The sequence below is a fragment of the Azospirillum melinis genome (assembly GCF_013340935.1).
Taxonomy (GTDB): Bacteria; Pseudomonadota; Alphaproteobacteria; order Azospirillales; family Azospirillaceae; genus Azospirillum; species Azospirillum melinis.
In genome coordinates, this window is sequence record NZ_WHOS01000001.1 from 1 (window position 1) to 55,949 (window position 55,949).

The window sequence follows — 55,949 nt, forward strand, 5'->3', positions numbered from 1 at the left end:
CGGGTCCGGGACCCTGCATGGCGGGTAGTTTGACTGGGGCGGTCGCCTCCCAAAGTGTAACGGAGGCGCGCGATGGTGGGCTCAGAGCGGTCGGAAATCGCTCGTCGAGTGCAATGGCATAAGCCCGCCTGACTGCAAGACTGACAAGTCGAGCAGAGACGAAAGTCGGCCATAGTGATCCGGTGGCTCCACGTGGACGGGCCATCGCTCAACGGATAAAAGGTACGCCGGGGATAACAGGCTGATGACTCCCAAGAGTCCATATCGACGGAGTCGTTTGGCACCTCGATGTCGGCTCATCACATCCTGGGGCTGGAGCAGGTCCCAAGGGTTCGGCTGTTCGCCGATTAAAGTGGTACGTGAGCTGGGTTTAGAACGTCGTGAGACAGTTCGGTCCCTATCTGCCGTGGGTGTCGGAGTTTTGCGAGGATCTGTCCCTAGTACGAGAGGACCGGGATGGACATACCTCTGGTGCACCGGTTGTCACGCCAGTGGCATGGCCGGGTAGCTAAGTATGGACGGGATAACCGCTGAAAGCATCTAAGCGGGAAACCCACCTCTAAACCAGAGCTCCCTTGAGAGCCGTGACAGACCATCACGTCGATAGGAGGCATGTGGACGGGCGGCAACGCCTGAAGCTAAGCCTTACTAATCGCTCGATCGGCTTGATCTCGACCCCACAAACCGCGCCATGCGCAGCAGCAAGCCTGCTCACAAAGCAGCAGCTTGACCAGCGCATCGCCGTTCGATACATCCTCGACATCACTTGCACTGAACAAGCATTTAGCACTTTGGGTAACAGCGTCGGTCTTGTGCCTCGGTGACCTGGTGGTCATGGCGAGGTGTCAAACACCCGATCCCATCCCGAACTCGGCCGTGAAAAGCCTCCGCGCCAATGGTACTGCGTCTTAAGACGTGGGAGAGTAGGTCGCCGCCAGGTCGCTCAGGCACAAGAGACGCTCAATAGCCAAAGCGCAAATGCTTGCATCTTCACGACGTCCGTCACCCGACGATGATACATCCGCGGGGTGGAGCAGCCCGGTAGCTCGTCAGGCTCATAACCTGAAGGCCGCAGGTTCAAATCCTGCCCCCGCAACCACTGACACTTGACGCCCCGGTTCGAAAGAGCCGGGGCGTTCGTGCGTCTGGGCCTTGCGGATCTCAGCGGCGCCCTCGCAGACCGTCAGCACGCCGGCCAGCTCACCGTGCAGGTCGCCGCCCATCCCGCAGGCGGCCAGTTGTGCGCCTCGCCCTGGCAGTCCCGGCACCAGGCGTAAAGCGCGTCATAGGCGATCATGCCGTGGCGCAGCATCTCGTGATCGTCCGTGAAGATGGCGGAGACCCGAAGTCCCGCTCCAGCGCGGCGGCGAGGTCGCCGCCGGCGTCACCGGAGCCGCCGAGGCTGTCGAAATACACCTCATGCAGGATCATCGATTTGGCGGCGATCAGTTCCTCGCGCTTCAGGCCGTTGATGGCAAAGGTCGGTGCCGCGCTCCAGTCGAGCCGGGCGAGGTCGGCTTCGATGGCATTCAGGCGACGGATGGCGCCGCCGTAGTTGTTCTCGTAATGGCTGGCGAGCAGGCGCTCGGAGAGGCCGTTCAGCCGCGGCGGCTTGAGCGGCAGCGGTGCGACCTCGTACGGCATGGTACACCTTCTGTTCGATAACCGGACAGTTCGGACTCGAAATGGACCGTATGCCCGAGAGGGAAATGATACAAGTGTTGCGTTGTTGGTATGCCTGAGATACAAGTGGCCAATGAGCGACATGCGCACCACCTCGGAGTCTCGATACGTTTGGCTGCTGCTGGCCCACCAGCTTCCGCCGAAGCCCGCCTACTTCCGCGTCAAGGTATGGCGCCGCCTCCAGGGCTTGGGGGCGGTGGCGATCAAGAACTCGCTCTACGCGCTGCCCGCCGGCGAGCAGGCCCAGGAGGACTTCCAATGGCTGCTGCGCGAGATCAACGAGGGCGGCGGCGAAGCGGTGGTCTTCGAAGCGCGCTTCGTCGACGGCCTGACGGATCAGGAGGTCCGGGCGCTGTTCGACAAGGCCCGTGACGCCGACTACGAAGCGCTCGCCATCGATGCCCGGGGGGTGGCGGAGGTGGTTGCCGGGGAGCCGGAGCTGTGGTGTGCGCGCGGCAGCGAGCTCCGGGGGCAGGTCACCCGCCTGCGGCGGCGCTTGGCGGAGATCGTCGCCATCGACTTCTTCGGCGCCGACGGGCGGGAGCCGGTGGAGGGGCTGCTCACAGGGATCGAGGCCCGGCTCGCCGAGGCCGAGCGTGGCCCGGACCAGGGGGAGACAACCATGGGAACCAAGCACGTCACTGACGTGAAAGGCCGGACCTGGGTGACGCGCCGGGGCGTGCAGGTGGACCGCATCGCCTCGGCTTGGCTGATCCGCCGCTTCATCGATCCGGAGGCCCGCTTCAAGTTCGTTCCCGACAAGGGCTACGTCCCGGAGCCCGACGAACTGCGCTTCGACATGTTCGAGGCCGAGTTCACCCACGAGGGCGACCACTGCACCTTCGAGGTGCTGCTGGCGAAGCTCGTGCCGCCGGACCGGGCGCTCCAGGCGATCGCCGAGATCGTCCACGACATCGACTTGAAAGACGCCAAGTTCCAGCGCGAGGAGGCGGCCGGCATCCGCACGCTGCTCGCCGGTATCGCTGCGGCGACAGACGATGACACCCGCCGGCTGGAGCGCGGGACCGCCGTCTTCGAAGATCTCTACGAATATTTCCGCAAAAAGCGCGACTGAGGAGCAAGCCGATGACCGAGGCGGACGCCGCCGTGGATACACTCGTATCCACGACGAAGGACGGCACGCATGGGGTGAGCCTTGGTGAGGCGACCCGGGTGTGGGCGCGTATCGCCGCGCTCAGCTTCGGCGGCCCGGCCGGACAGATCGCGGTCATGCACCGCATCCTGGTCGAGGAGAAGCGCTGGATCGGCGAGACGCGGTTCCTGCACGCGCTGAACTACTGCATGCTGCTGCCGGGACCGGAAGCCCAGCAGCTGGCCATCTACATCGGCTGGCTGATGCACCGGACGGTCGGCGGCCTGATCGCCGGCATCCTGTTCGTGCTGCCGGGCCTGGTCGCCATCATGGCGCTGAGCCTGATCTACGCCGCCTTCGGCAACGTCGGGCTGGTGCAGGGGCTGTTCTTCGGCCTGAAGGCGGCGGTGCTCGCCATCGTGCTCGAGGCGGTGGTGCGCATCGGCAAGCGGGCGCTGAAGAACCGGGTGATGCTCGGGATCGCCACGGCGTCGTTTGTGGCGATCTTCGCCTTCGACGTGCCGTTCCCCGTCATCATCCTGGCGGCGGGCCTGATCGGCTTCATCGGCGGGCGCCTGGGACGCCAGGCGTTCATGGTCGGCGGTGGGCACGGAGCGTCCAAGGGGAAGACCCTGGCGGATGCCGACAGCCTGCTGGGCGACGGCACGCCGGCCCACGCGCGGCCGACGCTCGGCTGGTCGCTGCGGGTGAGCGGTGTCTGCCTGGCGCTGTGGCTCGGGCCTGTGGCGGCGCTGCTGCTGGTGCTCGGCCCGGACGACATCTTCAGCCAGATCGTGGTCTTCTTCTCGAAGATGGCGATGGTCACCTTCGGCGGCGCCTATGCCGTGCTCGCCTACGTGGCGCAGCAGGCGGTGGACCATTATGGCTGGCTCCAGCCCGGCGAGATGCTGGACGGGCTCGGCATGGCCGAAACCACTCCTGGGCCACTGATCATGGTCACCCAGTTCGTCGGCTTCATGGGCGCCTTCCGCGCGCCGGGCACGCTGCCGCCGCTGTTGGCCGGCACGCTGGGCGGGCTGCTGACCACCTGGGTCACCTTTGTGCCTTGCTTCCTGTGGATCTTCCTCGGCGCGCCCTTCGTGGAAGCGCTGCGCGGCAACAAGGCGCTCGGCGGTGCCCTGTCGGCGATCACCGCCGCGGTGGTCGGGGTCGTGCTGAATCTGGCGGTCTGGTTTGCCCTGCACGTGCTGTTCGGGCGGCTGGAACCGGTGCGCCTCCTCGGAGCCACCCTCGAGATCCCGGTGCTGAGCACGGTGAACTTCCCCTCGCTGGTCCTGACCGCCGGCGCCATGCTGGCGGTGTTCCGCTTCAAGGTCGGGATGATTCCGGTGCTCCTCGCCTGTTCGGCGGCCGGTCTCCTCCTGCACGCCGCCGGTCTGGCGGGCTAGCGGGATGACGGCCAGCGTCCCCACCGGACGGTTTGCGCTGCTGCCGGCCGGCACCGCGCCGGAGGCGACGCTGCTGCTGGGCGCACGGGCGCTGCGGGCCTTCGGCGACGGGCTGATCAGCCTGCTGCTGCCGGTCCACCTCGCCCGGCTCGGCTTCGGCCCGGTCGCGATCGGCGCCCTGGCAACGGCGACCCTCGCCGGCTCGGCGGCCTTGACCTTGACGGTCGGGCTCGCCGCCCATCGCTTGCCCAAGGGGCGCACGCCGTTGCTCGCCGCCGCCGTGCTGATGGTCGCGACCGGGCTCGCGTTCCCTCTGGCGCGGCAGTTCTGGCCGCTGATGCTGATCGCGTTCGTCGGGACGATCAACCCGTCGTCGGGCGACGTCAGCGTCTTCCTGCCGCTCGAGCAGGCACAGCTGAGCGAGACGGTCCCGAACCGCGGGCGCACCGCCCTGTTCGCCCGCTACAGCCTGATCGGCTCGCTGGCCGCCGCCGTCGGCTCCCTGTGCGCCGGTGCGCCCGAACTGCTCGCCGGCGCGACGGGCATCGACGCGGACATGGCGATCGACGGTGCGTTCCTGCTCTACGCGCTGCTGGGCCTGGCGTCGCTGCTGCTCTACCGGCGCCTGCCGGACAGCCGGGCGAATGCCCTGAGCGTCCCGGCCGAGCCGCTGCGGCGGTCGCGCGGCATCGTGCTGCGCTTGGCCGCGCTGTTCTCGCTCGACGCCTTCGCCGGCGGGCTGGTCGTCCAATCGCTGCTGGCACTCTGGCTGTTCGAGCGGTTCGGCCTGTCGCTGGCGACGACCGGGGTGATCTTCTTCTGGACTGGCCTGTTGGCGGCCGTCTCCTATCTGGTGGCGGAGCGGATCGCGGCGCGGATCGGGCTGATCAACACCATGGTGTTCACCCACCTGCCGGCGAATGTCTGCTTGGTGCTGGTGCCTTTCGCGCCCGATTTGACGACGGCAATCGCTCTGCTGCTGGTGCGCAGCCTGCTCTCGCAGATGGACGTGCCCACGCGCACCTCCTACGTCATGGCCGTGGTGACGCCGGGCGAGCGGGCGGCCGCCGCGAGCATGACGGCGGTGCCGCGCAGCCTCGCTTCGGCTCTGGGACCGCTCCTGGCAGGCCAACTGTTGGCGGTGTCCGGGTTCGGCTGGCCGCTCGTGCTCGCGGGCGCGCTGAAGATCGTCTACGATCTCACGCTGCTCGGCATGTTCCGACATGTTCACCCGCCGGAGGAGGTCGGCCTTCAAGGCGCGGCGGCGTGTACCGGCGGTCAAGCGGGTGCGACCGGCCGGGACAGCCCAATGTCATCCTCCGGTGTCGACCTCCGGCGTTGACGGGCCAATGGCGTAAGATGCGGGAAACTGCTCGAATGATCTCGACGTTTTGCGTTCAGATTGCGAGATTTCTCAACTCGAAGCGAACCCCTCCACATGCGATGCTCCAAATGCAAGGCGATGACAGTTATCCTGCCGCATTGTGAGCACTGATCAGAACCGGTCTGCAGGTGAGGCCAAATGCCAGTGATGGAACTGCGCCTACAGGCTCGTCATGCGCAAGCGCAGCGCGTTGCCGATGACCGACACCGAACTCAACGCCATGGCGGTGGCCGCGATGATCGGGCTCAGCGTCCAGCCGAAAATGGGATAGAAGATACCAGCCGCCACCGGCACCCCGAGCGCGTTGTAGACGAAGGCGAGGAAGAGGTTCTGGCGGATGTTGCCCATGGTGGCACGGCTCAGCACCCGGGCCCGGGCGATGCCGGCAAGGTCGCCCTTCACCAGCGTCACGCCGGCGCTCTGGATCGCCACCTCGGTCCCGGTGCCCATGGCGACCCCGACGTCCGCTTCGGCGAGTGCGGGGGCATCGTTGACGCCGTCGCCGGCCATGGCGACCACGCGGCCCTCCGCCTTCAGCTTCCGCACGATCTGATGCTTCTGGTCGGGCAGAACTTCTGCCTCGACCTCGTCGATGCCGAGGCGCCGCGCCACAGCCTCCGCGGTGGTCCGGTTGTCGCCGGTCAGCATGACGATCCGCACGCCATCGGCGCGCAGCGTCTCCAGTGCATGCGGCGTGCTCGCCTTGATCGGATCGGCAACGGCGATCACGCCGCCGGGGCGGTCGTCCACCGCGGCGAACAGCGCCGTCGCCCCCTCCCGCCGCAGCTTGTCGGCGCGTGCATCCAGGTCGCCCGCATCCAATTCGCCCAGGACCACGCCCCGGTCCCGCATCATCGCCGCATTGCCGAGCAGGACCTCGCGGCCACCAACCCTCCCGACCACGCCCTTGCCGGTTACCGAGCCGAAGTCGGTGACCTCCTGCAACGGCAGCCCCCGCTCCCTGGCGGATGCGACGATGGCAGTTGCCAGGGGATGTTCACTTGACCGCTCCAGGCTGGCTGCCAGGGACAGAAGCTCCGCCTCGTCGATACCAGCCGCCGGGACGACTGCGGTCACCCGCGGCTTTCCCTCGGTCAGGGTGCCGGTCTTGTCCACCACCAGCGTGTCGACCTTCTCGAACCGCTCCAGGCTCGCCGCGTCCTTGATCAGCACGCCGGCCGTCGCCCCCTTTCCCACCCCGACCATGATCGACATCGGCGTCGCCAGCCCCAGGGCACAGGGGCACGCGATGATGAGCACCGAGACCGCCGCGATCAGCGCATAGGCGAAGGCGGGGGCCGGCCCCCAGACCATCCAGCCGGCGAAGGCGAGGAGGGCGGCCAGGATGACCGCCGGGACGAAGTAGCCGGACACCACATCGGCCATGCGCTGGATGGGCGCGCGCGATCGCTGCGCCTCGGCCACCATGGTCACGATGCGCGACAGCATGGTGTCGGAGCCGACCTTCTCGGCCCGCATCACCAAGGCACCGGTCTGGTTCACGGTGCCGCCGATTACCTTGGCGCCGGGCTCCTTCTCCACCGGCATGCTCTCGCCGGTGACCATCGACTCGTCCACGGCGCTGCGACCATCGAGCACCTCTCCGTCGACCGGCACCCCGTCGCCGGGGCGGACGCGCAGCCGGTCGCCGACCCGGATCTGGTCGAGGGAGACCTCCTCATCCTCACCGCTCTCCTTGATGCGGCGGGCCGTCTTGGGCGCCAGGTTCAGCAGCGCCCGGATGGCACCGCCGGTCTGTTCGCGGGCGCGCAGTTCCAGCACCTGGCCGAGCAGCACCAGCACGGTGATGACGGCGGCGGCCTCGTAATAGACGGCCACCACCCCGTCCATGCCGCGGAAGCTCGCCGGGAAGAGACCGGGCAGGAAGGTCGCGGCCAAGCTGAAGAGGTAGGCAACGCCTATCCCGAGCGCGATCAGGCTGAACATGTTCAGGCTGCGCCGCCGGAATGATTGCCAGCCGCGCTCCAGCAACGGCCAGCCGGCCCACAGCACGACCGGCGTCGCCAGGAGAAACTGAATCCAAATCGAGGTACGCGGCGGTATCAGGTCATGAAGGCCAAGGGCCGGAATGTGGCTGCCCATCTCCAGGACCAGCAGCGGCACGCTGAGCACCAGGCCGATCCGGAAGCGCCGGGTCATATCGACGAGTTCCGGGTTCGGCCCCTCTTCGAGGCTGGCCCCCACCGGTTCCAGGGCCATGCCGCAGATCGGGCAGTTGCCCGGCCCCTCCTGACGGATTTCCGGGTGCATCGGGCAGGTGTAGATGACCCCCTTCCGGGGCGAGGCTTGCCCGGCCTGCTCCGGTGCCGCGGGTTTGGCTTCCGGCTTCAGGTATTGCTCGGGGGCGGCGACGAACTTGTCATGGCAGCGCGCCGAGCAGAAGTGGAAGCTGTGCCCATCATGCTCCGCGTGGTGCGCGGTCCGCTCCGGGTCGACCATCATGCCACAGACAGGGTCTTTGACCGTCGTGTGGTCATCGGATCCTGCGTGATGATGCTGACCATGATGGTCATGTCCGTGCTGATGGCCATGTCCATGGTGCAGGTCGTTCATGTTCGCGTCTCCCTTCGCAGGCCCGGCGTCGGTACTCCAGGTGTTGCGCGGCGCCACATGGGTTTGGAGTGTGGCGGTGACCGTGAATCCATGCTCCACCTTCCAACGACTGGAAGGTCAATCCCGGTGTGCAGGCTGAGGACTTCCTCTCATCAAGTCTTCGACCGCTCGCTCATGGCGATCAGCGAGGCCGCCGCCAGCATGGCGGGTTTCTTCCCGGCGCTCATCGCGCGTGTCCTCGCTCGGGGTGGCATGAGGCGGTGATCCTCATGCCACCCCTGGGGTCTCAGTGGCCCGCGTGGCCCACGTCAAAGCGGGCCTGAACCGGCTTCTGGCCGGGCATGGTCAGGGCGGTGACAACCTTCACGCTGTCGTGGGACTCGCCCAGGTTGGCCTTTCCTTTGAGCGCATTGGCGCCTGCCGGTTCCAGCGCGACCTTCTGGGTCTGCTTGTTGGCCAGGATGGTGGCTTCGGCCTTGGCGCCGGTCACGTCGACCGGCTTGTCCGCGCCATTGGTCACGTACAGGACGACGTCGTTGCCCTGGAGCACGAGCTCGGCATGATACGGGCCGGCGTCGGTGCGGGGACCGCCATGGGTGCCGGTCTTGGCACCGTCGGCGAAGGCCGCCGCCGGGGCGGCGACCAGGGCGGCGGCGACGAGGAGGGTCGAGAACTTCACGATAGGCTTTCCTTCTGGATTGGACACGGGTGAACAGGGGGATCAGTAGGCTTCGGCCGGACGCAGCGAGCCGGCTTGGGCGTCGACCAGATGCCTGAGCGGCTTCTCGCCGAGCCTGAGGAAGAGGACGGGGGTCAGGACCGTGTCGAGCAGGGTGGCGCTGACCAGGCCGCCGAAGATGGTGACGGCGACCGGGTGGAGGATCTCCTTGCCCGGAGCGTCGGCGCCGATCATCAGCGGCACCAGGGCGACGCCGGCCGACAGGGCCGTCATCAGCACCGGGGTCAGCCGCTCCTGGCTGCCGCGGATCACCATGGTCTTGCCGAAGCTTTCGCCCTCGTGCAGGACGAGGTTGATGTAATGGCTGACCTTCAGGATGCCGTTGCGTGTGCTGATGCCGGTCAGGGTGATGAAACCGATCATCGAGGCGACCGACAGCGGCTGTCCGGCGATCCACAGGGCGGCGACGCTGCCGATCAGGGCCAGCGGCACGTTGCCCATGATGATCAGGGTCAGCACCGCGGAGCGGTAGCGGCTGTAGAGCACCAGGAAGATCATCGCCAGCGACACCATCGACAGCGCCGCGATGGTCTTCGATGCTTCCTCCTGTGCCTGGAATGTGCCTTCCAGGCTGGTGAAGTAGCCGGGCGGCAGCGACGAGCGGCCGACCACGTCACGGATGCTCGCGACGATCTGCGCCATGTCCGTCTTGCCGTCGCTGTTGCCGAGGATGACGATGCGGCGCTTGCCGTTCTCCCGCAGGATCTGGTTCGGACCGTCGGTCTCATCGACACTGGCGAACAGGCTGAGCGGCACCCGGCCCGCTGGAGTCTCGACCAGCAGGTTCGCCAAGCCGCTGGTGGTGCGGTCCTCGTCGGACAGCCGCAGCACGACGTCGAAGCGCCGGGTGCCGTCGACGATCTCCGACACCACCCGCCCGTTGGACAGGCTCTCCAGCGCGTCCGTCGCCATCGCCGGGGTGACGCCGTAGAGGGAAGCCCGCTCATAGTCGATCACGACCTGCACCTGCGGGATGCGGACCTGCTTCTCGATCTGCAGGTCGACCAGCCCAGGGATCGACGTCAGCGTCTGCTGCAGCTGCCCGGCCAGGCTGCGCAGGGTGTCCAGATCCTCGCCATAGATTTTCAGGGCGATCTGGGCGCGGACGTCGGACAGCATGTGGTCGAGCCGGTGCGAGATCGGCTGGCCGATGTTGACCGACACCGGCAGCGCCGCCAGCCGTGCCCGCACATCAGCCAGCACCGCGGAGCGACTGCGCGCGGACGGCACCAGATCGACGTCGATCTCGCTGGAATGGACGCCTTCCGCGTGCTCGTCGAGCTCGGCACGGCCGGTGCGGCGGCCGACCGACGCCACCTCCGGCACCTGCATGATCAGCCTCTCGGCCGCGAGACCGACACGGTTCGACTCGGCGAGCGAGATGCCAGGGTTGAGCACCATGGAGATGGTCAGCGTACCCTCGTTGAAGGGCGGCAGGAAGGCGCGTGGCAGGCTCGGCACCGTGGCCGCGGCGATCACCACGGCGGCTCCCACCACGGTGAAGAGCGTACCGGGATTGCCGAACGCCCAACCCAGCAGCCGGGCGTTGCCGGCCTTCAGCTGCCGCACCAGCCAGCTGTCATGCTCGTCGAGCCGCTTCAACTTGGGCAGCAGGTAGTAGGACAGCACCGGCGTGACGGTGATGGCGGTGAGCAGGCTGGCGAGGATGGAGACGATGTAGGCCACGCCCAGCGGCGCGAACAGCCGTCCCTCGATGCCGGACAGGGCGAACAGCGGCACGAACACCAGGATGATGATTATCGTGGCGTAGACGATACCGGAGCGCACCTCCTGCGAGGCCGCTGCCACCACCTCCAGGACCGGCCGCGGGTTGATCGCCCGGCGGTTCTCGCCGAGGCGGCGGTAGATGTTCTCCACATCGACGACGGCATCGTCGACCAGTTCGCCGATGGCGATGGCGAGGCCGCCCAGCGTCATGGTGTTGATCGACATGCCGAACGCCTTGAACACCAGCACGGTGATCAGGATCGAGATCGGAATGGCGGTCAGCGAGATCAGCGTCGTGCGGACGTTGAGCAGGAACAGGAACAGGATGACGGCGACCACCACCACCGCCTCCTGCAGCACCGTCATGACGTTGTGGATCGAGCTGTCGATGAAGTTGGCCTGCTTGAACAGGATCTCGTTCGCCTTCACCCCCTTCGGCAGGAACTGAGCCAGATCGGCCAGGGCCTTCTCGACGTCGGCGGTCAGCGTCGTCGTGTCGCTGCCCGGCTGCTTCTGCACGGACAGGATGACGGCCGGCTTGCCGTCGACGCCGGCGTCACCGCGCTTCACACGGGCGGCGAAATCGACATCGGCCACCTGCCGCAGATGGATGGGCTGGCCAGCCTTGTAGGCCACCACCAAGTTGCGGAGATCCTCCAGCCGGGTCGTCCGGCCGATGTTGCGGATCAGGTACTCTTCGCTGTGCTGGTCGATGAAGCCGCCGCCGGTGTTCGCCGAGAACTGCCGGAGCGCCTTCACAAGCTCGTCGGTGGTGATCTCCAGGTCGTGCAGGCGCGCCGGATCAGGAGCGATGCGGTACTGACGGATCTCCCCGCCGATGGGAATGACCTGACTGACGCCGGGGATGGCGAGCAGGCGGGGCCGGACCACCCAATCGGCGAGTTCGCGGACATCCATCGGCCCGACGCCGGTTCCCGGTTCGGCGGACATGGCGAGCAGCATGATCTCGCCCATGATGGAGGAGATCGGCCCCATCTGCGGCCGGACGTTCGGCGGCAGCTGGCCCTGGACGATGGCCAGACGCTCGGCGACCTGCTGGCGGTTGCGGTAGATGTCGGTGCCCCAGTCGAACTCGACGAAGACGATGGACAGGCCGACACCGGAGACCGAGCGCACGCGGGTGATGCCCGGCATGCCGTTCATCGACGTCTCGAGCGGGAAGGTGACCAGCTGTTCGACCTCCTCGGGCGCCAGCCCCTCGGCCTCGGTCATCAGCGTGACCGTGGGCTTGTTGAGATCGGGGAAGACGTCGACCGGCAGTCCCTTGAGGACGAAGGAGCCGTAGACGACCAGCAGCACGGCGGCGGCCAGTACGAACAGGCGGTTGCGCAGGCTGGTGTTGACGAGGACGTTGAACATGGCCGCCTCAACGGACCTGATTCAGCAGGCCGGCGCCGTCGGTCACGATGCGGGCCTCGGGCTCGATGCCCGCCAGGACCAGCACCGTGCCGCCATCGACCGGCTGCGTGCGCACGGGCCGGGCGACGAAACGCTGCGGCGACTCGTGCTGCCAGACGATCGGCTGACCGCCGGCGCCGCGCACCACGCTGTGGCGGGGCAGCACAATGCCCGACGCGGTGCCCTGCATCTGGGCGACGAGCCGGACCGGCTGGCCGACGCCGAGCCCCGCCGGCAGATTGCCGATCCGGAAGAGCAGCGGGATCGCCTGCTGGCGCAGCGCCAGGCTGGAGCCGAGGAGCTCCAGGGACAGGCTGGTGCCGTCGGCGGTCGTCGCCGTGGCTGCCTTGATGGCATTCGCCACCCGGGGATCGAAGGCAACCGCTTCGACCATCAGCCGCGACGGGTCGACGATCTCGAACAGGACCTGATCGCGGGCCTCGATGACCTGACCGGCCTTGACGTTGTTGGCGGTGACGACCCCAGCGATGGGAGCGCGCAAGGCTTCCTTGGTGGTCAGGGTCGGCGACAGGGCGGCGCGGCGCTTGCGCAGGCCGTTCAGGTTGGCTTCCGCTTCCTCGATGTCCCGTTGGGGCACGCTGCCTTCCAGCTTCCGCAGGCGCCGCACCCGCGACTCGGTGATGACGAGCTCCTGCTCGACCGTGGCGATCTGCTGCTGGATGCCGCTGCGGTCCACCACATTCACGGCAGGCGTGATGGCGGCCAGGATTTGCCCGGCCTCGACCCGCTGGCCGATATAGGGCAGCCCCTTCTCGCCCGGCTCGATGCGGCCGCTCTGGGTCGCCTGGACATGACCGCCGCCGTTCGGGTCGGCGATGACCTGGCCGATCAGTTGCACCGTCTGCGCCGCCTGCTGCGTCTTGGCGACCGTGGTGCGCACCGACAGCAGACGCTGCGACGTCTTGGGCACGTACAGGCTGCCGTCGGGCAGCCTGCGCGGGCTCTCCGCTGCGCCGGTCACCGCCATCGGCGCCGCCGCTGCTCCTGGAGTCTTGTCCTTCGCCTCATCGCCATGGCTGTGATCCTCGCCGCCATGGGCGAAAGCGGCGCCGCTGGCCAGCAGCAGGCCGAAGCCGATCAGGGCCGCTCCGGCAACCGTGCGCGCCCGGCCTCGCTGGGTCAGCGCCACCGTGGTCAGCACACCGAGCAGGAAGACCATGACGGCTCCCAACATCAGGCTCGGGTCATGCCGCACTTGGCCGAGGATGGCGGACACGCCGCCCCCGCCACTGGACTCGGCAGGTTGGGCGGTTGCCGGGATGTCCAGCGTGCCGATCAGCAGGTCGGCGGCATCGGCCGCCGTCACCGACACGGTCAACTCGTGCGGACCCGGCTTCGACACCCAGGCGGCGTCGAGGCGGTAGATGCCCTCCTCCCCGGAAACGGGGGAGGCGGTCACGGCTTCCCCGTCGGCGGTGACCTCGACGGTCGCGCCGGTCACCGGCTCGTTGCTGGCGAAGCGGTCCAGGGTGATCAGCAGGCTTTTGCCCTGGACGACCGCCACCAGTTCGAAGTCCGACGAGGACGTCTCCATCGTCGGGGTCGTGGTGGCGACGACCGGCTTGGGAGCGTCGCCGTGCTCATGCCCTTCATGAGCCAGCGTCGGAAGGGCGACCGGCGCGGCAAGGCTCGCGGCGATCGAGGCCGCGGCAAGAAGGCGTCGGTGGATCATGGAAGAACTCCGAGAGACTGGTTCAAACGGGCGCGCGCGGCGCCGACCGGCCGGGGACCCGAACTCACGCACCAAACGATCCTCCCACCCTGGGGCGGTTCGGCCCATGTCCGGCGAGGTGCGGGACCCATCCGGGCGTAACTGCGGCATACCGCTCGTAGGCGACGCCGAAGACGCGGAGGGCTGCACGCTCCTCGGAGTGCGCCAGTCGGACATACATCCAGACGAGCAGCGGGAACATCACCAGCGTCAGGATGGTCGGCCACTGAAGCAGGAAGCCGAACAGGATGACGATGAAGGCGACATACTGCGGGTGCCGGATGTGGGCATAGGCTCCCGTGGTGGCGAGCCGCTGCTCGCGCTGGGCGGCGTGAAGCACCTTCCAGGCCGCCGAGAGCAGGACGAAGCCACCCAGGATCAGCAGATTGCTGATGATGTGCAGCACGCTGAAGTGTGGGTTGCCCGACAGGCCGAGGACGGTCGACCACAGGTGCCCGGCGTCGTGCGACATCAGGTCGAGGCCGGGGTAGCGGGTCTGAATCCAGCCGGAGAGCAGGTAGATGGTCAGCGGAACACCGTACATCTCGGTGAACAACGCCACGATGAAGGCGCTGAACGCCCCGAAGGAGCGCCAGTCGCGCGGCGACTGCGGCCTGGTGAAGCTGAAGGCGAAGATGATGAAGATCGCGGAGTTGAGGATGATCAGCATCCACAGTCCGTAGCCTGAGGTCTCGTGCGTCATGGCGAGCCTCCCTTGTTCTGACGGTCGGCCTCATCGTCCCCACCGCCGTGGCCGCCGTGGCCGCCGTGGCCGCCGTGGCCGTGTCCGCCATGCATGAAGACGTGCATCAGCGGGCAGAGCAGCAGGAGCACGAGCGGCAGCGCGTCGAGCGCGTGGGTGACGTGATAGAGCGACAGATACACCGCCACGACGGCGAAGGTGCCAAGGCAGGCCAGTCCTGTCCAGGTTCGGTACCAGGGCAGGCGCACCTGCGGTTCCGGCTTGTGAGTCTCGGGGGTGTGATGGGTGTGTTCGTGCGTCATGGCCGCCTCCTCACATCATGCCCATCGGGCCGGCGAACAGCTGGTCGGCAACCTTCTTCTGGTCGTCGCTCAACGCGGCGTAGAGCGGCTTGGCGGCGGCCTCGATGGCCTTCACGGCGTCGAGCCGGGTCGCCAGGACCTTCTGCTGAGCGGCCAGCCGCTCCGGCCAAGCGGATGGCAGGCCGCCCTTGGTCATCTGCTCGTGCATGGCCTGATGGGCCTTGGCGTTCGACCGCAGGGTGTCGGCGAAGGCATTCCACTGCGGCGCCTGGGCATCGGTGATCCTGAGCTCCGCCTGCAGGAAGGCGATGCGGCCCTCGACGTGCTCGAACGCCAGGCCCATGGCGCCCATAGCGCCCATGCCACCCTGCTGGCCCATCATGCCGCCCATCATCATGCCGGGCCGGTTCGCGCTGGGTGGACCTCCCTGGGCTTGGGTACCGGGCTGCACCATAATTCCGCTGCCGATGCCCTCGCCGATCATCGGGGCGTTTCCGGGCACGCTGGGCCGTGCACCCTGCGGCGGCTGGGTGGGCGTCGGGGCGACAGTGGGCTGGTCCTGGGGGGTGGTGGAACCGCTCGGGTGGTGGGCCTGGTGGTCCTGACCTTGGTCCGGAGTGGTGGTCTGGGCCTGGGCAGCCGACATCATGGCGACGAGCGCGAAGGCCGCGAGCAGTGTGCGGGTGAAAGACGACATGGCGTCCTTCGTCTGATCATCTGGTTCGAGCCATCCCGTTCGGACTCCATGCGGGAGCGCCGGGGACACAAAGGCCGAGCGCACGACATCCGGCGACGACCTTCGCTGAGCCGAAGCTCAAGCTGGGCGCGGACAGACTCGTGGCGTCAGAGGATCAGAGAGGGGGGACGAAGTGCGGGGGCGCTGCCGATGCCTTCGGGCGTGGCCAGGGCGAGCAGAGGGTCTGCCCGATCGAGGGCCGGAATGAAGGCCGCAATGGCATCGGCGGGGAGACCGCCATGCATGGTCGCACACTGGGTGACGCTGCAGCAGGCATCGTCGCCGGGCACACCAAGATCCTTGCAGGGGTCCTGCTTGTGCTCATGGTCTGCCACGCCGGCGACACCATCGTCGTGCGTGTCAAGCAAGGCGTGCTCATGAGGCGCCGGCGAATGCTGGTGAGGCAGCAGACTGGCGTGGCTCGGGACGGCATAGACGAGCAGCGTGGCCAGCATCAGCAGGCTCACCACCACCCTCCTCACCGTCGACCACGTCCCTCGCCACATGGCGATTGCCTTCCTCGTCCGAGGTCGGACAGCACCTTGCGTGCCGCCCGGCCCCTCTGCCAAAGGTAATACCATTCCCTGGTCCCTGCAACAGCACGATCGTCTCGACGACCGACCCTGTCAGGGTCCCGGAAGAGTGTGGCGGACTGTCACTCCGCTTTCAGCAACAATCCAGACCATCGACGCAAGCATCGACCCTCCAGCAGTGGGAAGGTCAATACGAAAAGCGCTTGATGGTAACGTCGATTGATCAAGCCCGTCGGTTGACAGACATCAATTCCCGTATCCACATTGGGGGTTATGGTGTGCTCCTCTGGGTGGACCAGGGGCGTTCAAAGCGACGGCTGGCATGAAGCGATTGGGCCACATCTTCGCCATTCTGGCGTTCGCCCTTGCGCTCCTGATGGGGGCGGCGGGCGGAGCCATGGCGAACGTAGGGGCGAATGTGGACATGCCGAACGGCTCGATGGGCCATCACGGCTCCCATCACGCCCCGCCGCCTTCGGCTCCATCCCGGAGCGATCACCACAAGGCCGGCCTCGCCGTCGCGGCGACCTGCTGCCCGGCGGCCGAGGTCCCGGCCCGGCACACCGTCAGCATTTCGGTGACCATGGTCGAAACGTCCTGGCACCCGAAAGCCGGCTTCGTCCCGAACGCCCGGGACATCACGCCGGACACGCCCCCTCCGAAGACCAGCCTCTGATCGGCCGAGCACTCTGACGCCTGTGTCGGACGCCCGGCCATGCGCCGCCTGACCGGCGGCGTGCGCGAGCGATTCCGACCACGCGATCAGAGGATTCTCATCATGTCCGAGAGGCATTTCACGACCCGTCGCGGCTTCATCGCCGCGTTGGGCTTCAGCGCCGTTTCCCTGTACGGCGCCTGGGCAGCCTATGGCGCTGCCCCGCTTCCCTTCGGCGGGCGCAAGGACGCGGCCCCAGAACCCGACGCACACGGCGGCCACGGTGCGGCCGCGGGTATGGCGCCTGAGGAGTTCCGCTTCGAACATGACTTCTTCGTCCAGAAGTACGCGCAGAAGGACGGCAGCGTGAATCCACACGCCGATGCGGATGCCCATGGCGGCGACGCACATGGCGGCCATGGTCATGCCGATGCCGGCCACGACCACGGTGCGGAGTTGACGTCCGTCGAGCCGGTCGACGTCTACCTGATGGCGCAGAAATTCGCCTACAGCCCGGACGTCCTCCGGCTCAAGGCAGGTGTGCCGTACCGGTTCCGCATGATGGCGGACGACATCACGCATGGCGCGTCGATCCAGCTGGGGTCCGCCAGCCGCATCATCCGCCTGCGGCCGAACGTCGTGACCGAACAGTCGATCACCTTCACCAAGCCGGGCGAGTACCTCGTGTACTGCACCGTCTATTGCGGGCAGGCGCATGACGCCATGCACGGCCGCATCATCGTCGGCTGAGCCGGGGAGCATCCACCATGGACAGTATTTCGACCTCCGTCGCTCGGGTGGGCTCGCGCTCGCGCCTCACGGCTCGGGTTGCCGCTCTGCCGGGTACCGACAAAGCCCTCCTCGCGCTGCTGTTCGGCGCCGCTCTGCTGGCGCTCGTGCTCGGCCTGGTTGGCGGCTTCGTGACCGCGCTCGCCCGCGCCGGGGCGCTTGCCTTCTTCCCGGATGACGCCTACCGCCTCCTGACCCTGCACGGCGTGTCCGTGTTCTTCTACTGGCTCTACCTGATCCAGGCAGTGCTGATGCTGGTGCTGGCCGCGGCAGAGAACGGCCGGGGTCTCGCCCTGCGCCCCCTCGCCTGGACTGGGGCCACCCTGATGCTGGCGGGCTTTGGCGCCAGCGAGTGGATCTCCGCCACCGGAACGCCGCTGCTCTACGACGGCAGCCCCGAGCTTGCCGCGGACGATCCGCGCTCTGTCGGGTTCTTCGCGCTCGGTTACCTGCTGCTTTCGGCAGGGCTGGTCGCTTCCGCCGTCAGCGGCATCGCCACCGTGCTCCAGCCTCGGCTGCGCGGCGAGGCCAGCGAGTTCACCTCCATCGGCTTCGCCCTGTTCGCCTGGGCCGGCTTCCTGGTGGTCAGCGCCATCGCAGCGACCAACGCCTTTCTTCCCGGCCTGCTCTGGTCGCTCGGTGCCGGCCCCTTCCCGGCCGACCATGGCACCGAATGGCACATCCTGTTCCACAACCTGCACTACCTGCCGCTGATGGCGACCGTGCTGGTGTGGTACGTGCTGAGCGAACAGCTGACCGGGGTGAAATCCATCCACGGTGCCCGCCTGTCGAAGATCGTCTTCGCCGCCTATCTGGTCTTCGTTCCGCCGACCAGCCTCTACCACATGTTCCTGGAACCGAACCTGTCGGAGAGCGTCCGGGTGATCGGCTCGCTGCTGTCGCTGTTCGTCTCCGTCCCGACCCTGGCGGCCTTCGCGATCATCGTCTCCTCGCTGGAGGCGAGCGCCCGGGCGCACGGCGCGACCGGCTTCTTCGGCTGGATGCGGGGACTGCCCTGGCGCAACCCGGCGATGGCGAACATGGGCTGGGCGGTGGTGAACATGATGCTCGGCATCACCTTCGCCTTCGTCCTGATCCAGGAGAAACTGGCGCCGATGTTGTCCGACACCTTCTTCGTCCCCGGATATTTTCACTTCTTCGCGGTCGGCGTGCTGACCCAGACCTTCCTGGCGGCGCTGATGGTGATCCTGCCGGCGCTTGGCGGAGGCACCCTGTGGCGTCCGGAGCTGCTGCGGTGCATGCCGGCCCTCGTGACCATCGGCCTGCTGGTCTTCGGTGCGGCAGGCATCGCCGCCGGGTTCATGGGTGTGCCGCGGCGTGTCTTCGACATCGGCTACGACGGCATAGCCCCGGCGGCATGGCCAGTGCTGATGGCGCTGGTCGGCATCGGCGCCACAATCTTCGCCATCGCCCTCTCGGTCAGCGTCTACGGCGTCGTCCGCACGATGCTGTCGCTACGCCCATCCCTGGAGCAAGCGCCGGTGGTCGACTGGCGGACCGGGTCGCGCGGCGTCGGCGCGGCCCCGGCGTGGACCGGTCCGCTGTCGGTGGCGGCGCTGGTCGCCGCCATGTATGTCTTCACCATCGTTGCATTCCAACTGATCCAGTCGTCGCCGATCATCGCCATCGGTGGCGGGCACGGCCACTGAGCGCAGGGGAATCGCCATGAAAATGAATGAAGAGCTTTGGCTCGTGGTCGTCATCGCCGCCGTATGGGCGGTGCTCGCCGCCGTCTACGCCCTGATCCCCAGTCTCGGGATGCCCGGCTACGTCCGGGTCTGGGGCGGCGGCGCGGTGCTGTTCCTGATACTCGCCGGGGTGCTGGTCGCCGTCAGCCGGAAGGCGCCCAGGGGCTGAACCGCTGCGCGACTGCGCCACAAGCTGGCGCCACGGGGGCAGGAGCATCGCTCCGCCCCCATGGCACCCTATGTCACTTCTTGATGCCGAGGATGGTTTCGGCCTGGGCGAGCGTCGCCTCCGACTCGGCATGCTTGCCCTGCTTATGGAACGTCTCGCCATCGGCGCGGAGCTTCTTCACCTGCGTCATCTGGTCAGTGCTCAGCTTCGGATTGGCCGCCAGGGCCTGGTCGATGGCGGCCATGTGTTTGGGACAGCTGTTCGCGAGCGCCGGACCGGTCAGGGCGACGGCGAAGACGGCTGCCAAAGCGACGTTCCTGAGCATGGTGTTCCTCCCGTTTTGCAGCCCGCGAGAGCACGGGCTGTCTGATCAACGCCTGAACGGCGCCCGGTATTCCAACACGGGCGGCCCCGGTTGGCGACTGGGCAACGGTACGGCGGCGCCCGGTCCGTCACCGATCCTTTCGGGCAGCGCCCTCAATCGTTCCTGAACCGGCGGAGAGCGTCACCACCCCGTTCTCCCGGACGAGCCGCCCCGTACGCTCCAAGACGGCCAAGGCCCGGTAGATGGCCTCGTGCGTCAGTCCGATCTCGGCGGCGATCTCCGTCCAAGGCCGGTCGAGCCGCACCATCGGCGGATCGCCCGACACTTGGAGCCGAAGCCACGCCACAACCCGCTCCGACGCCGACCGGATGTTCCGCAGTTCCAGCCGGCTACGCAGGTCGCGGACATGAGCGGCAAGCCCACGGGCCAGGGCAAGCGCGGCTTGGGGATTGTCCTCCAGGGCGACGAGCAGATCCGGCTTGGGGATCACCATGACCTCCGAGGGCGCCTCGGCGACGCCATCGCAATGGTAGGCCTCCGCCCACAGGGCGGCCTCGGCAAAGCTCTCGCCGGCGCGGGCAACGTGCAGCGTCACCGACGAACCGTCCTCGAGATGCCGCACGAGGCGCACCCGGCCCTGCTCGACATGGAAGACCGCCACGGTCGCATCCCCTTGCCGGAACAAGGCTTCACCAAGCTTCAGACATCGACGATGGAGCCGCTGCGGTTCGACGAGCCCGACCCATGCGCTTGCCCCCGGCATTCTCAAAACCGCCTCACCCGGAATTCTCTGCCATATGATTACAATCATATAGCGGTGCAGGGCGCCCGGCTACCGTCCGAGGAGTTCAGCAACCCGGAGGATTCCATGCCGATCCGCACCGCCGTCACCCTCGCCCTCGCCACCGCTGTCGGGCTTGGGAGCGCCGCGGCTCAGACCGCCATGCCGATGGACCACGCCACCCATCATGCCGCCCGGCATGCTGACGCACCCGTGTCTCCACCGAGCGCGGTCCCGACCATGCCCGGCCAGGATGCCTTCGGCACCATTCAGGAGATCGTCAGCATCCTGGAGGCCGACCCGGCCACGGATTGGACCCGGGTGGACATCGAGGCGCTACGCCGGCACCTCGTCGACATGAACGAAGTGACGCTCAACGCGACGGCTGTCGCGACGCTGGTGAACGGCGGCGCCAGCTACACCGTCACCGGTGATGGGCGGACCCTGGAGGCGATCCGCAGGATGGTACCGGCGCATGCTCACGAGATCGATGGTGTGAACGGCTGGACAGTCAAGGCCGAGCCGGCGGCGACCGGCGTCGTGCTGACCGTCACCGCCCTGGACCCCAGGCAGACGTCCCATATCCGGGGGCTTGGGTTCATCGGCATCATGGCCCAGGGCGGCCACCACCAGATGCACCACCTCGCCATGGCGAAAGGTGAAGTCCACCACTGATGGCAGAACCACAATCCGTTCAGACCAGGGTCCGGGCGATGGCGTTGATGGCCTTCATGCCGGAGCCGAAGCGGGCGATGGACTCCCGGTGGCTCTCGAGTTCGCCGTATGGCAGGTAGCGCACCTGGAGGTCGGCGACGCGGCTGAACGCCGGCCGGGTCAACTGGGCACGGACCTCGTCCTCGCGGCCGTTCGGCGCCACCAGGAACATCCCTTCCAGGGCATCTGCCTCGGTGCCGAGCGCCAGATCGAGCATGCGGACGACGCCCGAGTAGATCGAGGTCGAGTGCTCGACTTCGAAGGCGGCGGCGACATGCGCCTTGCCCCGGTCGAGCCACAGAACGTCGATGAGCCGGATGGTGTCGGCTCCGGGCGCTTTCTCGATCGCCTCCGGCAAACCGCTCAAGGCAGCCCTCACCGAGCTTGCCGCCGTCGTAGGCCCGGCTGCGGTCATTGGCGGCGATCCACACGTCATAGCCCAGCGCCTTGCCCAGATCACGCAGCCAGCCTTGGATCTCGGTGTGCGTGCGGTCGCCCTCGCGCTCGGCGGCCGCAGCCTTGGAAGCCTTGGCGCTTCTCCTCACGCAGCTTGGCGAGGTCGGCTTCCCACGCGGAGCGGGCGGCGGCATCGTTGGTGCGCGGCGGCGCGGCGTAGCGTGCGGAGCCGACGTCGAACAGCAGTCCGCCGATGGCCCCGAGATCGTTGGACAACAGGTCGCGGTATTCGGCATTCAGCGCCAGGATGCCCTGGCGCATCGCCAGGAACTCGTCCCACCGGCCAAGCTTCACCTTGGCGCCGGTCAGGGCGTTGTAGCCGTTGACGATGGCCGTGTTAAAGGGCGGCACCAGGGTCGGATGCAGGAAGTACAGCAGGTTCGCCACCGCCGGCCCAAGCCCCTTGATCTGCCTGGCGTCGATCTGCCGGATGACGGCGAGGATCTGCGCCTCGACGGTGCAGCAGACGCAGGCGTCGAGCAGCCGCCCGAAGGCGCGCTGGTTGTCCGGGTTCTCATAGATGTCCGGGATGCGCAGCTTGGGCTTCCACAGGAAAGCGTGGTCGGCTCCCTTGAAGATCTGGCGCTGCTCGGCGATCGAGTGAACCACCGTCTCCAGCGACGAGCCGCGATAGGCGTTGCCGAAGGTGCCGGCCTCGATGTCACTCACGACCTGTTGGATGCCGCGGCGGATCGACCGGAAGTTCTTCACCCGCTCGTCCCAGAGAAACCAGGTCTGGTACGTCGCGCCGGCATCCTCACGCCAGCGTTGGATCAACGCGCGCATCGGGTCGGACAAGGAAGGCTCCTTCGCTCGAGGTGATTGAACCCAGAGTAAAGCAGCACCCCCCTCCATCGCAACTCGGGGGAGGCCTCACGACGGGATCCGAGTCGATAGCTGACCGGGCGGGAACGCCGAGGCATCGGCCCCGGTTGCTCGTAGGGTGCTGCCACGCATCCCCACCTGCCTCCGGGAGACCTCTCATGCCACAGCGCTCGAAGACGTCCGCCATTCTTCCGACGATTGCCGTGCTGACCGCGGCCCTGACCGCCGCTTGCGCGCCGACACAGCAGACCACCGGTCAACCGACGACGACCGGCATGACCGCCCAGCAGGGCACGGCCATGCAGCAGGGAACGCAGGCACATCAGGGCATGGTGCAGGGGGGCTCGATGTCCAACTCCCCGGGCTCACAGGCGATGACGGGGTCGATGCAGAAGATGCAGCAGTCCATGATGGCGCAGCCGATGACCGGCGATACCGATCACGACTTCGCCTCCATGATGCGGGAGCATCACCGGGGTGCTGTCGACATGGCGCGGGTCGAACTCCAGAACGGGCGCGATCCCGAGCTCCAGAAGATGGCCAGGAAGATGATCACGGACCAGGAAAAGGAAATCCGGCAACTCGACCGCTGGCTTGCCCGCCATCCGGCCAAGCCGCCCCAGAGCTGATGGCGGCGACTTGTCTGATGTCCCCGCGTTGGTCCAGGCGGAGGGTTCGGACGAACTCCAGGGCGCGCTCGGCTCCGGCGATCCACGGATCGGGTCGAACGCCACGCGCGCCTTCTTAGGGGGGCGGCGAAGTTTGGTCTGCTCACGCTTGCCGATGGCCGCAAGCCACACATCGCTAGGAGGAGAAGTTCAGTCGCTCCCCAGTCGGGCGCTGGACCGAAACTTCCTCATCGTCAGAGCATTCTGCACTCGGTCCTGGCGTCAAACGTTGATCGGTGGCAGCCGCAATTCTCGGTGGTTGCGCGCCCCCGCAACCACCATTACCGAACGTACCTGTTCCCGAAGGCCGGCCGCTCCCGCAGCGCCGGCCTTCGGTGCGTTCGGGCTCGGCCCGAGGCTGAGCAACGCCACCAAGTCGCCCTCTAACTCGAGCTCGACGCCGTGGGTATCGCCAGTGCTGAAACGCACCGCCCCCCGCTCGATCAGCGGACTCAGCCGGTCACGCGCTTCGATCCGGTGGTCCGGTCCTCCAGTATTGCCCCCAGATCGGCGATCCGCTCCCGATAGAGGGCAGCCAGATCGTCGGGCAGAACCACTGGAGGCGAAGTAGGGGAGCGCAGCTTCCAGTGTATCGAGCTTCGCTTGCAAGTCGCACATCAGCTGGTGCAGCGGGTTGGATATACCGCAAACCAATGGTTTGCATGTTCCCGTAGAGCCTGCGGTGCGATTGCCAGTTCCGGCCAGGGCACGCGCATCCAATCGGCTTCGTTATGCAGCGGCGTATAGCCAAGATTGTGCCTGATGCGGTGCGGCTTGCGGCGTCGGCTGAGGGTAGGGGCCGCTGTGATCAACCGATGGATGTTAGAGGTCGCCGGCGCGGAGGTTCCCTTAGGAACCATCCCTACGAACGTGGTCAGGCCCGCTCAGGTTTGAGGGTTTGCAATCCGACAGAACCACCCCCGCAGAGAACTGCCCTTTGGGCCAAAGCATTTCCGGAAGCGCAGGGCTCTGCACCCCGGCAGAATAGGCAGAATAAAGGAGGGAAGCATGCGAGCCTTGGTTTGGCACGGCAAGGAAGACATCCGCTGCGATACCGTCACCGACCCCGAAATCGAGCAGCCGCGCGACGCCATCGTCAAGGTGACGAGCTGCGCCATCTGCGGCTCGGACCTGCACCTGTTTCACAACTTCATCCCGGCGATGCTGCCCGGCGACATCATGGGACATGAGATGATGGGGGAGGTCGTCGAGGTCGGGCCGGAGGCCAGGCACAAGCTCAAGGTCGGCGACCGGGTGGTGGTTCCGTTCACGATCATCTGCGGCCAGTGCGACCAGTGCAAACGCGGCAATTTCTCGGTGTGCGAGGCCACCAACCGCAAGAAGTATCTTGCCGACAAGGTCTTCGGCCACCCGACCGCGGGCCTGTTCGGCTACACGCATCTGACCGGCGGCTATCCCGGTGGGCAGGCCGAATATCTCCGCGTTCCCTTCGCCGACGCGACGCACATCAAGGTGCCGGATGGAATCCCGGACGAGAAGGTTCTCTTCCTCGGTGACATCTTCCCGACCGGCTGGCAGGCCGCCGTGCAGTGCGACATCCAACCGACCGACACCGTTGCGATCTGGGGCTGCGGTCCCGTTGGTCAGATGGCGATCCGCAGCGCCGTCCTCCTCGGCGCCAAGCAGGTGGTCGCCATCGATCATCTGCCGGAACGCCTGGAAATGGCGGAAGCCGGCGGTGCCATCACCATCAACTTCGACGAGGAGAGCGTGGTCGAGCGTCTGAACGAGCTCACCGGCGGCCTGGGCCCGGAGAAGTGCATCGACGCCATCGGGATGGAAGCCCATGTCTCGCCCTCCATGCCGGATACGGTCTACGACCGCGCCAAGCAGATGGTGGGAGCCGAAAGCGACCGGCCGCACGTCCTCCGCGAGATGATCTACGTCTGCCGCCCGGCCGGGGTGATTTCGATCCCGGGTGTCTATGGCGGGTTGGTCGACAAAATCCCGATGGGCCAGCTGATGAACAAGGGGCTGACCATCCGGACGGGCCAGACGCACGTCAACCGCTGGACCGACGACCTGCTGCGCCGCATTGAGGAGGGGCAGATCGATCCGTCGTTCGTCATCACCCACAGTGTGAGCCTCGAGGAGGGGCCCGAGATGTACAAGGTGTTCCGCGACAAGCAGGACAGCTGCATCAAGGTCGTCCTGAAACCCTAAAGACCGGGGAGAGAAGACATGACTTACAGCATCTCGAACATCGCCCGGTCCAAGGGCGACCCGAAGGTCCTCCACTCCGGCCCCAGCTCGCTGGGAGCGGCCGACCGTTTGGCCCGGGCACTCGGCTGGTACAGCATCGGGCTCGGCCTGGCGGAGCTGTTCGCGGCGAAGCGCATCACCCGGGCGCTTGGCATGGAGGGCAAGGAAGCCCTGGTCCGGGCCTATGGTGTCCGTGAACTCGGGCACGGCATCGTTTCGCTCTCGCCCGACAAGCATCTCGGATTGTGGAGCCGGGTGGCCGGGGATGGGCTCGACATCGCCACCCTGATGACGGCCATGCGGCATGACAATCCCAAGCGCGACAATGTCGGGATCGCTCTTGCGGCGGTGCTGGGGGTGACGCTGCTCGACATCATCGGCGCGCAGGGGGTAACAGCCCGCCACAGCCGCCCCCATGGCCGGCCGCGCTCCTACCGGGATCGGACGGGCTTCCCGCAGGGTGTCCAGGCGGCGCGAGGGGCAGCCAGGGATTTCAAAGTGCCTCCGGACATGCGGGCCGTACCAACCCTCGCAGCGGTGTCCGATCGTGCCCCCCAGGAGAAGGCGCAGGAGAAGGCACGGCCGCACTGAACAATTGACGATGTGGCGGCCTCCGAGCGGTGTTCACGCCGTGAGACGGCCGCCGCAGCCCACAGGATCATGGTCCCGCGATGGAGATGAACATGCAAGGGCTCGCAACGGTGACCCTGCTTTTCGGAGCGCTCCTGGCCGGTACATCCGCCTGCACATCCACGGCGCAGCAGAGTGCCGCACCCTCTCAGGGGACGGCGCATCTGCAGCAGGTTGCCAGCTTCGAACACCAGGTGACCGGGGTAACCGTTTCGAAGGATGGGCGCATCTTCGTCAACTTCCCGCGCTGGACGGAGGATGCACCGGTCTCGGTCGCCGAGGTGACGCGCGACGGCCACATCAGGCCCTACCCGGATGACGTCTGGAACTCCTGGCGCAATGCCAGGAAGAACCAGATGTCGGCCGGGGATCACTTCGTGTGCGTCCAGAGCGTCGTGGCCGATGCGCATGGCAATCTCTGGGTCGTCGATCCGGCCGCGCCGGCCACCGCAGCCGTCGTGCAGGGCGGACCCAAGCTCGTCAGGATCGATCTGAAGACGAACAGGGTCGCACAGGTGATCCGCTTCGACGAGACGGTTGCCCCTCAGGGCAGCTACCTGAACGATGTGCGGTTTTCGCCGGATGGCCGGCACGCCTACCTGACCGATGCCGGGGCCAAGGGGGCTCTCGTTGTCGTGGACCTGCAGAGCGGCACGGCTCGACGCGTCCTTAGCGGCCACCCGAGCACCCAGCCGGAAAAGGATGTGGTGGTGAAGACCGATGGGCGGGAGTTGCGCCGGCCCGACGGGCGCGGGGTCGAGTTCGCCGCCGACAGCATCGCGCTCTCTCCCGATGGACGCACGCTCTATTGGAAGGCGCTGACCGGCCGGACTCTCTATCGCATCAGGACGGATGCCTTGGAAAACCCGCGCCTGTCCGGGAAGGATCTCGAGGCCCACGTGGAGCGTGTCGCCGAAACCGAGCCGACGGACGGTCTTTGGATCGACGGGCGAGGGCGGATTTATCTGAGCGCGATCGAGCAGGATGCGGTGAAGGTCCGTGACGGGGATCGCATCGCCACCCTGGTACAGGACAAACGGCTGCGCTGGCCCGACACATTCTCGGAGGGACCTGACGGGATCATCTACGTCACCAGTTCCCGCATTCAGGACATGAGCTGGTTCAAACCCGAGACCGGCCCCCGTCTCGAGACGCAGCTGTGGCGCATCGAGCCAGGGCCAAACGGGGAAAGGCTGAACGGGACGGCGGCCGGCCCTGCCGGGCTGCCCCAATGACCCCGATGGGGCGGTCGGGATGATGGGAGGCTGCCATGATGGGAAGACTGGAGCAGGGCCTTGGGATACTGCTGATCCTGATCATCCTGCTCGATATCTTTCTGACCGTGCTCTACGCCCGGCTCGGCACCAGCATCATCGGAGCCGGGGTCGGGCGGTTGGTCTGGGCCTTCTTCGTCAAAGCCTCAACGCTGTCCGGCTCCGGGCCCAATTCCAGGCCCGGTTCCAGGCGGGGAACCGTTCTGTCCTTCTGTGGTCCGGTCATCCTCGTGCTGCTGGTCGGGGTCTGGGCTCTCGGGCTGACGCTCGGGGCGGCGTTGATCATGCACCCGGAACTCGGCACCTCCATCCGCGCCACCAACGGCGAGACCCCCACCGACTTCGTCACCGCGATGTATGCCGGGGGGACCAGCATGGCCATCGTCGGGGCAAGTGACTTCACTCCGCACACCAGCCCCATGCGGCTGCTTTTCCTGTTCAACTCGCTGATCGGCATGTCGGTGATGTCGCTGACGCTGACCTATCTGATGCAGGTCTATACGGCGCTCCAGCGGCGCAACGTGCTGGCGATGAACTTCCATTTCCTCTCGGGGTGCACAGGGGATGCCGCCGAATTGCTGGCGCGTCTCGGACCCGAGGGGCAGTTCAGCAGCGGCTACACGAACCTGTCGGAACTCGGCGTCGGGATGACCCAGGCCAAGGAGGCCCACCACTTCTACCCGGTGCTGTTCTATTTCCGCTTCAGTGATCCCTACCACTCGGTGTCCCGTTCCACGCTGGTCGCGTTGGACACGGTGAGCCTGATCGAGAGCGCCCTGGACGATCAGAAATACCGCTGGTTGAAGCAGGCGGGAGCCGTCGTGCAACTCCGGGAGGTATCGATGATGCTGGTCACCTCCCTGGAGAACAGCTTCCTTCCCCATGGGGCGCCGGACCGTGAGGCCCAACCGGACCAGCGGACCCGGGACCTCTGGCGAGCACGCTACCACGCTGCCCTGCAGCGGCTTCGGCAGGCGGGGATCCAGGTCGCGGCCGACGGGCAGGCCGGTGCCGAGGCCTACATCTCCTGCCGAATGAAGTGGGACCATCACATCACGAACCTGGCACCCTCGATGGCTTACAGCATCGAGGAGATCGACACGGCAATCAGCGGTCTTGGATCGAAGGGCGGCCCGAACGGCTCCCGGTTCCGCCTGCACGTCGCCGAATAGAAGGCCGAATAGAAGGCCGAATAGCATGCCGGGAAAGCGCCGCCATGTTATCGCGCCCCGTGCAACGTCCGCTCCAGAGCATCATGCAACTGCTTTGGGGTCAACGGCTTGTGCACGAGTTCGAAACCGTGCAGGGCGGCTTCCTCCTGGTGTTCGGGGCCGGTCTCGCCGGTGAGAATGATTCCCGGGGCGGACACTCCGGCAACGTCGCGAAGACGCTGGATGACCTGGGGGCCGACCTCGCCATTGCGCAGCCGGTAGTCGGCAATGACGATGTCCGGCAGCCGGCCGGCATCCCGCACGCGCTCCACCGCCTCGTCGCCGGAGGCGGCGGTGATCACGTCATAGGTCCAGTTCTGCAGTATGGCCTGCAGTCCCGTCAGCACCAGGACATCGTCGTCGACGACCAGGGCGAGCAGACCTGGAGCGTGAGCCGGCCCCGGGGCACAGGGCGATCCCGAGAGTTCCATGTCGCCGTCGCCGAGGGGCACGTCGACGGAGAAATTCGAGCCCTGGCCGAGTTCCGACGTCACCTGGACCGGCAGGGCGAGGATCAGCGACAGGCGCCGCACGATCGCCAGCCCGAGGCCAAGGCCTTGGCTGCGGTCGCGCTCGAGATTGCCGACTTGATGAAACTCGTCGAAGATGCGCTCCAGATGGCCGGGCGGGATGCCGATCCCGGTGTCGCTCACCTCTATGCGGACCGAGCCGCCGGTGACGGCGCACTTGATGCGGACGCTTCCGTGATCGGTGTAGCGCACGGCATTTTCGACCATGTTGCGGATCATGCGACCGAGCAGCATCGGGTCGGTGTGGACGACCAGGCAGCACGACTGCTCGATCTCGAACGCCACCCCCTTGGCCTGGGCCACCGGCGCGTAGGCTGCTGCGATGTCGTCGAGAATCGGACCGAGCGGTGCGTCGCCGACCTGCGGCTCGATCACACCGGAGTCCAGGCGGGACACGTCGAGCAGGCTGTCGAGCAGGGCCTTGAGCGTCTCCAGCCCGCGGTCGAGCAGCGCCAGGGCGTGCCGCCCCCGCTCGTCGGCAACGTGCGGTGCCAGTGCCGCCGAGAACAGGAAGAGCGATTGCATGGGCTGGCGCAGGTCGTGGCTGGCTGCGGCCAGGAACCTGGATTTGGAGAGAAGGGCCTGGTCGGCCTCCGCCTTCGCCCGGCGCAGCGCCTGGTCCGCCTGGAAGCGATCGGTAACATCCTCCATCACCGACACGGCGCCGATGATGGCCCCCCTTGCGTCACGAACCGGCAGAGCCGAATTGAGAATGGTTTTACGGCGACCGTTGAAGGCTTCGATGGCGATCACCTCGTCGAGCACCGTCTCGCCATGCGTGATGGCCCGGGCCGCGGCCCAATCTTGCGCCCCGATGCGCTCGCCCGTATTGTCCCGCCAACCCCGGTATTGTCCGAAATCATCGATGCCGATGGCGAGCAGGCCGCCCCAGATCTGTTGCGCGGCCGGATTGGCGCGCCGGATCATCCCGGCGGAGTCCAGGATGATCACACCCACCGGCAAGGTTTCCAGCACGCGGTCGAGCAGCGCCTCGTGGCCCCGCAGTTCCTCGGTCAACCGCCGGCGTTCGGTGACGTCCTGAAAATACACCGCCAGCCCCGCGGAGGACGGGAACGCACGCACTGCATACCAACCGCCAAGCGGCGGATAGAACACCTCGAACTCGACCGGAACCTGCTCGGTCATGGCACGCTGGTAGTTCTCCCACAACGGTGTGTCACGGGCGTCCGGAAACTCCTCCCACAGAAGGCGTCCGGTCAAATCGCGCCCTTGCGCCAGGAGATGGCGCGCGCGCCTGTTGATGAAGGTGATGCGCCAGTCACGGTCCACCTCATAGACGCTGTCGGTCGTGCTTTCGAGGATCGCGGCAGATCGCCGTTCCGCCGAGGAGACGGCTTGCATGGCGCGTGCGTGCCGCATTGCCTCGTGCCGCCTGTTCGAAAGACGGGCCAGCGTCCACCCGAGCGCCACGGCCGGGATGCCCCCCACCATTACGCCGGTCAAGGCGGCCCAGAAGGTCATGCTGTGCTCTAATGCAGAAACGAGAAAACTCATGTCAACGGCGTTGGCGTGTTTCAACGAGCAAGATCGTTCTCTCCGATCGTCAGGATCTCGGGCGGATCAACCGCGGTTGCACAGCGACGGTGCCGCTCGTCATCGACAACAGCCCTTCCCCGGCTATTGTCCGCTGCGTCGAACCGGCCCGTGCGACGTGAACACCCGTCCGCCCGTGGACAGAGCGCTTGGCAGCGGCAAGCGGCGCGCGCAACAGCCACAGCCGGCGGGATGCGCAGCCGCAGCCCGGTGTTGGGAGGTCCCGCTCGGGTCGGTTGCGGCGTGGGCAATGCGGCCGCCCGGGTTGCCGCCGGCAATGGCTGGTGCGTTGAGGATCGTTCGCGGTGCTGCGGCCCCGCATTCCGGGCAGGCGCATGGATCCCGGAACTGTGCCATGGGCCGCATCGCCGTGAAGGGCCCGCAAGCTTCGCACGCATAGTCGTAGATCGGCATGACGTCTCCTCACGATAAGCAGGTTTTCCCAGATCGGGCCACAGATGGTCCGGGCTGGGAAAACCTGCTTGGAACCCATCCGGCGGGATGGCGGACAGGCCGGGCGAGCGGCTGCCCGCCCGGCCCGGCTGGTTCAGGCGGCGGGCTTGAGGACCACCTTGGTCCAGCCATCGTCGCGCGCGTCGAAGTGCTGGTAGGCGTTCGGCGCCTCTTGCAGCGGCAGCTCATGCGAGATGATGAAGGACGGCTTCGCCCGGCCGGTCGAGATGAGGTCGCGCAGTTGCCGGTTATATGCCTTCACATTGCATTGGCCGGTGCCGATGGTCTGCCCCTTGAACCACAGGAGGCCGTAGTCGAAAACGATCTCGCCCTGCTTGTAGAGCGGGTCCTGTGGGGCCGGGTCCTCCGGCGCGTAGACGCCGACGACGCCGATGCCGCCGGTGAATTTCACCGACTTGACCAGGTCGTTCATGGTCATGTTGGGGTGCTCGTGGCCCTCCGGGTCGTGCGCCTGGTAGCCGACGCACTCGCAGCCGCGGTCGGCGCCGATGCCGTTCGTCAACGCAAGGACCTGGTCCACCGGGGAGCCCTTGGAATCGTCGATAGGCAGGGCCCCGATTGATTCTGCGAGGCGCAAACGGTCGGGGTGACGGTCGACGACCATGACCATGCAGGCGCCCTTGATCATTGCCGCGTGGGCAGCCATGAGGCCGACCGGCCCGGCCCCGTAGATGACGACCGACTCGCCGGGACGCAGTCCTGCGAGTTCGGTGACGTGCCAGCCGGTCGGAAAGATGTCGGCCAGCATCACATAGTCGTTCTGCCGCTCCTCCGCGTCCGGCGGCAGCTTCAGGCAATTGTAGTCGCCGTAGGGAACGCGCAGAAGGTCGGCCTGGCCACCCCGATACGGTCCCATGTCGGCGAAGCCGTACGCGGCGCCGGCCATGTTCGGCATGACGCTTCGATCCGCTGTGGTCAGGCAGAACGCGCTCAGGCCGCGCTCGCAGTTCTTGCAGAATCCGCAGCCGATGTTGAAAGGGATGGCGACCCAGTCCCCGACCTTCACCCGATCGACGGCGTCGCCCACTTCGGCCACCTGCCCGAGGTTCTCGTGCCCGAACACGCCGCCCTTCGGGAAGTCGGTCCGGCCCTCATACATGTGCAGGTCGGAGCCGCAGATGTTGGTGCTCGTGATCCGCACCAGCACGTCGGTCGGTCGCTCGATCCGCGCATCGGGCACGTCCTGTACCGCGACATCGCGCGGTCCGTTATAGACAACTGCTCTCATCTCGTTCTCCCGACCTGAAGCTGCATGGTCGATAGGAAGAGTGTCGCGCAGCCTGCCATCGATCTACCCGGACGTTCCCTGAGGAAGTTTCCGTAGCGCGGCTCGATTCCCGCTCACCGCTTCAGGGTCTACCGGCCCGCCTCGGTTCACGGGCCTTCGCCACTCTGCACTCAAGATGCCGCGCGCATCGGGCGTTCCGGAGCGCACCATGTTGGGGGGCTGTGCCGAGACCGAGAAAATCGTCCGGACGGGCGACGGCGAACGACGGAAAGTTGATGACCGTCAAGGCGGCAAAACGATGCAGAGGCATAATCCGCCTCGCATAAGCCCTCCATACGGGAGCCTTCGACTGTGTCGGGGCTGCCCGGGCGGGGCACCCGGCGTCACCAAGCCGGCGTCACCGGGATTGAGAACCGGATCCGTCATCAGTCCGTGAGAGGAAGCTGCGATGGGCACGACTTTCGGCGCAGACACCGCCTTTCCCAATTCCGGGCCCGCGAAGTCCGGGGCAATGAGCGCCATGCTGGCCCGGAACTGGTGGGCGATGGCATTGCGCGGCGTATGCGCCGTCCTGTTCGGCTTGATCGCGCTGCTGCTTCCGGGCGCCACGATCGCTTCCCTCGTTCTGCTTTTCGCCGCCTACATGCTGGTCGACGGCGTGTTCGCCATCGTCGCCGGCGTGCGCGCGGCCACCCGCCACGAGCGATGGTGGCCCTTTATCCTCGAAGGGGTGATCGACCTCGCGGCGGGGCTGGTCGCCGTCGTCGCGCCGATCGCAACCGTTCTTGCCTTCGTCTGGCTCGGCGGCGCCTGGGCGGTCGTTTCGGGTGTGATGATGATCGCCGCCGCCGTCCGCCTGCGGACGTCGCATGGCAAATGGTGGCTGGGGTTCGGCGGTCTGGTGTCCATCGTCTGGGGCGTCCTGCTCTTCGTGGCACCGGTCGAGGGCGCGGTGGTCATGACGTGGTGGCTCGGCGCCTACGCGCTCGTCTTCGGCGGTGCGCTGATCGTGTTGGCGTTCCGGCTCAGAGGACACCGGAACGAGCCGCGCGGAGCGGTGCCGCAGGGTGCCTGAAAGGGTGCCTGAGAGGCCGAGTGCCTGAGAAAGAACCGACCCCCAACTCCCCATTCCCATTCCATACCCGGCCGAGGTGGCGCACCCATGATCCCTGACCCGAGACGCACCGATGCCATGCCGGACGAGCCTCCCGTGGACCGTGTCGACGAGGCGTCCGCCGAGTCCTTCCCCGCGAGCGACCCGCCGGCCTGGACGCCCGTTCGTGGCGAACGAGGGGCCATTCCCGAAGCCGCCACTCCCGAAGCCGAAGGCACCGGCAGAGACAGGGACGGCAACGATGGGGACGGCGATGATGCCGTCCCACGGCCCGAAAGCGAGGCGTCCCACCTCAAGGACCGGTTTCTGCGCGCGCTGGCGGAGCAGGAGAACATGCGGCGCCGGGCCGAGCGGGAGCGTGAGGACGCGGTGCGGTTCGCCGCCTCGGGGTTCGCGCGGGACGTGCTGCCGTCGGCCGACAACCTCCGACGCGCCATCGAGAGCGTGCCGATGGAGTTCGCCGCGGCCGAATTGTGGGTCCAGAACCTCATGGCCGGCCTCGTGGCGACCGAGAAGGCGCTGCTCGACGCCTTTGCGAAGCACGGCATCCTCCGGATCGATCCGGCTCCCGGCGAGCCGTTCGATCCCCATCGCCATCAAGCGATGTTCGAAATGGAGGACAGCGGGCTGCCGGCCGGCACCGTGGCGCAGGTCCTGCAACCCGGCTACGCCCAGCATGAGCGTCTGTTGCGCCCCGCGCTGGTCGGTGTCGCCGGGAACGGCACCGCGCCATCCGATCAACATACCGGCCCGGGCGGTATGGATTTCTGACAACCGGGACAGAACACGCCGGAGGACGACATGGCAAAAGTCATCGGAATCGATCTCGGCACCACGAACTCGTGCGTCGCCGTCATGGAGGGCGGCCAGGCCAAGGTCATCGAGAACGCCGAGGGGATGCGGACCACGCCGTCCATCGTGGCGTTCGGCAGGGAAGGCGAAATCCTCGTCGGCACGCCGGCGAAGCGGCAGGCGGTCACCAATCCCGAGAACACCATTTTCGCGATCAAGCGCCTGATCGGCCGCCGCTACGACGACCCGATCACGGAGAAGGACAAGGCCCTCGTCCCCTATAAGATCGTGCCGGGCGACAACGGCGACGCCTGGGTCGAGGCGCAGGGCAAGAAGTACAGCCCGAGCCAGATCAGTGCGTTCATCCTGACGAAGATGAAGGAGACCGCGGAAGCCTACCTCGGCGAGAAGGCGACGCAGGCGGTGATCACGGTGCCCGCCTATTTCAACGACAGTCAACGCCAGGCGACCAAGGACGCCGGCCGGATCGCCGGGCTCGAGGTGCTGCGCATCATCAACGAGCCGACCGCGGCCGCGCTGACCTATGGCCTCGAGAAGAAGGGCCAGGGCAAGGTCGCGGTGTACGATCTGGGTGGCGGTACCTTCGACATTTCCGTTCTCGACATCGGCGAGGGCGTCTTCGAGGTCAGGGCCACCAACGGCGATACGTTCCTCGGCGGCGAGGATTTCGACAAGCGCATCATCGACTATCTGGCCGACGAGTTCAAAAAGGAGCAGGGCATCGACCTGCGCAATGACCGGTTGGCGCTCCAGCGCTTCAAGGAAGCTGCGGAGAAGGCGAAGATCGAGCTCAGTTCGACGGTGCAGACCGACGTCAACCTGCCCTTCATCACCGCCGATCAGCATGGGCCCAAGCACCTCAACGTCAAGCTCACCCGTGCCAAGCTGGAAGCCCTGGTCGACGATCTCGTGCAGCGCACCGTCGAGCCTTGCCGGGCGGCGCTCAAGGACGCCGGCCTCAAGGCGGCGGACATCGCCGAGGTGATCCTGGTCGGCGGCATGACCCGCATGCCGAAGGTGCAGGAGGTCGTCAAGGACTTCTTCGGCAAGGAGCCCCACAAGGGCGTCAACCCGGACGAAGTCGTCGCCATCGGCGCCGCCATCCAGGCGGGCGTGCTCCAGGGCGAGGTGAAGGACGTCCTGCTGCTCGACGTGACTCCGCTGTCGCTCGGCCTGGAAACGCTGGGCGGCGTGATGACGAAGCTCATCGACCGCAACACGACCATCCCGACGAAGAAGAGCCAGGTCTTTTCGACCGCCGAGGACAACCAGACCGCGGTGACCATACGCGTCTTCCAGGGCGAGCGCGAGATGGCCGCCGACAACAAGCTGCTCGGCCAGTTCGATCTGGTCGGCATCCCGCCGGCACCGCGCGGCATGCCGCAGATCGAGGTGACCTTCGACATCGACGCCAACGGCATCGTCTCGGTGACCGCCAAGGACAAGGCGACCGGCAAGGAACAGCAGATCCGCATCGAGGCCTCGGGCGGCCTGTCGGAGGCCGACATCCAGAGGATGGTCAAGGATGCCGAGGCGCACGCCGAGGAGGACAAGAGGCGGCGCGAACTGGTCGATGTCCGCAACCAGGCGGACGCTGCGATCTACACGGCCGAGAAGCAGCTGCAGGAGCATGGCAGCCGGGTGGGCGAGACGGAGCGCAAGCCCTTGGAAGATGCCCTGAACGCCCTGCGCGAGGTGGTCGGTGGCGACGACATCGACCGCATCCGGCAGCGGATCGACACGCTCTCGCAGGCGCTCACCCGCTTCGGCGAGACGATCCACCGTGCCGCCGCCGACACCGGCACGCGCAGCGCGGCGGAACAGGCCGCCGCCGCCAACGCCGGCCCGTCCGGTGGCGGGAATGAGGGCGTCGTCGACGCCGAGTTCGAGGAAGTGGACGACCAGAACCGGCAGCGCGGCTGAGTGCCACGGGAAAGGAGCACCGCAGCCATGGACCTCGAAAAATACACCGATCGGGCGAAGGGTTTCCTCCAGTCGGCACAGACGCTGGCGGTGAGCCGCGGCCATCAGCGCCTGACGCCGGAGCACCTGCTCAAGGTGTTGCTGGAGGATTCGGAAGGGCTTTGTGCGAACCTCGTCCGCACGGCCGGAGGCGACCCGAAGGCAGCGCTTTCAGCCGTCGACGCCGCGCTCGACACGCTGCCGCGCGTCGAAGGGGCCGGCGCCGGGCAGGTCTACATGGCGCCGGAACTGGCGCGCGTCTTCGAGGCCGCCGAGCAGCTGGCGCAGAAGGCCGGCGACAGCTTCGTCACCGTGGAGCGGCTGCTGCTGGCGCTGGCCGCCGCCGCGGGCACGCCGGCCGCGAAGGCGCTGGCCTCGGCGGGGGTCAACGCCCAGGGCCTCAACAAGGCCATCGAGGACATCCGCAAGGGCCGCACCGCCGATACGGCCTCGGCCGAGGACGGGTACGACGCGCTGAAGAAGTACACGCGCGACCTCACGGCCGTAGCGCGCGACGGCAAGCTCGACCCCGTCATCGGCCGCGACGAGGAGATCCGCCGCACGATCCAGGTTCTCGCACGCCGCACCAAGAACAACCCGGTGCTGATCGGCGAGCCGGGCGTCGGCAAGACCGCCATCGTCGAAGGCCTGGCGCAGCGCATCGTCAAGGGCGATGTGCCCGAAAGCCTGAAGGACAAGAAGCTGCTGTCGCTCGACCTCGGTTCCCTGTTGGCCGGGGCCAAGTACCGCGGCGAGTTCGAGGAGCGGCTGAAAGCGGTCCTGTCGGAAGTCACCTCTGGCCGGGAAGGGGTCATCCTCTTCATCGACGAACTGCACACGCTGGTCGGCGCCGGAAAGACGGACGGGGCGATGGACGCCTCCAACATGCTGAAACCGGCGCTCGCCCGGGGCGAACTGCACTGTGTCGGCGCCACCACGCTGGAGGAGTACCGCAAGCACATCGAGAAGGACGCCGCCCTGGCCCGGCGCTTCCAGCCCGTCTTCGTCGGGGAGCCGACGGTGGAGGATACCATCTCCATCCTGCGCGGCATCAAGGAGAAATACGAGGTTCACCACGGCGTGCGCATCACCGACAGCGCCATCGTCGCCGCGGCGACGCTGTCGCATCGCTACATCACCGACCGCTTCCTCCCCGACAAGGCCATCGACCTGATGGACGAAGCGTCCTCGCGGCTTCGCATGGCGGTCGATTCCAAGCCCGAGGAGCTCGACGAGCTCGACCGCCGCATCGTGCAGATGAAGATCGAGCGCGAAGCGCTCAGGAAGGAGAGCGATCCAGCCTCGCGGGAGCGCCTGCAGAGGCTGGAGAAGGAGCTCGGCGAGCTGGAGCAGAATTCCGCCGAACTCACGGCGAAGTGGCGGGCGGAGAAGGAGAAGCTCGCCGGGGCGCGGACGCTGAAGGAGCGGCTCGACCAAGCCCGCATCGAACTGGAGCAGGCGCAGCGGCGCGGCGACTGGGCCCGCGCGGGCGAACTCGCCTACGGCATCGTTCCCGATCTCGAAAGCAAGCTGAAGGACGCCGAGGCGCAAGGCGACCAGCAGATGCTCGAGGAGGCGGTCACCGCCGAGCACATCGCCGCCGTCGTGTCCCGCTGGACCGGCATCCCGGTCGACAAGATGCTGGAGGGCGAGCGCGAGAAGCTGCTGCACATGGAGGGCGCGCTGAGGCGGCGTGTCATCGGGCAGGACGAAGCCATCGTCGCGGTCTCGAACGCGGTGCGCCGCGCCCGCGCCGGGCTTCAGGATCCGAACCGGCCGATGGGATCCTTCCTGTTCCTGGGCCCGACCGGTGTGGGCAAGACCGAGCTGACCAAGGCCCTGGCCGAATTCCTGTTCGACGACGAGCATGCGATGGTGCGCATCGACATGTCGGAGTTCATGGAGAAGCACTCCGTGGCCCGCCTGATCGGTGCCCCTCCAGGCTATGTCGGCTACGAAGAGGGCGGCAGCCTGACCGAGGCGGTGCGGCGCCGGCCCTATCAGGTCGTCCTGTTCGACGAGGTGGAGAAGGCGCATCCGGATGTCTTCAACGTGCTGCTCCAGGTGCTCGACGACGGGCGCCTGACCGATGGGCAGGGGCGCACGGCCGACTTCCGCAACACGCTGATCGTGATGACCTCCAACCTCGGCAGCGAGTATCTGGCGACCTTGGGGGAGAACCAGGACGTCGACACGGTGCGCGCCGGGGTGATGGAGGCGGTGCGGGCGGCGTTCCGGCCCGAGTTCCTGAACCGGCTCGACGAGGTCCTGATCTTCCGCCGCCTCTCGCGCGAGGACATGGGCGGCATCGTCGACATCCAGCTCCAGCGGCTGCAACGGCTGCTCGACGACCGCAAGGTCGTGCTGCAGGTGGGCGACGCGGCGAAGCGATGGCTGGCCGACGCCGGCTACGATCCGGTGTACGGCGCCCGGCCCTTGAAGCGGGTGATCCAGCGCGAACTGCAGAATGTGCTCGCCGAGATGATCCTGCGCGGCGAAGTCCGCGACGGCGATACGGTCCGGGTCACCGCCACGGAACTGGGCCTGCTCATCGAGCCGCCGCAGCATGGTGACGGGGCGATGGAGCAGCCGTCTCGAAACGCTGCGGAGTGACAGGATGTACGCCCGGATGACGCGGTTCCGATTGAAGCTGGGAGCCAGGGACGAATGGTTCCGGCTGCGGGACGGGATGAAGGCCGACATTCATGCCCTGAAGGGTCTGAGGCACTGGGTCGCCCTTCAGGGGGACGACGGCGAGGTCGTGGTCATCGCCATCCATGACTCGGTGTGGAGCGCCGAGGCGGCCATGCCCGATGTGCTGAAGCTCTGGCAACGGATCGCCCACCTCATGGACGATCCGCCCTCAACCAGGTTTTACGACGTCACGCGCTTCGACACGATCTTCGACACTGTCTAGCAAGCGCAAGGGCCGGCTGCAGAAGGCGGAGGAAAGGCATGGCTTTTGGATTGCCGCACCCACGCGATCACAACCTTTGGCGAAGGCCGCCGACCATGCCGGGCGTGTCGCTGCCCGCGACGACCGCCGTGCCGATGGCCTACATCCACCGGCCGTCCCCCTCCGTCACGCAATCGGGGCCCGGCCGCAAGCAGTGGGTTCTGGAGTTCGAGCCGACCGACCCGCCGTTTCCGGATCCGGTCACGGGCTGGACCGGGAGCGCCGCCCCCTTCAGCCACATCCAGCTCTTCTTTCCGGATCTGAACAGCGCCGTGTCCTTCGCCGAGCGGCACGGCTGGCGCTATCAGGTTGATGAACCGCCGAAGAAGAAGATAACCGCGAAGAATTACGCCGACAACCTCAAGTACGAACTCGCCGGTCCCATTCAAAGTGCAAAGAAGTGGAAGGACGATATACCGGGAAGTCGTCGACCGATCGGTATTCGTTGAAGGTTCGCATGGGACTTATTTGTTTGGAACTTTGGAATATTCATTTCAAAGAAACAAGTCAACGGCAAGGAGGACAGCCATGGCGCAGCGTTCCCAACTTCCATCGCTCTTCGCAGGCTCGCCGTTTCCATGGTCGGGCGCCGACCCCTTCTCGATGCTCCAGCGCGAGATGGGCCGTCTGCTTGGCGAGGCCGCCCGCGGCGGCGGTGCGCTCGTGCAGACGGCAGAGACCCCGGCGATCATGGCGCCGCGCATCGACATCAGCGAGAGCGAGAGCGACATCAAGGTCCGCGCCGAGCTTCCCGGCGTCGATCCGCAGGACGTCGAAGTCACGGCCACCGAGGATTTGCTGACGATCCGCGGCGAGAAGCGGGTCGTGCGCGACGAGGGCCAGGAGCATTTCCACCTCGTGGAACGCGCCTACGGGGCGTTCGTCCGGAACATCCGCTTGCCGTTCAAGGTGGACCCCGGACAGGTCCAGGCGAATTTCGAGAACGGCGTGCTGACGATCGCCCTGCCGAAGCCAACGGAACTTCAGCCGCGCACGAGCCGCATCGAGGTCAAGGGGGCCGGACAGCCGGGCGCTTCGGAACAGACGCTGAAGAGCGCCGCCGACGAAATGCGCACCGCCAACGCACCCCAGGAGGAACCGGCATCCAAGGCCGGTGCGGGCACCCGGTAACGCGCATCTGCACGTCGAACACCCCATCATCGGAAGGGAGAAGGCCATGAGCGACCTGATCGTCATCGCGTACGACGACGAGTCCAAGGCGGAGGAGGTCCGTTCGACACTCCTGCGTCTGCAGAAGGAGTACCTGGTCGATCTGGAAGACGCGGTTGTCGTGACGAAGACCAAGGACGGCGAGGTCCGGCTGAACCAGACCTACAACATCATGCCGGCATCCATCGCCTCCGGAAGCCTGTGGGGCCTGCTGGTCGGCATGCTGTTCCTGAACCCGCTGCTCGGGGTTGCCGCCGGCGCGGCCAGCGGCGCCTTGGCGGGCGCGCTCACCGACATCGGCATCGATGATGGTTTCATGCGCGAACTCGGCGAAGCTTTCGAACCCGGCACCTCGGCGCTGTTCATCCTCGTCCGCGAAGCGAGGCTGGACAAGGTCCTGCCCGAGATCAGCCGCTACGGCGGCAAGGTTCTGCGCACCTCCCTGCCCAAGGAGCAGGAGGAAAAGATCCAGGCCGCCCTCATGGGCGAGGCGCGGAACCAAACCATGCAGCAGGCCGCCTGACGGTCGCCGGCAGTATCGCCCGCCGGCAGTATCGCCCAATGTCCACACAAACTCGGGAGAGCAGCAATGAAACCGTTCCGGAGCATTCTGGCGGCAGCGGGGCTCGCCGCCGCCGTTCTGGCCGTCCAAACCCCCTTGCCGGCGCTGTCGCAAGCCGTCGCACTGGTCGTCGTTGACGTGAAGGCCGTCGCTGCGGGCTACCGCGCGAGCAAGCTGACCGGTACGTCGGTCGTGAACGAGAAGAACGAGAAGATCGGCTCCGTCGACGACATCATCATCGGACGGGACAAGGTGCTCTTCGCGGTGCTCGAGGTCGGCGGCTTCCTCGGCATCGGCGCCCACTTGGTGGCCGTCCCGTTCAGCGATCTGCAGTTGGACGAAACCGGCAAGAAGATCACGCTGCCGGGAGCGTCGAAGGATGAACTCAAGAAGCTGCCGGAATTCAAGTACGTCAGTTGATCCGCCCAGCCGCCGGTGAAAGCCATGCCGGCGATCCCGATCCATGACCCTCGCGATCAATCCTCACGGGGCGGCGTTGAGATGTGGGAGCACGTTCCGGCCGATTTCATCGATCACCTCGGCCGCGTCACGCGTGCCGTATTTGACGTTGAGAATGACGTGGTTTACGCCCGCCCGGCGCAACGCGGCGAGGAATTGAAGCAGGACGTTCCGGCCGCCGCGAAAACCCAGGTGGATCGGCTGGGCAGGGTGGTCGGGATCCGTGGTCAGGTCGATGTAGAGCGATTGCACGAACGGCGTGAAGACCCCCGGCCTCACGGCTTCTACGGTGGTGTGCCAGTGCGCGGCGTGCTCCGCCTGTTGCGCGAGGGATCGCGGGTAGGTGATCCAGCCGTCGGCATGCCCGGCGATCCATTCCAGGCTCTGCCGGCTGGTGCCGGTGATCAGGATCGGCAGCGCGCCGACCGGCTTCGGCACGAGGTCGGCGGTCCCCTGCATCACGCCATAGGAGGACTGGATGCGGGGGAAGTTCTGGGCGAGCACGGTGCGCAGAACGGCGAGGTTTTCGCGGAAGAGGACGCCCCGCCTGTCCATGTCGACGCCGAACGCCGGGAATTCGACCGGTCGATCGCCGGACGCGACCCCGAGCACGAGGCGACCGCCGGAAAGCCGATCCACCGAAGCGGCCGCCTTTGCCGTGTGCAATGGGTGGCGCAGGGGCAGGACGATGGAACCGGTGGCGAGCGCGATGTCGCGCGTCTGCGCCGCGATCCATCCCAGATAGACCCAGGGGTCGTAGATCTGTCCGACGTCGCCGAACGACGGGTCGCGCAACGGCACGTCCCGCACCCAGAGCGCGGCGAAGCCCAATTCCTCGGCCCGCTTGGCCAGGCGTTCCTGATCGCGCATGCTCGGCTCGTCGCGCTGAAAGGCCTCGATCGGAAAGAAAACGCCGAGCGTCAACCGGCCCGGCGCGAACATCCTGCGGAAGCCCTTCGAATCGCCCGGCCGGGCCGTCGTGTTCGCCTCCAGCATGGCAGCTCCTTACCAAGGTGACGTTACTTCCGACCAGTCTTTGGTCCGGGGAACCGCATGCAGGTCATGCGATCCTCAAACCTCCTGGGGAAAGGGCGGCGAACTGCTCCGGCGTCAGGTCGACGAGGGCGACGGCAGCCTGTTCCGGTGCATAGCGCATGTTCGCCGGGCTGACAGCGACGAGGTGAACCACGGGACTGGTCGGCAACCCGCTCGCGACGATGATCTCGGCCGGCCGGTTGCTGGCGTCCACCACCACACCATGGACGGTTCCCACCGGCCGGCTCCCGTCCTCCGACAGGACAACGAGGCCGACCAACATGTGGGCTGGAGACGGGAGCACCGACGCCACATCCAGCCGGTCTCCATGTCGGGCACAGGCATCGGCACTCAGCGGCACGCTTGCACACAGCAACGGCAGGATCGAGGTCCGCATGGTCTTTGTTCCCTTCACGGTCAGCTCACCACCGCGACCGGGACGGTGTAGCCCGGTTTGACCGGCGGCGAGGGCGGGGCGATCGGCGCATGCGGGCAAAGAGCCGGCAGGCGCGCGGATGCGTTGATGGGCTTGATGCTTCTTTCGGAACAGATGGCCTAAAGCTGGCTGTCGATGGCTGCAGCGAGATTGGGGAAGTCGAACGCGCCATCGTGTCGCCGATTGTTTATGAAGAAGGCCGGGGTGCCGTTCACCCCGTGGCGCACGCCGCCGAGGAAATCGTCGCGGACCTTGGGCGTGTATGTTCCCTTGGCCAGTGCGTCGCGGAGCTCGGTTTCGGACAGCCCCAACGACCGCACCGCGGCGAACAGAAACTCGATGCCCAAGCGCTCGTGGTTCTCGAAGAGGAGGTCGTGCATCTCCCAGAACCGCCCGTGCGCCCCTGCGAATTCCGCACTCTCCGCCGCGCTTTGGGCATTGGGGTGGATTTCCGTCAGCGGGAAGTGCCGGAACACGAACCGCAGCTGCCGGCCATATCGATTCCGCACGAGTTTGACATGAGGATGCGCGGCCGCACAGTACGGACACTCGTAATCGCCGTATTCGACCAGGGTGATTGGGGCGTGGGCGTCACCCTGGATGTGGTCACTCGACGTGACCGGCATTTTCGATACCGCCATGGCTGCTCTCCCGGAGCGATGGTCCGTTCGGCATGAACGACGCGTCGCCCCCACTGTGATTTCGGTCTAGCTGGTCAACCGCTCCAGCGCATCGAGGATGCCGTCGGCACCGGGGTTGACGGCGAGCGGCGAGCGATAGCTCCAGAAGATGACTCCGTCCTTGTCGATCACGAACAGCGCGCGTTCGCTGACTCCGTCGCCTTCCCGGTAGGCTCCGTAGGACTTCGAAACGGCGCCCTTGGGTTCGAAATCGGCAAGCAGCGGGAAGTGCAGGTTGCGCGCTTTTGCGAACGCCTGATGGCACCAGGCGCCGTCGACGGAAACGCCCAGCACCTCGGCTCCATGCTTCAGGAACTCGGGACGGATCTGGTTGTACAGCACCATCTGGTCGCCACAGACCGGGCTCCAATCCGCAGGGTAGAAGGCGAGGATCACCGGCTTGCCACGCAATTCAGAAAGAGACAAGCATTGGTCGGGCGTGACATGGAGCGTGAAGTCAGGAGCCGAAGTCCCTGGGGATAAAACTTGAGACATGGGTCACCTCGCTGAAGTGGACGGCAATGATCTCCGTAGCGTTATCCGCTTGGCGTCGATTATGATGCGGTGGCTGACGGCCGCGTTGACGAACGTCAACATTCCTTTGTTTTTTCAAAACCGGGAAGAACCTGCTTCGACGTACTGACGCCGCTCCCGGTCGTCTCAGTCCCCGATCGCGCTTTGCCAGCAGCGCCGGCGACCAGGGAGGCGTCGCGCTGGAAGAGAGGATGCATCAATCGGCGCGGTATGACGTTGATAGATATCAAATTGACGAATGTCATTTTGTTCGGAGCGGGCGGGCGTTATGTTCTTGGATATTTGCATGTGTATCGGATTTTGTGCATTGTAGTGCCGTCTTTGCCGGGTGCGTATGGTTTTTCATTGAGCGTCGTTTGAGCCGAATGCTTGCCAATCCTTTCCTGTTGCTGGAGGCATCGTCGTGGAAGACCCCTATGAGGTGCTCGGGGTGAAGCGGGACGCGAGCGACGACGACCTTCGTCGCGCCTACCGCAAGCTCGCCAAGAAATTCCATCCTGACCTGAACCCCGGCGACAGGCAGGCAGAGGAACGCTTCAAGGCAGTGGCATCGGCCCACGAGCTCCTCTCCGATCCGGACAAGCGCGGCCGCTACGACCGCGGCGAAATCGATGCCACGGGCACGGAGCGGCGGCCCGACCACTCCTATTACCGTGACTTCGCCGAGGGGCGGAACGGTGGCAGATACCATGGCGGTGACGAGGAGGAAGCCGATGATTTCAACGATCTGTTCGAGAACCTCTTTGGCGGCAGATTTCGCGCCCGGTCCACCGGTGGCGGTGCCGGGCCGGAGATCCGAATGCGTGGTGCCAACCGCCGCTATTCGCTGACGGTGGACTTCCTCGACGCGATCAATGGGACGACGCAACGGCTGCAGTTGCCGGACGGAAAGACGCTCGACGTTGCGGTTCCGCCCGGTATCGAGGACGGCAAGGTGCTGCGACTCAAGGGGCAGGGTGATCCGGGTCTGGGTGGCGGCCCGCCGGGCGATGCGCTGATCGAGGTCCGGATCACCCCCCATCCGTTCTTCAAGCGCGTCGGCAACGACCTTCATGTCGAGGTCCCCGTGACGCTTTCGGAGGCGGTCCTGGGCGGCTCCATCACAGTACCCACACGGACCGGGCCGGTGACGATGACGGTGCCGGAAGGCTCGGACACCGGCCGGGTGCTGCGCTTGCGAGGCAAGGGCGTGCCGGCGGGGCGCGGCGGCCGGCCGGCCGGCGATCAATACGTCATGTTGAAGGTCGAGGTCGGGCCCGGTGCCGACGATGCCGAGCTCAAGGCATTCCTGCGGAATTGGGCGCCCGGGCATGCGTTCGATCCGCGCCGCAAACTGGGGATGGCGCCATGATAATCACGCTGAATGAGTTGCGACGGTCCTTCGCCGACCTCGACGCGGCGGAACTCGATCGATGGATCGGCAATCGCTGGATCCGGCCGGAAGGGCGGCCCGGTGCCTATGTCTTTCATGAGATCGATGTCGCACGCGTGCATCTGATTGTGGAATTGCGTGAAATGGCGATCGACGATGAGGCCTTGCCGCTGGTGCTCTCGCTGCTCGACCAACTCTATGGCGTGCGACGACAGATGAAGCTGCTGTACAAGGCGATAGACGCCCAACCGGAGGAGGTCCGTCAAACGCTCCTGGTCGCCGTACGCGCGAATGCAGCGCCGACGGATGGCGCCGATGCCGACCCGGAAGGCGATGGTGCTTGAGGAAGGTTCGATCCGCCTAGGCGTCGGTGCCGCAATCGCCGGGCGCCTTGACGCCGCCCCTGCCGCCGCGGGTCTAGTCCGCCGTTGTTCCGGCGTGTTGCCGAGTCCACGCGATGAGTTGGGGCAGAGGCATAACACCGGCGGTCCGGGCGATTTCCCTGCCGCGTAGGACCAACGCGAGCGTTGGAATGCTTCGCACAGTGAAATGCGCGGCGACATCTGGAGCGGCCTCGGTATCGACTTTCGCCAGCCGGACATGTGGTTCGAGCCGCTGCGCCGCCTGCTCGACGATCGGCGCCATCATGCGGCACGGACCGCACCAGGCGGCCCAGAAATCGATCAGGAGCGGAATGTCGCTCCCCTCGGCGTGCTTTGCGAACCGGCCTGGGTCGTCCAGGGACAGGGGGTGCCCCTCGAACAGTGGCCGATGGCAGGCGCCGCATTTGCCGCCGGCCCCCAGTCTGGTACGCGGAACCCGGTTGGTCGTGTCACAGTGGGGGCAGACGACGTGCAGCGCTTCGGACATTCTATCCTCCTCGTTGAGCGCCCTGTCTATTCGTCGTTATCCTCGAGGGCGTCATAACGGATGATCTTGATGCGGCGGGTGCCCGCAAGCCTGATGGCGCCGCACTGCTTGAGGCTGGTCAGGGCGCGGCTTACCGTTTCGACCGACAGGGTGAGATAGTCGGCGATGTCGTAGCGCGACATCGGCAGGAGAATTTCTTCCCCGGTTCTGCTGGCATGAGTTCTGCCGGACAGGCGTTCCGCCATTTCGAGGAGGAAGGCGCTGACCTTTCCCAGCGAGCCGATCCGCCCAAGGATGAGAATCCTCGTCTGCAGGCGGGCTATTTCCGCGGCCGTCACGGTCCGGATGTCGCGTCCGAGATGGGGATCGGCGTCGGCAAGGGCCTCGGCGCGCTCGCGTGGGTAGACGGCCACGATTGTGCCCTCCACGATCGCCTCGACGGCGAAGAGATGCGCATTTCGGGATGCGAAGCCGAAGAAATCCCCAGGCAGCAGAAAATCCACGATCTGCCGCCGTCCGTTGGCCTGAACGGTAAAGCGCCGCGCCGCGCCGGAGACGACGCGGTACCAGTGCTCGGCCGGATGATCCTGGGTATAAATCTCCTGCCCGTGGCCGTAGCGCATGGTCATCGCCAGGGAGCTCAGAACATCGCCAGGATCATGGCGATGCTTCGTGGGTCGGTCATCGCGAAGCTGGCTGGAAACATGCATGACGGCCGTTCCTCGTGTCTATCTGGACAGATCGAGCTGTCGAGACGTTGCAGTCGGTACGTCGTTGCGACACCGGCTGTAGAACGATGTGCAATATCACGATGGGGTCGGGGGCGCCGCAATCCGGCGCATCCCTATGGTACGTTCCTATTCCTCCTGCGTTTCACTCTGCGTGCGGAGCGGGGGGCGCATGCCTGCCGCTGAGGCCATGAGCACGGCCTCGGGCAGGGTCCGCGCGCCGAGCCGCTCCATCACATGGGCCCTGTGGATCTCCACCGTGCGCGGGCTGATCCCGAGATCCCTGGCCATGGTCTTGTTCGTGCCGCCGGCGAGCAGCCCTTCCAGAACCGCCCGCTCCCGGGCGGACATGTCCGCGATGCGCGTCCGCGCGATCTCCGCAACGCTGTCGCGTTCCGCTGTGTCCCGAATGTCGGCCAAGGCGGATGCCACCGCGGCCAGCAACGGTTCACGCTCGTAAGGCACCTCCAGGAAATCCACCGCGCCCGCCTTCATCGCCTGCACCGCCAGCCCGATGTCTCCATCGCAGTTGCCCACCACGATCACCGGAAGGTGGATCCGTCGTGCCCGGAGTTCCCTCGGGATCGCCAGGCCGCCGGTTTCCGGCGCCCGGATGTCGAGCAGCACGCAGCCGGGAATCAGCGCCGGCGCCATTTCGAGGAAGGCACGCGCGGACGTGAAGGCCTTCACGTCGTATCCCACGCCCCGCAGCAGGAGGAGCAGTTCCCGATGGGCGGCCTCCTCGGCACCGACCACGTAGATCAGGGGGCCGCTGTGGCTCGTGATGTCCTGGGCGATGCCGGCAACGCGCCGTATCCGGCCGCCCTCGCCCCGGATGGCGAAGAAGGTGTCGCGAATCCAGCGCACCGAGCCGTTGCCGCGGATGATGCGGTACTCCTGGTCGACGGTCTCGCCCTGCAGGACACGGTCCATCGCGTCGCTGGCAAGCCCCCGATCCTCCGGGTGCACGGTCCCGAGCCAGTGAGGACGCCAGTCCCGAAGCATCGCGTCCGGCGGCTCTCCCCAGACATGCTCGTAGGCGGGGCTTAGATATTCCATGCGCATGGTCCTGACATCGACGATCCAGAGCACGCTGGCGGAGTGCGCGGCGAATTGCCGGAAGCGCTCTTCGCTCTCGCGCAGCTCATCTTCCGCCCGTTTGTGCGCGGTGACGTCGAGCGCGGCTCCGATGAATCCGACGGGCCGCCCCGCATCGAAGACCGTTTGGCCGTGCGTGGAGATCCACCGCTCGATCCCGTCCTCGATGCCGATGACGCGATAGGCGATGGCATAAACGCCGTCGCCCCGGGGATCGAGGCAGTGCGCGATGGCGGCCTCGACGCTTGGCCGGTCGTCCGGGTGGATGGCGCCGAGAAAGACGTCCACGTCCACATGGGCCTCGGGAGGCAGGCCCCACATGGCCTTGAGGCGCGCATCCCACTCCAGGGCGCCGGTTGCCGGATCCCAGGAATAGAGCGTCATGCCGACGAGATCGACGGCGGCCCTCAGCCGCGCTTCGCTTCGGCGCACACGGTCGGCCACCTCGCGGCGCTGACGTGACAGGGCAAGGGCGGAATTCACCCGGGCCAGAAGTTCACGGGCGGCGAACGGTTTGATGACATAATCATCGGCTCCCACGGCGAGCCCTTCCACCTTGGCTGCTTCGCCGGCGCGTGCGGACAGAAGAATGATCGGCACGTCCGCGAGCTTTGGTTCCCGCCGCAGGGCGGTCACCAGCTCGACCCCGCCTAGCCGGGGCATCATCACGTCCGACAGCACGAGGTCGGGCCTGCACCGCCGCGCCGCCTCCAGTGCTTCCTGGCCATCCGGGACCGCCGCGACATCCCAGTGCGCCGACAGCAGGCGGATCAGGTAGTCCCGCATATCGGCGTTGTCGTCGGCCAGCAGGATCCTCGCACGTTCCTTGACGTGCGCCGCACCCGCCACCTCGCCGGGAGGACGCGGCATCCCGTCTGCGGGGTCATCGCCGGGCAGCCATCGCAGCGCCTCCTCGACGTAGGCGGCCGCTCGCGTGGAGGTGGGCGACTGGGAGTGCGGAACCCCGACCCGCCGCATCGGCAGGGAGCCTGTCCCGAACGGCAGGGCGACCGTGAAGGTCGCGCCCCGGCCGACCTTGCTCTCGGCCGTGATCGTGCCGCAATGCAGATGGACCAGTTCCTGCACGAGCGCCAGGCCGATGCCGCTGCCCTCGAACGAGCGGCCTTTCTGGCCCTCGATGCGGTGGAAGCGTTTGAAGACCTGCGGCAGGTCCGCGGTCGGGATGCCGATTCCAGTGTCGCTGACCCGCAGCGTGGCGTCGTCGACCGTCGCGGTCATGGACACGGTGATCCCGCCTTCGAAGGTATATTTGATGGCGTTGGAGAGCAGGTTGAGGACGATCTTCTCCCACATGTCCCGGTCCACATGGACCGGTTGCGGGAGCGGCGGGCAGGCGATGTCGAGCCGCAGGCCGGCGCGTTCGCAGAGCGAGCAGAAGTTCGACGCCAGTTCCGCGGTGAAGCGCGAGAGGTCCGTCGGCTCGTAGGCTGCCTGCGCCCGGCCCGCTTCGATGCGGGAGAAGTCGAGCAGCATGTTCACGAGCTTGAGCAGGCGAAGGCTGTTGCGATGGGCCATCGTCGCCAGAACCCGGCCGTCCGCCGGCAACTCGCCCTCTGGCTTGGCCAGCAACTCCTCGAGGGGGCTTATCATCAGGGTGAGCGGCGTGCGGAACTCGTGGCTGATATTGGAAAAGAATATCGTTTTGGCCCGGTCGATGTCCGCAAGCGCCTCCGCGCGCCGGCGTTCGCTTTCGAAAGCCCGGGCGTCCGCGATACCTCCCGCGATGTGCCCCGCCACCAGGTCGAGAAAGCTGCGGTAATCGGCGTCCAGAACGCGGCGCGGGCTGATCCCGACAATGCAGAATCCCGTCAGGGCCGATTGGCTCTGCATCTCCAAGGGAAGGATGAGGGCGGTTTGGACGAGGTCGGGCCATAGGGGAGCGGCGAACGTGCCGCCGCGGCCCGGGAGGTTGCGCACCTCCACGGCCTTCTGCGTCCGGGCGACCGCGGCCAAGGGCCAGGGCTGGTGCGCGGCCTGTCCGGAGAGGGGAAAAACTGCAGGGAACGTCGATGGATCGTCGGGCAGCCGCACCCCCGCGATCCGGCGGGCGGTTGCGCCATCCTCATCCAGGAGATAGATGGCGGCGAACGGAATGTCCAAAGGATTGGCGTCCAGAACCTCGATGGCCTTCCGGCAAGCGGCCTCGACCGTGCGTTGCTCGGACACCCGCAGGCCGAGGTCGCGCAGGGTAGAGAGCCGCCGCTCGCCGAGCACCCTCTCGGTGGTCTCCGTGCAGGCACAGAAGACGCCTTCGACCGTGCGGGCATCCTCCGCCAGGATCGGGCTGTAGCTGAAGGTGACGTAGACCTCTTCGAGCGGCAGCCGCCGGGCGAAGAAGAACTGGAGGTCTTCGACCCAGGTTGCCCGCCCGGCCCGGACCTCGTCATGCATCGGGCCGATGGCCGGCCAGATCTCGCTCCAAGCCTCGCGCCCGGGGGCACCGAGCATGGCCGGATGCTTCGTTTCGCCGAGGAACGGAATGTAGGCGTCGTTGTAGAGAATGCGGAGTTCGGGACCGAGCCAGAGCAGGATCGGGAAGCGGGAGTTCAGGCAAAGGCTGACGGCGGTCTTGATGTTGCGGGTCCAGCTCTCCGGCGGTCCAAGCGGATGTGCCGACCAGTCCTTTGCGCGCATCAGCGCGCCAAGTTCTCCCCCGCCGCGGAGAAACCCTAAGGGATCCTGTAACGATGACGCTGAACTCATGATGGTTTCCCTCGTGTACGGCGGACGACCACGAGGCGAGAGATGGTCGTTTCATCAACTTTTCAATAATAAAATAGTTCCTACCAAAAACGTAAAAAGCACAAAGACATCGGTGGAGCCCTGAAAGTATAATGGCAGAATGAATGGCATTGAGTAAGGTATGCCAGACGTGCCGGATGCTGTAGTGGTATTGTGTGCCTATTTACTGATCAAAAGGGGGTGCTTCCGGGCTTGCGCGTTTCTGCTCATCGATACACCGGCCACCGGCCAGATGGAGGTCGCGCCATCTAAGCCCACAGCCAACTGAGCCGCAAGGCGGCTGCCCGCTGCCCCGACAGCGTGGATCGGTCGCTCTCGTGAAGGCGTCCGTCGTGCAGCATCGCTGAGGCCTTCGGCATGGGATCCCCCTTAGGCACACGCCGGATGGCCGGCCGGCGATACGGTACGATCCTTCTTCGTCAATGCGGGAGAGCAGGTGCGCAGCGACCCCGACCGGCGCGGCGGCGTCAATCCCGGTACCTCTCGAATTCCTGCCGCGCCGTCGAGAGTGGCGATCACCCGCTTAGGATGATCCGCACACCGCCGACGAAGATCTCTCCACCGGCGGAAAGCTCGACCGTTCACCTCCGGCCCACCGCTCCACGGCAGGCCGGAGACTCTCACACGACAGGCACGTTCGGGAGCATCCGATGGGCATTTGCGTAAAGCGGCAATGGTTGCGTGAGGCACCGGGTGCCTCCGCCGAGGTGAATCCCTCCTCCGAACTCCGGCAAAGGCCGGCTGTCCGCAGCGAGGTTCCGGACCAGCCGAAGGAACGAGACGCTTCGGTCGGCACCAAACAGTGGGGACCGGCATTGGAGACCGATAGCATGCCTTTCACCTTGCACAGCCCGGCCTTCGCAAATGGCCAGACAATTCCGCCAAGGCACACGGCGGACGGCGACAACGTCTCGCCGCCGCTGGAATGGTCGGACGCCCCCGCCGGCACCCGCAGCTATGCCCTGATCGTCGAAGATCCCGATGCGCCGGGCGAGACCTTCCTGCACTGGGCGGTCTACAACATCGCCGCCGAGCGCGACCGTCTGCCCGAAGGCACCACCCAGGGCGCCAAGACCGAAAGCCTGGGCCACGGGATCAACGATCATGGCCATGCGCATTACGATGGCCCCAATCCCCCCTGCGGGCACACCGCACACCATTACCGCTTCCGCCTGATGGCGTTGGATGTGGACGCGCTCGGCCTCGGGCCCAAGGCGACGGTCGACGAGGTGCGCAGCGAGGCCGGCAAGCACCTGCTGGGGGAGGCCGAACTGGTCGGCACCTACGCGCACCCTGAGAGGACACAACCATGACCGAAGACGAAGACCATCTCCGTCGCAAAGCCGTCAGCGGCAGCAAGAGCCGGCCGAACGACCGGGACGGCGGTGATCACATCCGCCAGGCACAGGAATGGAACGGCGGGTCGAAGGGCCGCAAGGGGCCGATCACGCCCAAGGACAAGCGGAACCCGAACAGCAGCGTCAAGAGCTGATCCCGACCGTTCGCCCGGCCCTTCAGAGGATGTGATGATCCGGAGGCTCTTAACCAAGCCTTCAGAGATGGCCGCGATGTTTGGCGGCTTCCTGCGACGGCCGACACCCAGACACCGTGACCGCGTTCAAGAGACCATCCCCGACGTTGCTGCTTGTCCTCGTACTCGTGGCAACCCTCGGGCTCATCGGCACCGGAACCGCCCGCTTCCTCCGCATCGACCGGGAGGAGACGATCAAGCATTACGAGCGGATCACCAGCGACACCACACGCCTGCTGGAAGAGCACGCACGGCGCACCATCCACAGCGCCGATCTGATCCTTCTGCAGGCGTTGAGGATGATCCGCGAACGCGGCGGTGTCGGGGCGATCGGGTCGGGGCTCGATTGGGCGGACTTCGGTGAGCTGGCGCAGCATCTGCCTGAACAGGGTGTCCTGTGGATCTACGATGCCGACGGCCGGGCACGCCTTGGAACGCCGGTGTTTCCGACGCCGCCCCTGACCGTGGCGGAGCGTGACTATTTCCAGGCCGTCAAGACACGGGGGGAGCCGTTCCACATCGGCCCGACCATCCGCGGCAAGACGACCGGCAAGGTCTTCTTCACGGTGAACCGCCCCATCCTGGACGAGCAGGGGCGCTTTCTCGGCATGGTCCAGGCGGCGATCGACACCGCCTATTTCACGAAGCTGTACGACCTGCTCGACGGCAGCCTGGATCCCTTGACCGGAATCTACCGGCTGGAGGGCGGCATTGTCGTACGCCGTCCGGGAATGGAGACGCATCTCGGCGCGGATGTGTCCAGGGGACCGGTTTTCCAGAGCCTGCTGGCCCGCGCGCCGACGGGGAATTACGAATCCGTGTCGCCGCTCGACGGGACGGTGAGGATCGCGGCCTATCGCCGGATCGCCGACTTGCCGCTGGTGGCGATTGCCGGCGTCAGCAAAACGGCCGCCCTCGCCGAATGGCGGGCCCGCACCGTCCGGGCGATCTGGCTCAATTTGGGGGCGCTCGGCGTGCTGATCGTGCTGGGCGTGCTGACCTGGTCGTCGCTGAGACGGCAGGAACGGAGCCGGACCTTGGCCGAAGCCGCCCTTCTAACCGCACAGGCCAGCGAGCGACGCGCCTGCCTGGCCGGCCGGCAGGCGGAGCAGGCCCAACAACGGCTGTACGAGGCCATCGAATGCCTGCCGGACGGCTTCGCCCTGTTCGATGCCGAGGACCGGCTCGTCCTGTGCAACAGTCGCTACCGTGCCTTCTACGCGCTCTCCGGCCACGCCATCGACGGCGGCATCCGTTTCGAGGACGTCCTGCGGCGGGGCGCGGAGCGTGGCCTGTTTGCGGATGCCATCGGGCGGATCGACGCCTGGGTGGCGGAGCGCGTGGCGCAGCACCGCGCGGCCGACCGGGTGCATGAGCAGCGGCTGTGGGATGGCCGCTGGCTGCACATCGACGAGCGGGTGACGGCGGACGGGGGACGTGTCGGCGTGCGCGTCGACATCAGCGAGGCCAAGCGCCGCGAGGCGGAACTTGCCGATCTGGTGCGCCGCAATGCCCTGCTGGCGGCCGCGCTGGAGGCCACGCCGAACGGCATCGCCGTCACCGACGCGACGACCGACGCTCCGCACGTCCTCTATGTGAACCGGGCGTTCGAGGCCATGACCGGCTACATGGCGGCGGAAATCGTGGGCCGGACCATTCGTGTCCTTTACGGCAGCGAAACGGACCCGGAGGTCGCGGCCTCCCTGCATGACGCCAAGCTCCGCGGCGAGACCGTGACGGCGGAGATGATCAATTACCGCAAGGATGGTTCTCCCTTCTGGAACATGGTCCGCCTTGCGCCGGTGCTCGACCCCGGCGGTTCGACGTTGGCGCATGTCGCCGTACTCTGGGACACCACCGAAGCGCACCGCCACGAGGCCGAGGAACTCCAGCGCCAGAAGATGGAGGCGCTCGGCCAGCTTGCCGGCGGCATCGCCCACGAGATCAACAATCTCCTGCAACCGGTCATCACGCTGTCGAACCTGAACATCGGTGCTCCCGATCTGCCGGCACCGGTGCGGGAGGATTTCGCCGACATCCTCAGTGCCGGGCGGCAGTGCCGGGACGTAGTCGGCGCCGTGCTGGCCTTCGCGCGCAAGGAGGGGGCGGCCACGCAGCCCCTCGTGCTCGGCGACGCGGTGTGCCGGGCGCTGAGCTTCGCCCGCGGCGTGCTGCCTCCGGCGGTCGTCATCGACAGCCGGATCGGCGACTGCGAGGCGATTGCGATGATCAGCACCACCGAGTTGACCCAGGTGCTGATGAATCTGCTGACCAACGCTGCGGACGCCATGGACCGGTCGGGAACCGTCACCGTCACGCTCGACCGGCTGCCCGGTGCCGGTGGCCTTCGGTTGACGATCGGCGACGAAGGCTGTGGCATGGACGAGCGGGTGCGCCAGCGCCTGTTCGAGCCGTTCTTCACGACCAAGCCCCAGGGGAAGGGGACCGGGCTCGGGCTGGCGGTGGTACACGGCATCGTGCGCGGATGGCGGGGAACCATTTCAGTGACCAGCGCGCTGGGGCGGGGAACCTCGTTCGAGATCACGTTTCCCGTGGCCGAATCCTCCACAATCGAACACCCGGCGACCGAATCCCCCCCAGCATGACGGAGGCGCACGCGATGGCCCGCATTCTTCTGGTCGACGACATGCCCCTGATCCGCAAGACGGTCGGCCGGCTGCTCCGGGAGCATGGCCACGAGGTCGTCGCGGCGGCGGATGGCGAGGAGGCGCTGGCCGCCTTGGGCGACGCCCGGCCGGACCGGGCCGCGTTCGACGCCGCTCTGCTGGACATCTGGATGCCGCGCGTCGGCGGTCTGGAATTGATGCGGACGCTCAAGGAGCGGTGTCCGGACCTTCCCGTCATCATCATGTCCGGTGGCGGGCCGCGGGCCCCGCTGGAATATTCCCTGGCGGTGGCCGAGACCGAAGGGGCCGCCGCCGTGCTGGTCAAGCCGTTCGAGGACCGGCAGCTCCTAGACGTCCTCGCCGTCGCCCTCGGGTCCTGATCCGTCCGTTCCGGCCGACAGCAAACGGCCGAGCAGATCGCGCAATCCCGTCGCCAGCCCCTCCTGCGCCTCCGACGGCATGGCGGCGAGGGCGGTCTCGACCATGAGCAGGGGATCCTGGGCGAGCAGTGTCCGGCCCGCCTCGGTCAGCGACACGATCCGCGCCCGCTTGTCGTCCGGCGAGACCACCACGGCGAGCAGCCCCCGCCGCACCAGCGTTCCGATGGTGCGGGACGCCGTGCCGGGGTTGGTCCCCTGGTACCTTGCCAGCCCCACAACGTTGCGTGCGCGCTCTCCGGCCTTGCCGAAATAGCGCAGCGCCGACCATTGGGCCGCCTGCATGTCCGTCGTCCAGCACAGATCATGGACGGCGCGTGCCGTCTGCTCGACGAGGCTGGCGATTCCATGGAGTCGCGTGGCGCGGTGCGGTGCGGCGGCCGTCCCGGATGGGGCGGGCTCCGACACCAGGGTCGGGGCAGGGCGGTCCGGCGGCGTGGATGGGGTGAATTTGTTTGTCACAGACAAATATCTTCCCTCTGCATAGGCGCATCGGTATAGTTGTCTCTGACAAACATATGGCTGGCCCGCGAGCATGGCAGGGCTGCCTGT

52 protein-coding genes, 1 tRNA gene and 2 rRNA genes are annotated in these 55,949 nt (G+C 66.6%); 31 read left to right on the forward strand and 24 right to left on the reverse strand.

Annotated features, from left to right (window positions below):
• The 3 genes from GBZ48_RS00005 to GBZ48_RS00015 all read left to right on the forward strand — a co-directional run.
• Positions 1 to 673 (forward strand): 23S ribosomal RNA (locus GBZ48_RS00005); the annotation flags it as partial.
• Positions 674 to 824: 151 nt separating this feature from the next.
• Positions 825 to 940: ribosomal RNA gene (gene rrf, locus GBZ48_RS00010) — 5S ribosomal RNA — on the forward strand.
• Between the two features lie 82 nt (positions 941 to 1,022).
• A tRNA-Met gene (locus tag GBZ48_RS00015) sits at positions 1,023 to 1,099 on the forward strand.
• A gap of 194 nt (positions 1,100 to 1,293) precedes the next feature.
• Here the strand turns inward: GBZ48_RS00015 and GBZ48_RS00020 are convergent.
• Positions 1,294 to 1,644 (reverse strand): hypothetical protein, encoded by a 351-nt coding sequence (locus GBZ48_RS00020; RefSeq protein WP_209798175.1) that lies wholly within the window; start codon positions 1,642 to 1,644, stop codon positions 1,294 to 1,296.
• Between the two features lie 112 nt (positions 1,645 to 1,756).
• Here GBZ48_RS00020 and GBZ48_RS00025 point away from each other — a divergent pair, with 112 nt between their 5' ends.
• Genes GBZ48_RS00025 through GBZ48_RS00035 form a run of 3 tightly spaced genes read left to right on the forward strand, consistent with a single transcriptional unit; the run spans position 1,757 to position 5,527 of the window.
• Positions 1,757 to 2,758, forward strand: a complete 1,002-nt coding sequence (locus GBZ48_RS00025; RefSeq protein ID WP_174469101.1) for a chromate resistance protein ChrB domain-containing protein — start codon at positions 1,757 to 1,759, stop codon at positions 2,756 to 2,758.
• A gap of 11 nt (positions 2,759 to 2,769) precedes the next feature.
• Positions 2,770 to 4,185, forward strand: a complete 1,416-nt coding sequence (chrA, locus tag GBZ48_RS00030) for a chromate efflux transporter (protein ID WP_174469102.1) — start codon at positions 2,770 to 2,772, stop codon at positions 4,183 to 4,185.
• A 4-nt stretch (positions 4,186 to 4,189) separates the two neighbouring features.
• On the forward strand, positions 4,190 to 5,527 hold the full coding sequence (locus tag GBZ48_RS00035) for an MFS transporter (RefSeq protein ID WP_174469103.1): 1,338 nt from the start codon (positions 4,190 to 4,192) through the stop codon (positions 5,525 to 5,527).
• Positions 5,528 to 5,728: 201 nt separating this feature from the next.
• Here GBZ48_RS00035 and GBZ48_RS00040 read toward each other — a convergent pair whose 3' ends face one another.
• The 8 genes from GBZ48_RS00040 to GBZ48_RS00075 form a co-directional block, all read right to left on the reverse strand.
• Positions 5,729 to 8,143, reverse strand: a complete 2,415-nt coding sequence (locus tag GBZ48_RS00040) for a heavy metal translocating P-type ATPase (RefSeq protein WP_174469104.1) — start codon at positions 8,141 to 8,143, stop codon at positions 5,729 to 5,731.
• A gap of 286 nt (positions 8,144 to 8,429) precedes the next feature.
• A complete protein-coding gene (locus tag GBZ48_RS00045) occupies positions 8,430 to 8,822 on the reverse strand; it encodes a hypothetical protein (RefSeq protein ID WP_174469105.1) in 393 nt (130 codons plus the stop codon).
• A 42-nt stretch (positions 8,823 to 8,864) separates the two neighbouring features.
• The gene (locus GBZ48_RS00050; protein ID WP_174469106.1) at positions 8,865 to 11,990 is read right to left on the reverse strand and encodes an efflux RND transporter permease subunit; all 3,126 of its coding nucleotides are present in this window, start codon (positions 11,988 to 11,990) and stop codon (positions 8,865 to 8,867) included.
• A gap of 7 nt (positions 11,991 to 11,997) precedes the next feature.
• Complete coding sequence (locus GBZ48_RS00055) at positions 11,998 to 13,722, reverse strand: HlyD family efflux transporter periplasmic adaptor subunit (RefSeq protein WP_174469107.1); 1,725 nt, start codon at positions 13,720 to 13,722, stop codon at positions 11,998 to 12,000.
• Positions 13,723 to 13,786: 64 nt separating this feature from the next.
• A complete protein-coding gene (locus tag GBZ48_RS00060) occupies positions 13,787 to 14,464 on the reverse strand; it encodes a methyltransferase family protein (protein ID WP_174469108.1) in 678 nt (225 codons plus the stop codon).
• Positions 14,461 to 14,766, reverse strand: a complete 306-nt coding sequence (locus GBZ48_RS00065) for a DUF2933 domain-containing protein (protein WP_174469109.1) — start codon at positions 14,764 to 14,766, stop codon at positions 14,461 to 14,463. The genes GBZ48_RS00060 and GBZ48_RS00065 overlap by 4 nt, the downstream gene beginning before the upstream one ends.
• Positions 14,767 to 14,776: 10 nt before the next feature.
• A complete protein-coding gene (locus GBZ48_RS00070) occupies positions 14,777 to 15,463 on the reverse strand; it encodes a Spy/CpxP family protein refolding chaperone (RefSeq protein ID WP_174469110.1) in 687 nt (228 codons plus the stop codon).
• A gap of 146 nt (positions 15,464 to 15,609) precedes the next feature.
• A complete protein-coding gene (locus GBZ48_RS00075; RefSeq protein WP_174469111.1) occupies positions 15,610 to 15,969 on the reverse strand; it encodes a hypothetical protein in 360 nt (119 codons plus the stop codon).
• 388 nt (positions 15,970 to 16,357) lie between these two features.
• On the opposite strand from GBZ48_RS00075, the gene GBZ48_RS00080 reads away from it, so the two are divergent.
• From GBZ48_RS00080 to GBZ48_RS00095, 4 genes are read left to right on the forward strand one after another with little or no spacing between them, the layout of a single operon-like run.
• Positions 16,358 to 16,711 carry a hypothetical protein gene (locus GBZ48_RS00080; RefSeq protein WP_174469112.1) on the forward strand — a complete coding sequence of 118 codons (354 nt, stop codon included), beginning with the start codon at positions 16,358 to 16,360 and terminating at the stop codon, positions 16,709 to 16,711.
• Between the two features lie 39 nt (positions 16,712 to 16,750).
• Positions 16,751 to 17,440: a cupredoxin domain-containing protein gene (locus GBZ48_RS00085; RefSeq protein ID WP_174469113.1), complete on the forward strand. Its 690-nt coding sequence runs from the start codon at positions 16,751 to 16,753 to the stop codon at positions 17,438 to 17,440.
• A 17-nt stretch (positions 17,441 to 17,457) separates the two neighbouring features.
• The gene (locus GBZ48_RS00090) at positions 17,458 to 19,149 is read left to right on the forward strand and encodes a cbb3-type cytochrome c oxidase subunit I (protein ID WP_174469114.1); all 1,692 of its coding nucleotides are present in this window, start codon (positions 17,458 to 17,460) and stop codon (positions 19,147 to 19,149) included.
• A 16-nt stretch (positions 19,150 to 19,165) separates the two neighbouring features.
• The gene (locus GBZ48_RS00095) at positions 19,166 to 19,357 is read left to right on the forward strand and encodes a hypothetical protein (protein ID WP_174469115.1); all 192 of its coding nucleotides are present in this window, start codon (positions 19,166 to 19,168) and stop codon (positions 19,355 to 19,357) included.
• A gap of 73 nt (positions 19,358 to 19,430) precedes the next feature.
• On the opposite strand, the gene GBZ48_RS00100 is transcribed toward GBZ48_RS00095, so the two are convergent.
• Both GBZ48_RS00100 and GBZ48_RS00105 read right to left on the reverse strand, forming a co-directional pair.
• Complete coding sequence (locus GBZ48_RS00100) at positions 19,431 to 19,682, reverse strand: hypothetical protein (RefSeq protein WP_174469116.1); 252 nt, start codon at positions 19,680 to 19,682, stop codon at positions 19,431 to 19,433.
• Between the two features lie 127 nt (positions 19,683 to 19,809).
• The gene (locus tag GBZ48_RS00105) at positions 19,810 to 20,445 is read right to left on the reverse strand and encodes a Crp/Fnr family transcriptional regulator (RefSeq protein ID WP_174469117.1); all 636 of its coding nucleotides are present in this window, start codon (positions 20,443 to 20,445) and stop codon (positions 19,810 to 19,812) included.
• A gap of 105 nt (positions 20,446 to 20,550) precedes the next feature.
• On the opposite strand from GBZ48_RS00105, the gene GBZ48_RS00110 reads away from it, so the two are divergent.
• Complete coding sequence (locus GBZ48_RS00110; protein WP_209798176.1) at positions 20,551 to 21,138, forward strand: hypothetical protein; 588 nt, start codon at positions 20,551 to 20,553, stop codon at positions 21,136 to 21,138.
• A 19-nt stretch (positions 21,139 to 21,157) separates the two neighbouring features.
• On the opposite strand, the gene GBZ48_RS37015 is transcribed toward GBZ48_RS00110, so the two are convergent.
• Positions 21,158 to 21,544 carry a hypothetical protein gene (locus GBZ48_RS37015; RefSeq protein WP_246306881.1) on the reverse strand — a complete coding sequence of 129 codons (387 nt, stop codon included), beginning with the start codon at positions 21,542 to 21,544 and terminating at the stop codon, positions 21,158 to 21,160.
• Between the two features lie 89 nt (positions 21,545 to 21,633).
• Positions 21,634 to 22,431, reverse strand: a complete 798-nt coding sequence (locus tag GBZ48_RS37020) for a hypothetical protein (RefSeq protein ID WP_246306882.1) — start codon at positions 22,429 to 22,431, stop codon at positions 21,634 to 21,636.
• A gap of 185 nt (positions 22,432 to 22,616) precedes the next feature.
• Between GBZ48_RS37020 and GBZ48_RS00120 the strand changes: the two genes are divergently transcribed.
• The 5 genes from GBZ48_RS00120 (at position 22,617) to GBZ48_RS00140 (ending at position 28,425) form a co-directional block, all read left to right on the forward strand.
• Entirely contained in the window at positions 22,617 to 23,087 is a 471-nt protein-coding gene (locus GBZ48_RS00120) for a DUF305 domain-containing protein (protein WP_174469118.1), read from the forward strand.
• A gap of 1,047 nt (positions 23,088 to 24,134) precedes the next feature.
• On the forward strand, positions 24,135 to 25,310 hold the full coding sequence (locus GBZ48_RS00125; protein ID WP_174469119.1) for a zinc-dependent alcohol dehydrogenase: 1,176 nt from the start codon (positions 24,135 to 24,137) through the stop codon (positions 25,308 to 25,310).
• An 18-nt stretch (positions 25,311 to 25,328) separates the two neighbouring features.
• Complete coding sequence (locus GBZ48_RS00130; RefSeq protein WP_174469120.1) at positions 25,329 to 25,940, forward strand: hypothetical protein; 612 nt, start codon at positions 25,329 to 25,331, stop codon at positions 25,938 to 25,940.
• An 80-nt stretch (positions 25,941 to 26,020) separates the two neighbouring features.
• Positions 26,021 to 27,214: a major royal jelly family protein gene (locus GBZ48_RS00135; protein WP_246306883.1), complete on the forward strand. Its 1,194-nt coding sequence runs from the start codon at positions 26,021 to 26,023 to the stop codon at positions 27,212 to 27,214.
• Between the two features lie 35 nt (positions 27,215 to 27,249).
• Positions 27,250 to 28,425, forward strand: a complete 1,176-nt coding sequence (locus tag GBZ48_RS00140) for a potassium channel family protein (RefSeq protein WP_174469121.1) — start codon at positions 27,250 to 27,252, stop codon at positions 28,423 to 28,425.
• A gap of 47 nt (positions 28,426 to 28,472) precedes the next feature.
• On the opposite strand, the gene GBZ48_RS00145 is transcribed toward GBZ48_RS00140, so the two are convergent.
• The 3 genes from GBZ48_RS00145 to GBZ48_RS00155 all read right to left on the reverse strand — a co-directional run bounded on the left by GBZ48_RS00145 (position 28,473) and on the right by GBZ48_RS00155 (position 32,250).
• Complete coding sequence (locus tag GBZ48_RS00145) at positions 28,473 to 30,476, reverse strand: PAS domain-containing hybrid sensor histidine kinase/response regulator (protein WP_174469122.1); 2,004 nt, start codon at positions 30,474 to 30,476, stop codon at positions 28,473 to 28,475.
• A 156-nt stretch (positions 30,477 to 30,632) separates the two neighbouring features.
• Complete coding sequence (locus tag GBZ48_RS37025) at positions 30,633 to 30,962, reverse strand: FmdB family zinc ribbon protein (RefSeq protein WP_174469123.1); 330 nt, start codon at positions 30,960 to 30,962, stop codon at positions 30,633 to 30,635.
• A 133-nt stretch (positions 30,963 to 31,095) separates the two neighbouring features.
• Positions 31,096 to 32,250 (reverse strand): glutathione-independent formaldehyde dehydrogenase, encoded by a 1,155-nt coding sequence (locus GBZ48_RS00155; RefSeq protein WP_174469124.1) that lies wholly within the window; start codon positions 32,248 to 32,250, stop codon positions 31,096 to 31,098.
• A gap of 448 nt (positions 32,251 to 32,698) precedes the next feature.
• Between GBZ48_RS00155 and GBZ48_RS00160 the strand changes: the two genes are divergently transcribed.
• The 9 genes from GBZ48_RS00160 to GBZ48_RS00200 all read left to right on the forward strand — a co-directional run bounded on the left by GBZ48_RS00160 (position 32,699) and on the right by GBZ48_RS00200 (position 41,247).
• Positions 32,699 to 33,325: an HdeD family acid-resistance protein gene (locus GBZ48_RS00160; RefSeq protein ID WP_246306884.1), complete on the forward strand. Its 627-nt coding sequence runs from the start codon at positions 32,699 to 32,701 to the stop codon at positions 33,323 to 33,325.
• 87 nt (positions 33,326 to 33,412) lie between these two features.
• On the forward strand, positions 33,413 to 34,135 hold the full coding sequence (locus GBZ48_RS00165; RefSeq protein WP_174469125.1) for a nucleotide exchange factor GrpE: 723 nt from the start codon (positions 33,413 to 33,415) through the stop codon (positions 34,133 to 34,135).
• Positions 34,136 to 34,165: 30 nt separating this feature from the next.
• Positions 34,166 to 36,100 (forward strand): molecular chaperone DnaK, encoded by a 1,935-nt coding sequence (dnaK, locus tag GBZ48_RS00170; RefSeq protein ID WP_174469126.1) that lies wholly within the window; start codon positions 34,166 to 34,168, stop codon positions 36,098 to 36,100.
• Positions 36,101 to 36,127: 27 nt separating this feature from the next.
• Positions 36,128 to 38,752, forward strand: coding sequence for an ATP-dependent chaperone ClpB (gene clpB / locus GBZ48_RS00175; protein WP_174469127.1), 2,625 nt, complete (start codon positions 36,128 to 36,130; stop codon positions 38,750 to 38,752).
• 16 nt (positions 38,753 to 38,768) lie between these two features.
• Complete coding sequence (locus GBZ48_RS00180) at positions 38,769 to 39,056, forward strand: hypothetical protein (RefSeq protein ID WP_246306885.1); 288 nt, start codon at positions 38,769 to 38,771, stop codon at positions 39,054 to 39,056.
• A 38-nt stretch (positions 39,057 to 39,094) separates the two neighbouring features.
• Positions 39,095 to 39,544, forward strand: a complete 450-nt coding sequence (locus tag GBZ48_RS00185) for an NADH dehydrogenase ubiquinone Fe-S protein 4 (protein ID WP_174469129.1) — start codon at positions 39,095 to 39,097, stop codon at positions 39,542 to 39,544.
• A gap of 79 nt (positions 39,545 to 39,623) precedes the next feature.
• Positions 39,624 to 40,226, forward strand: coding sequence for an Hsp20/alpha crystallin family protein (locus tag GBZ48_RS00190; RefSeq protein WP_174469130.1), 603 nt, complete (start codon positions 39,624 to 39,626; stop codon positions 40,224 to 40,226).
• A gap of 46 nt (positions 40,227 to 40,272) precedes the next feature.
• The gene (locus GBZ48_RS00195; protein ID WP_174469131.1) at positions 40,273 to 40,788 is read left to right on the forward strand and encodes a DUF1269 domain-containing protein; all 516 of its coding nucleotides are present in this window, start codon (positions 40,273 to 40,275) and stop codon (positions 40,786 to 40,788) included.
• A 66-nt stretch (positions 40,789 to 40,854) separates the two neighbouring features.
• Positions 40,855 to 41,247: a PRC-barrel domain-containing protein gene (locus GBZ48_RS00200; RefSeq protein ID WP_174469132.1), complete on the forward strand. Its 393-nt coding sequence runs from the start codon at positions 40,855 to 40,857 to the stop codon at positions 41,245 to 41,247.
• A 63-nt stretch (positions 41,248 to 41,310) separates the two neighbouring features.
• Here GBZ48_RS00200 and GBZ48_RS00205 read toward each other — a convergent pair whose 3' ends face one another.
• The 4 genes from GBZ48_RS00205 to GBZ48_RS00220 form a co-directional block, all read right to left on the reverse strand.
• Entirely contained in the window at positions 41,311 to 42,282 is a 972-nt protein-coding gene (locus GBZ48_RS00205; protein WP_174469133.1) for an LLM class oxidoreductase, read from the reverse strand.
• 64 nt (positions 42,283 to 42,346) lie between these two features.
• Positions 42,347 to 42,718 (reverse strand): hypothetical protein, encoded by a 372-nt coding sequence (locus tag GBZ48_RS00210; RefSeq protein WP_174469134.1) that lies wholly within the window; start codon positions 42,716 to 42,718, stop codon positions 42,347 to 42,349.
• 158 nt (positions 42,719 to 42,876) lie between these two features.
• Positions 42,877 to 43,398, reverse strand: a complete 522-nt coding sequence (locus GBZ48_RS00215; protein WP_174469135.1) for a DsbA family protein — start codon at positions 43,396 to 43,398, stop codon at positions 42,877 to 42,879.
• A gap of 66 nt (positions 43,399 to 43,464) precedes the next feature.
• The gene (locus GBZ48_RS00220) at positions 43,465 to 43,932 is read right to left on the reverse strand and encodes a redoxin domain-containing protein (protein WP_174469136.1); all 468 of its coding nucleotides are present in this window, start codon (positions 43,930 to 43,932) and stop codon (positions 43,465 to 43,467) included.
• 442 nt (positions 43,933 to 44,374) lie between these two features.
• Here GBZ48_RS00220 and GBZ48_RS00225 point away from each other — a divergent pair, with 442 nt between their 5' ends.
• Positions 44,375 to 45,322, forward strand: a complete 948-nt coding sequence (locus GBZ48_RS00225) for a DnaJ C-terminal domain-containing protein (protein ID WP_174469137.1) — start codon at positions 44,375 to 44,377, stop codon at positions 45,320 to 45,322.
• Positions 45,319 to 45,687 carry a chaperone modulator CbpM gene (locus GBZ48_RS00230; RefSeq protein ID WP_174469138.1) on the forward strand — a complete coding sequence of 123 codons (369 nt, stop codon included), beginning with the start codon at positions 45,319 to 45,321 and terminating at the stop codon, positions 45,685 to 45,687. Before GBZ48_RS00225 ends, GBZ48_RS00230 begins: the two co-directional genes overlap by 4 nt.
• A gap of 73 nt (positions 45,688 to 45,760) precedes the next feature.
• Here GBZ48_RS00230 and trxC read toward each other — a convergent pair whose 3' ends face one another.
• From trxC to GBZ48_RS00245, 3 genes are all read right to left on the reverse strand, one after another.
• Positions 45,761 to 46,213 (reverse strand): thioredoxin TrxC, encoded by a 453-nt coding sequence (gene trxC, locus GBZ48_RS00235; protein ID WP_174469139.1) that lies wholly within the window; start codon positions 46,211 to 46,213, stop codon positions 45,761 to 45,763.
• Positions 46,214 to 46,239: 26 nt separating this feature from the next.
• On the reverse strand, positions 46,240 to 46,923 hold the full coding sequence (locus GBZ48_RS00240) for a helix-turn-helix domain-containing protein (protein ID WP_174469140.1): 684 nt from the start codon (positions 46,921 to 46,923) through the stop codon (positions 46,240 to 46,242).
• 147 nt (positions 46,924 to 47,070) lie between these two features.
• Entirely contained in the window at positions 47,071 to 50,694 is a 3,624-nt protein-coding gene (locus tag GBZ48_RS00245; RefSeq protein ID WP_174469141.1) for a response regulator, read from the reverse strand.
• A gap of 938 nt (positions 50,695 to 51,632) precedes the next feature.
• Between GBZ48_RS00245 and GBZ48_RS00250 the strand changes: the two genes are divergently transcribed.
• From GBZ48_RS00250 to GBZ48_RS00265, 4 genes are all read left to right on the forward strand, one after another.
• Positions 51,633 to 52,115, forward strand: coding sequence for a YbhB/YbcL family Raf kinase inhibitor-like protein (locus GBZ48_RS00250; RefSeq protein ID WP_174469142.1), 483 nt, complete (start codon positions 51,633 to 51,635; stop codon positions 52,113 to 52,115).
• Positions 52,112 to 52,294 (forward strand): hypothetical protein, encoded by a 183-nt coding sequence (locus GBZ48_RS00255; protein WP_174469143.1) that lies wholly within the window; start codon positions 52,112 to 52,114, stop codon positions 52,292 to 52,294. The genes GBZ48_RS00250 and GBZ48_RS00255 overlap by 4 nt, the downstream gene beginning before the upstream one ends.
• Positions 52,295 to 52,461: 167 nt before the next feature.
• The gene (locus GBZ48_RS00260; RefSeq protein ID WP_174469144.1) at positions 52,462 to 54,939 is read left to right on the forward strand and encodes an ATP-binding protein; all 2,478 of its coding nucleotides are present in this window, start codon (positions 52,462 to 52,464) and stop codon (positions 54,937 to 54,939) included.
• Between the two features lie 14 nt (positions 54,940 to 54,953).
• Entirely contained in the window at positions 54,954 to 55,340 is a 387-nt protein-coding gene (locus GBZ48_RS00265) for a response regulator (RefSeq protein WP_174469145.1), read from the forward strand.
• On the opposite strand, the gene GBZ48_RS00270 is transcribed toward GBZ48_RS00265, so the two are convergent.
• Complete coding sequence (locus tag GBZ48_RS00270; protein ID WP_174469146.1) at positions 55,308 to 55,859, reverse strand: MarR family transcriptional regulator; 552 nt, start codon at positions 55,857 to 55,859, stop codon at positions 55,308 to 55,310. The two genes, GBZ48_RS00265 and GBZ48_RS00270, sit on opposite strands and share 33 nt — an antisense overlap.
• Positions 55,860 to 55,949 lie beyond the last annotated feature (90 nt).

Bases quoted from the DNA above. Each gene is read 5' to 3' on its own strand.
- GBZ48_RS00020 (WP_209798175.1), bottom strand. From the start codon at position 1,644: ATGCCGTACGAGGTCGCACCGCTGCCGCTCAAGCCGCCGCGGCTGAAC.
- GBZ48_RS00025 (WP_174469101.1), top strand. From the start codon at position 1,757: ATGAGCGACATGCGCACCACCTCGGAGTCTCGATACGTTTGGCTGCTG.
- chrA (WP_174469102.1), top strand. From the start codon at position 2,770: ATGACCGAGGCGGACGCCGCCGTGGATACACTCGTATCCACGACGAAG.
- GBZ48_RS00035 (WP_174469103.1), top strand. From the start codon at position 4,190: ATGACGGCCAGCGTCCCCACCGGACGGTTTGCGCTGCTGCCGGCCGGC.
- GBZ48_RS00040 (WP_174469104.1), bottom strand. From the start codon at position 8,143: ATGAACGACCTGCACCATGGACATGGCCATCAGCACGGACATGACCAT.
- GBZ48_RS00050 (WP_174469106.1), bottom strand. From the start codon at position 11,990: ATGTTCAACGTCCTCGTCAACACCAGCCTGCGCAACCGCCTGTTCGTA.
- GBZ48_RS00055 (WP_174469107.1), bottom strand. From the start codon at position 13,722: ATGATCCACCGACGCCTTCTTGCCGCGGCCTCGATCGCCGCGAGCCTT.
- GBZ48_RS00060 (WP_174469108.1), bottom strand. From the start codon at position 14,464: ATGACGCACGAGACCTCAGGCTACGGACTGTGGATGCTGATCATCCTC.
- GBZ48_RS00065 (WP_174469109.1), bottom strand. From the start codon at position 14,766: ATGACGCACGAACACACCCATCACACCCCCGAGACTCACAAGCCGGAA.
- GBZ48_RS00070 (WP_174469110.1), bottom strand. From the start codon at position 15,463: ATGTCGTCTTTCACCCGCACACTGCTCGCGGCCTTCGCGCTCGTCGCC.
- GBZ48_RS00080 (WP_174469112.1), top strand. From the start codon at position 16,358: ATGAAGCGATTGGGCCACATCTTCGCCATTCTGGCGTTCGCCCTTGCG.
- GBZ48_RS00085 (WP_174469113.1), top strand. From the start codon at position 16,751: ATGCGCCGCCTGACCGGCGGCGTGCGCGAGCGATTCCGACCACGCGAT.
- GBZ48_RS00090 (WP_174469114.1), top strand. From the start codon at position 17,458: ATGGACAGTATTTCGACCTCCGTCGCTCGGGTGGGCTCGCGCTCGCGC.
- GBZ48_RS00095 (WP_174469115.1), top strand. From the start codon at position 19,166: ATGAAAATGAATGAAGAGCTTTGGCTCGTGGTCGTCATCGCCGCCGTA.
- GBZ48_RS00100 (WP_174469116.1), bottom strand. From the start codon at position 19,682: ATGCTCAGGAACGTCGCTTTGGCAGCCGTCTTCGCCGTCGCCCTGACC.
- GBZ48_RS00105 (WP_174469117.1), bottom strand. From the start codon at position 20,445: ATGCCGGGGGCAAGCGCATGGGTCGGGCTCGTCGAACCGCAGCGGCTC.
- GBZ48_RS00110 (WP_209798176.1), top strand. From the start codon at position 20,551: ATGCCGATCCGCACCGCCGTCACCCTCGCCCTCGCCACCGCTGTCGGG.
- GBZ48_RS00120 (WP_174469118.1), top strand. From the start codon at position 22,617: ATGCCACAGCGCTCGAAGACGTCCGCCATTCTTCCGACGATTGCCGTG.
- GBZ48_RS00125 (WP_174469119.1), top strand. From the start codon at position 24,135: ATGCGAGCCTTGGTTTGGCACGGCAAGGAAGACATCCGCTGCGATACC.
- GBZ48_RS00130 (WP_174469120.1), top strand. From the start codon at position 25,329: ATGACTTACAGCATCTCGAACATCGCCCGGTCCAAGGGCGACCCGAAG.
- GBZ48_RS00135 (WP_246306883.1), top strand. From the start codon at position 26,021: ATGGAGATGAACATGCAAGGGCTCGCAACGGTGACCCTGCTTTTCGGA.
- GBZ48_RS00140 (WP_174469121.1), top strand. From the start codon at position 27,250: ATGATGGGAAGACTGGAGCAGGGCCTTGGGATACTGCTGATCCTGATC.
- GBZ48_RS00145 (WP_174469122.1), bottom strand. From the start codon at position 30,476: ATGACCTTCTGGGCCGCCTTGACCGGCGTAATGGTGGGGGGCATCCCG.
- GBZ48_RS37025 (WP_174469123.1), bottom strand. From the start codon at position 30,962: ATGCCGATCTACGACTATGCGTGCGAAGCTTGCGGGCCCTTCACGGCG.
- GBZ48_RS00155 (WP_174469124.1), bottom strand. From the start codon at position 32,250: ATGAGAGCAGTTGTCTATAACGGACCGCGCGATGTCGCGGTACAGGAC.
- GBZ48_RS00160 (WP_246306884.1), top strand. From the start codon at position 32,699: ATGGGCACGACTTTCGGCGCAGACACCGCCTTTCCCAATTCCGGGCCC.
- GBZ48_RS00165 (WP_174469125.1), top strand. From the start codon at position 33,413: ATGATCCCTGACCCGAGACGCACCGATGCCATGCCGGACGAGCCTCCC.
- dnaK (WP_174469126.1), top strand. From the start codon at position 34,166: ATGGCAAAAGTCATCGGAATCGATCTCGGCACCACGAACTCGTGCGTC.
- clpB (WP_174469127.1), top strand. From the start codon at position 36,128: ATGGACCTCGAAAAATACACCGATCGGGCGAAGGGTTTCCTCCAGTCG.
- GBZ48_RS00180 (WP_246306885.1), top strand. From the start codon at position 38,769: ATGACGCGGTTCCGATTGAAGCTGGGAGCCAGGGACGAATGGTTCCGG.
- GBZ48_RS00185 (WP_174469129.1), top strand. From the start codon at position 39,095: ATGGCTTTTGGATTGCCGCACCCACGCGATCACAACCTTTGGCGAAGG.
- GBZ48_RS00190 (WP_174469130.1), top strand. From the start codon at position 39,624: ATGGCGCAGCGTTCCCAACTTCCATCGCTCTTCGCAGGCTCGCCGTTT.
- GBZ48_RS00195 (WP_174469131.1), top strand. From the start codon at position 40,273: ATGAGCGACCTGATCGTCATCGCGTACGACGACGAGTCCAAGGCGGAG.
- GBZ48_RS00200 (WP_174469132.1), top strand. From the start codon at position 40,855: ATGAAACCGTTCCGGAGCATTCTGGCGGCAGCGGGGCTCGCCGCCGCC.
- GBZ48_RS00205 (WP_174469133.1), bottom strand. From the start codon at position 42,282: ATGCTGGAGGCGAACACGACGGCCCGGCCGGGCGATTCGAAGGGCTTC.
- GBZ48_RS00210 (WP_174469134.1), bottom strand. From the start codon at position 42,718: ATGCGGACCTCGATCCTGCCGTTGCTGTGTGCAAGCGTGCCGCTGAGT.
- GBZ48_RS00215 (WP_174469135.1), bottom strand. From the start codon at position 43,398: ATGGCGGTATCGAAAATGCCGGTCACGTCGAGTGACCACATCCAGGGT.
- GBZ48_RS00220 (WP_174469136.1), bottom strand. From the start codon at position 43,932: ATGTCTCAAGTTTTATCCCCAGGGACTTCGGCTCCTGACTTCACGCTC.
- GBZ48_RS00230 (WP_174469138.1), top strand. From the start codon at position 45,319: ATGATAATCACGCTGAATGAGTTGCGACGGTCCTTCGCCGACCTCGAC.
- trxC (WP_174469139.1), bottom strand. From the start codon at position 46,213: ATGTCCGAAGCGCTGCACGTCGTCTGCCCCCACTGTGACACGACCAAC.
- GBZ48_RS00240 (WP_174469140.1), bottom strand. From the start codon at position 46,923: ATGCATGTTTCCAGCCAGCTTCGCGATGACCGACCCACGAAGCATCGC.
- GBZ48_RS00245 (WP_174469141.1), bottom strand. From the start codon at position 50,694: ATGCGCGCAAAGGACTGGTCGGCACATCCGCTTGGACCGCCGGAGAGC.
- GBZ48_RS00250 (WP_174469142.1), top strand. From the start codon at position 51,633: ATGCCTTTCACCTTGCACAGCCCGGCCTTCGCAAATGGCCAGACAATT.
- GBZ48_RS00255 (WP_174469143.1), top strand. From the start codon at position 52,112: ATGACCGAAGACGAAGACCATCTCCGTCGCAAAGCCGTCAGCGGCAGC.
- GBZ48_RS00265 (WP_174469145.1), top strand. From the start codon at position 54,954: ATGGCCCGCATTCTTCTGGTCGACGACATGCCCCTGATCCGCAAGACG.